General features: G+C 72.1%; 57 protein-coding genes and 3 pseudogenes (1 of these 60 running past the window's edge). 32 read left to right on the forward strand and 28 right to left on the reverse strand.

All coding sequences use genetic code 11. The features are described 5' to 3' along the window. The first annotated feature begins 31 nt into the window (after nt 1-31). Both DDQ41_RS14170 and DDQ41_RS14175 read left to right on the forward strand, forming a co-directional pair. Nucleotides 32-1,081, forward strand: coding sequence for a C40 family peptidase (locus tag DDQ41_RS14170; protein ID WP_109294831.1), 1,050 nt, complete (start codon nt 32-34; stop codon nt 1,079-1,081). Nucleotides 1,082-1,326: 245 nt separating this feature from the next. Continuing rightward, the gene (locus DDQ41_RS14175) at nt 1,327-2,724 is read left to right on the forward strand and encodes a response regulator (protein ID WP_109294832.1); all 1,398 of its coding nucleotides are present in this window, start codon (nt 1,327-1,329) and stop codon (nt 2,722-2,724) included. A 92-nt stretch (nt 2,725-2,816) separates the two neighbouring features. Here DDQ41_RS14175 and DDQ41_RS14180 read toward each other — a convergent pair whose 3' ends face one another. From DDQ41_RS14180 to DDQ41_RS14210, 7 genes and pseudogenes are all read right to left on the reverse strand, one after another. Beyond that, nucleotides 2,817-3,149 carry a DUF2516 family protein gene (locus tag DDQ41_RS14180; RefSeq protein WP_109294833.1) on the reverse strand — a complete coding sequence of 111 codons (333 nt, stop codon included), beginning with the start codon at nt 3,147-3,149 and terminating at the stop codon, nt 2,817-2,819. Between the two features lie 156 nt (nt 3,150-3,305). After that, nucleotides 3,306-4,004, reverse strand: coding sequence for a hypothetical protein (locus DDQ41_RS14185; protein WP_109294834.1), 699 nt, complete (start codon nt 4,002-4,004; stop codon nt 3,306-3,308). Nucleotides 4,005-4,038: 34 nt separating this feature from the next. Next, nucleotides 4,039-4,473, reverse strand: coding sequence for a helix-turn-helix domain-containing protein (locus DDQ41_RS14190; protein WP_017945939.1), 435 nt, complete (start codon nt 4,471-4,473; stop codon nt 4,039-4,041). 197 nt (nt 4,474-4,670) lie between these two features. Further along, entirely contained in the window at nt 4,671-4,808 is a 138-nt protein-coding gene (locus DDQ41_RS32445) for a hypothetical protein (protein WP_245991518.1), read from the reverse strand. A gap of 14 nt (nt 4,809-4,822) precedes the next feature. Further along, complete coding sequence (locus DDQ41_RS14200) at nt 4,823-5,242, reverse strand: PIN domain-containing protein (protein WP_109294835.1); 420 nt, start codon at nt 5,240-5,242, stop codon at nt 4,823-4,825. Further along, a complete protein-coding gene (locus DDQ41_RS14205) occupies nt 5,239-5,460 on the reverse strand; it encodes a type II toxin-antitoxin system VapB family antitoxin (protein WP_109294836.1) in 222 nt (73 codons plus the stop codon). The genes DDQ41_RS14200 and DDQ41_RS14205 overlap by 4 nt, the downstream gene beginning before the upstream one ends. Before the next feature lie 248 nt (nt 5,461-5,708). Continuing rightward, nucleotides 5,709-6,464: pseudogene (locus tag DDQ41_RS14210) on the reverse strand (putative RNA methyltransferase); the annotation flags it as partial. A gap of 458 nt (nt 6,465-6,922) precedes the next feature. Between DDQ41_RS14210 and DDQ41_RS14215 the strand changes: the two are divergent. The 4 genes and pseudogenes from DDQ41_RS14215 to DDQ41_RS14235 all read left to right on the forward strand — a co-directional run bounded on the left by DDQ41_RS14215 (nt 6,923) and on the right by DDQ41_RS14235 (nt 10,879). After that, nucleotides 6,923-7,261 (forward strand): hypothetical protein, encoded by a 339-nt coding sequence (locus tag DDQ41_RS14215; protein WP_109294837.1) that lies wholly within the window; start codon nt 6,923-6,925, stop codon nt 7,259-7,261. After that, nucleotides 7,258-7,830: pseudogene (locus tag DDQ41_RS32450) on the forward strand (hypothetical protein); the annotation flags it as partial. The gene DDQ41_RS14215 and the pseudogene DDQ41_RS32450, both read left to right, overlap by 4 nt. A gap of 585 nt (nt 7,831-8,415) precedes the next feature. Then, nucleotides 8,416-8,916: an NUDIX hydrolase gene (locus tag DDQ41_RS14230; protein WP_394342140.1), complete on the forward strand. Its 501-nt coding sequence runs from the start codon at nt 8,416-8,418 to the stop codon at nt 8,914-8,916. A gap of 307 nt (nt 8,917-9,223) precedes the next feature. Then, a complete protein-coding gene (locus DDQ41_RS14235; protein WP_109294838.1) occupies nt 9,224-10,879 on the forward strand; it encodes a penicillin-binding transpeptidase domain-containing protein in 1,656 nt (551 codons plus the stop codon). A gap of 301 nt (nt 10,880-11,180) precedes the next feature. Here the strand turns inward: DDQ41_RS14235 and DDQ41_RS33225 are convergent. Then, a pseudogene (locus DDQ41_RS33225) lies at nt 11,181-11,387 on the reverse strand (transposase); the annotation flags it as partial. Between the two features lie 169 nt (nt 11,388-11,556). Here DDQ41_RS33225 and DDQ41_RS14245 point away from each other — a divergent pair. Continuing rightward, nucleotides 11,557-11,931, forward strand: a complete 375-nt coding sequence (locus tag DDQ41_RS14245) for a helix-turn-helix transcriptional regulator (RefSeq protein ID WP_109297730.1) — start codon at nt 11,557-11,559, stop codon at nt 11,929-11,931. 10 nt (nt 11,932-11,941) lie between these two features. Further along, on the forward strand, nt 11,942-12,358 hold the full coding sequence (locus tag DDQ41_RS14250) for a VOC family protein (protein WP_109297731.1): 417 nt from the start codon (nt 11,942-11,944) through the stop codon (nt 12,356-12,358). Between the two features lie 344 nt (nt 12,359-12,702). Here DDQ41_RS14250 and DDQ41_RS14255 read toward each other — a convergent pair whose 3' ends face one another. Then, a complete protein-coding gene (locus tag DDQ41_RS14255) occupies nt 12,703-13,953 on the reverse strand; it encodes a GNAT family N-acetyltransferase (protein ID WP_109294840.1) in 1,251 nt (416 codons plus the stop codon). 360 nt (nt 13,954-14,313) lie between these two features. Further along, complete coding sequence (locus DDQ41_RS14260; protein ID WP_109294841.1) at nt 14,314-14,967, reverse strand: RsiG family protein; 654 nt, start codon at nt 14,965-14,967, stop codon at nt 14,314-14,316. Nucleotides 14,968-15,114: 147 nt separating this feature from the next. On the opposite strand from DDQ41_RS14260, the gene dtd reads away from it, so the two are divergent. Then, a complete protein-coding gene (gene dtd / locus DDQ41_RS14265) occupies nt 15,115-15,540 on the forward strand; it encodes a D-aminoacyl-tRNA deacylase (protein ID WP_109294842.1) in 426 nt (141 codons plus the stop codon). Between the two features lie 170 nt (nt 15,541-15,710). On the opposite strand, the gene ygfZ is transcribed toward dtd, so the two are convergent. The 3 genes from ygfZ to DDQ41_RS14280 form a co-directional block, all read right to left on the reverse strand. Beyond that, entirely contained in the window at nt 15,711-16,676 is a 966-nt protein-coding gene (ygfZ, locus tag DDQ41_RS14270; RefSeq protein WP_109294843.1) for a CAF17-like 4Fe-4S cluster assembly/insertion protein YgfZ, read from the reverse strand. A gap of 10 nt (nt 16,677-16,686) precedes the next feature. Then, nucleotides 16,687-17,124: a Fur family transcriptional regulator gene (locus tag DDQ41_RS14275; protein WP_172607866.1), complete on the reverse strand. Its 438-nt coding sequence runs from the start codon at nt 17,122-17,124 to the stop codon at nt 16,687-16,689. A gap of 159 nt (nt 17,125-17,283) precedes the next feature. After that, the gene (locus DDQ41_RS14280; RefSeq protein ID WP_109294845.1) at nt 17,284-17,856 is read right to left on the reverse strand and encodes an FABP family protein; all 573 of its coding nucleotides are present in this window, start codon (nt 17,854-17,856) and stop codon (nt 17,284-17,286) included. A 493-nt stretch (nt 17,857-18,349) separates the two neighbouring features. Here DDQ41_RS14280 and DDQ41_RS14290 point away from each other — a divergent pair, with 493 nt between their 5' ends. Then, a complete protein-coding gene (locus tag DDQ41_RS14290; protein ID WP_109294846.1) occupies nt 18,350-18,712 on the forward strand; it encodes a DsrE family protein in 363 nt (120 codons plus the stop codon). A 351-nt stretch (nt 18,713-19,063) separates the two neighbouring features. Here the strand turns inward: DDQ41_RS14290 and DDQ41_RS14295 are convergent, their stop codons facing one another. From DDQ41_RS14295 to DDQ41_RS14325, 8 genes are all read right to left on the reverse strand, one after another. Further along, nucleotides 19,064-19,339, reverse strand: coding sequence for a DUF3099 domain-containing protein (locus DDQ41_RS14295; protein WP_109297732.1), 276 nt, complete (start codon nt 19,337-19,339; stop codon nt 19,064-19,066). 224 nt (nt 19,340-19,563) lie between these two features. Continuing rightward, entirely contained in the window at nt 19,564-19,851 is a 288-nt protein-coding gene (locus DDQ41_RS14300; protein WP_017945923.1) for a DUF1416 domain-containing protein, read from the reverse strand. Between the two features lie 60 nt (nt 19,852-19,911). Beyond that, entirely contained in the window at nt 19,912-20,757 is an 846-nt protein-coding gene (locus tag DDQ41_RS14305; RefSeq protein WP_109294847.1) for a sulfurtransferase, read from the reverse strand. A 150-nt stretch (nt 20,758-20,907) separates the two neighbouring features. Then, the gene (locus DDQ41_RS33030) at nt 20,908-20,988 is read right to left on the reverse strand and encodes a putative leader peptide (RefSeq protein WP_361688077.1); all 81 of its coding nucleotides are present in this window, start codon (nt 20,986-20,988) and stop codon (nt 20,908-20,910) included. Between the two features lie 342 nt (nt 20,989-21,330). Then, a complete protein-coding gene (locus DDQ41_RS14310) occupies nt 21,331-22,020 on the reverse strand; it encodes an LmeA family phospholipid-binding protein (RefSeq protein WP_109294848.1) in 690 nt (229 codons plus the stop codon). A gap of 102 nt (nt 22,021-22,122) precedes the next feature. Next, nucleotides 22,123-23,349, reverse strand: coding sequence for a hypothetical protein (locus DDQ41_RS14315; protein WP_109294849.1), 1,227 nt, complete (start codon nt 23,347-23,349; stop codon nt 22,123-22,125). 10 nt (nt 23,350-23,359) lie between these two features. After that, the gene (locus DDQ41_RS14320; RefSeq protein ID WP_109294850.1) at nt 23,360-23,614 is read right to left on the reverse strand and encodes a MoaD/ThiS family protein; all 255 of its coding nucleotides are present in this window, start codon (nt 23,612-23,614) and stop codon (nt 23,360-23,362) included. A gap of 49 nt (nt 23,615-23,663) precedes the next feature. After that, nucleotides 23,664-24,578 carry an alpha/beta hydrolase gene (locus tag DDQ41_RS14325; protein ID WP_109294851.1) on the reverse strand — a complete coding sequence of 305 codons (915 nt, stop codon included), beginning with the start codon at nt 24,576-24,578 and terminating at the stop codon, nt 23,664-23,666. A gap of 552 nt (nt 24,579-25,130) precedes the next feature. Here DDQ41_RS14325 and DDQ41_RS14330 point away from each other — a divergent pair. The 5 genes from DDQ41_RS14330 (at nt 25,131) to DDQ41_RS14350 (ending at nt 30,500) form a co-directional block, all read left to right on the forward strand. Beyond that, a complete protein-coding gene (locus DDQ41_RS14330) occupies nt 25,131-25,925 on the forward strand; it encodes a winged helix-turn-helix transcriptional regulator (protein ID WP_109294852.1) in 795 nt (264 codons plus the stop codon). Between the two features lie 23 nt (nt 25,926-25,948). Continuing rightward, nucleotides 25,949-26,974: a LacI family DNA-binding transcriptional regulator gene (locus DDQ41_RS14335; RefSeq protein ID WP_109294853.1), complete on the forward strand. Its 1,026-nt coding sequence runs from the start codon at nt 25,949-25,951 to the stop codon at nt 26,972-26,974. 246 nt (nt 26,975-27,220) lie between these two features. After that, complete coding sequence (locus tag DDQ41_RS14340; RefSeq protein ID WP_109294854.1) at nt 27,221-28,327, forward strand: S1C family serine protease; 1,107 nt, start codon at nt 27,221-27,223, stop codon at nt 28,325-28,327. Between the two features lie 20 nt (nt 28,328-28,347). Continuing rightward, nucleotides 28,348-29,076, forward strand: a complete 729-nt coding sequence (locus tag DDQ41_RS14345; RefSeq protein WP_109294855.1) for a response regulator transcription factor — start codon at nt 28,348-28,350, stop codon at nt 29,074-29,076. Next, nucleotides 29,073-30,500, forward strand: a complete 1,428-nt coding sequence (locus DDQ41_RS14350) for a sensor histidine kinase (RefSeq protein ID WP_109294856.1) — start codon at nt 29,073-29,075, stop codon at nt 30,498-30,500. Before DDQ41_RS14345 ends, DDQ41_RS14350 begins: the two co-directional genes overlap by 4 nt. Nucleotides 30,501-30,826: 326 nt before the next feature. On the opposite strand, the gene DDQ41_RS14355 is transcribed toward DDQ41_RS14350, so the two are convergent. Then, on the reverse strand, nt 30,827-32,653 hold the full coding sequence (locus tag DDQ41_RS14355) for a bifunctional metallophosphatase/5'-nucleotidase (protein WP_109294857.1): 1,827 nt from the start codon (nt 32,651-32,653) through the stop codon (nt 30,827-30,829). A 137-nt stretch (nt 32,654-32,790) separates the two neighbouring features. Here DDQ41_RS14355 and mshD point away from each other — a divergent pair, with 137 nt between their 5' ends. The 9 genes from mshD (at nt 32,791) to pstB (ending at nt 43,222) form a co-directional block, all read left to right on the forward strand. Further along, nucleotides 32,791-33,717, forward strand: coding sequence for a mycothiol synthase (gene mshD, locus DDQ41_RS14360; RefSeq protein ID WP_109294858.1), 927 nt, complete (start codon nt 32,791-32,793; stop codon nt 33,715-33,717). Between the two features lie 282 nt (nt 33,718-33,999). Continuing rightward, complete coding sequence (locus DDQ41_RS14365; RefSeq protein WP_109294859.1) at nt 34,000-34,632, forward strand: hypothetical protein; 633 nt, start codon at nt 34,000-34,002, stop codon at nt 34,630-34,632. A gap of 185 nt (nt 34,633-34,817) precedes the next feature. Further along, nucleotides 34,818-37,052, forward strand: a complete 2,235-nt coding sequence (locus tag DDQ41_RS14370) for an RNA degradosome polyphosphate kinase (RefSeq protein ID WP_109294860.1) — start codon at nt 34,818-34,820, stop codon at nt 37,050-37,052. Further along, nucleotides 37,039-38,232, forward strand: a complete 1,194-nt coding sequence (locus DDQ41_RS14375) for a CHAD domain-containing protein (RefSeq protein WP_109294861.1) — start codon at nt 37,039-37,041, stop codon at nt 38,230-38,232. The genes DDQ41_RS14370 and DDQ41_RS14375 overlap by 14 nt, the downstream gene beginning before the upstream one ends. Next, a complete protein-coding gene (locus tag DDQ41_RS14380) occupies nt 38,229-38,657 on the forward strand; it encodes an NUDIX hydrolase (protein ID WP_109294862.1) in 429 nt (142 codons plus the stop codon). Before DDQ41_RS14375 ends, DDQ41_RS14380 begins: the two co-directional genes overlap by 4 nt. A gap of 417 nt (nt 38,658-39,074) precedes the next feature. Continuing rightward, nucleotides 39,075-40,208 carry a phosphate ABC transporter substrate-binding protein PstS gene (gene pstS, locus DDQ41_RS14385; protein ID WP_109294863.1) on the forward strand — a complete coding sequence of 378 codons (1,134 nt, stop codon included), beginning with the start codon at nt 39,075-39,077 and terminating at the stop codon, nt 40,206-40,208. A 136-nt stretch (nt 40,209-40,344) separates the two neighbouring features. Further along, complete coding sequence (gene pstC / locus DDQ41_RS14390; RefSeq protein ID WP_109294864.1) at nt 40,345-41,337, forward strand: phosphate ABC transporter permease subunit PstC; 993 nt, start codon at nt 40,345-40,347, stop codon at nt 41,335-41,337. Continuing rightward, on the forward strand, nt 41,337-42,416 hold the full coding sequence (pstA, locus tag DDQ41_RS14395) for a phosphate ABC transporter permease PstA (RefSeq protein WP_109294865.1): 1,080 nt from the start codon (nt 41,337-41,339) through the stop codon (nt 42,414-42,416). Before pstC ends, pstA begins: the two co-directional genes overlap by 1 nt. A 29-nt stretch (nt 42,417-42,445) precedes the next feature. Then, nucleotides 42,446-43,222 (forward strand): phosphate ABC transporter ATP-binding protein PstB, encoded by a 777-nt coding sequence (gene pstB / locus DDQ41_RS14400; RefSeq protein ID WP_109294866.1) that lies wholly within the window; start codon nt 42,446-42,448, stop codon nt 43,220-43,222. A 471-nt stretch (nt 43,223-43,693) separates the two neighbouring features. On the opposite strand, the gene DDQ41_RS14405 is transcribed toward pstB, so the two are convergent. Both DDQ41_RS14405 and DDQ41_RS14410 read right to left on the reverse strand, forming a co-directional pair. Then, nucleotides 43,694-44,692 (reverse strand): inorganic phosphate transporter, encoded by a 999-nt coding sequence (locus DDQ41_RS14405; RefSeq protein WP_109294867.1) that lies wholly within the window; start codon nt 44,690-44,692, stop codon nt 43,694-43,696. A 6-nt stretch (nt 44,693-44,698) separates the two neighbouring features. Next, nucleotides 44,699-45,319 (reverse strand): DUF47 domain-containing protein, encoded by a 621-nt coding sequence (locus DDQ41_RS14410; protein WP_109294868.1) that lies wholly within the window; start codon nt 45,317-45,319, stop codon nt 44,699-44,701. 187 nt (nt 45,320-45,506) lie between these two features. Between DDQ41_RS14410 and DDQ41_RS14415 the strand changes: the two genes are divergently transcribed. After that, nucleotides 45,507-45,857, forward strand: coding sequence for a metal-sensitive transcriptional regulator (locus DDQ41_RS14415; RefSeq protein WP_109294869.1), 351 nt, complete (start codon nt 45,507-45,509; stop codon nt 45,855-45,857). Nucleotides 45,858-46,056: 199 nt separating this feature from the next. Here DDQ41_RS14415 and DDQ41_RS31680 read toward each other — a convergent pair whose 3' ends face one another. Then, entirely contained in the window at nt 46,057-46,221 is a 165-nt protein-coding gene (locus tag DDQ41_RS31680; RefSeq protein WP_167450254.1) for a hypothetical protein, read from the reverse strand. Between the two features lie 99 nt (nt 46,222-46,320). Beyond that, the gene (locus DDQ41_RS14420; RefSeq protein ID WP_109294870.1) at nt 46,321-47,148 is read right to left on the reverse strand and encodes a hypothetical protein; all 828 of its coding nucleotides are present in this window, start codon (nt 47,146-47,148) and stop codon (nt 46,321-46,323) included. 60 nt (nt 47,149-47,208) lie between these two features. Here DDQ41_RS14420 and DDQ41_RS31685 point away from each other — a divergent pair, with 60 nt between their 5' ends. Beyond that, on the forward strand, nt 47,209-47,364 hold the full coding sequence (locus tag DDQ41_RS31685; RefSeq protein ID WP_167450255.1) for a hypothetical protein: 156 nt from the start codon (nt 47,209-47,211) through the stop codon (nt 47,362-47,364). Between the two features lie 372 nt (nt 47,365-47,736). Here the strand turns inward: DDQ41_RS31685 and DDQ41_RS14425 are convergent, their stop codons facing one another. Together DDQ41_RS14425 and DDQ41_RS14430 are read right to left on the reverse strand one after the other, a co-directional pair. Then, entirely contained in the window at nt 47,737-48,447 is a 711-nt protein-coding gene (locus DDQ41_RS14425; protein WP_109294871.1) for a phosphatase PAP2 family protein, read from the reverse strand. Between the two features lie 247 nt (nt 48,448-48,694). Continuing rightward, the gene (locus tag DDQ41_RS14430) at nt 48,695-49,705 is read right to left on the reverse strand and encodes a C40 family peptidase (protein WP_109294872.1); all 1,011 of its coding nucleotides are present in this window, start codon (nt 49,703-49,705) and stop codon (nt 48,695-48,697) included. Nucleotides 49,706-50,184: 479 nt separating this feature from the next. Here DDQ41_RS14430 and DDQ41_RS14435 point away from each other — a divergent pair, with 479 nt between their 5' ends. The 6 genes from DDQ41_RS14435 to DDQ41_RS14460 all read left to right on the forward strand — a co-directional run. Beyond that, the gene (locus tag DDQ41_RS14435; protein WP_109294873.1) at nt 50,185-50,976 is read left to right on the forward strand and encodes a thioesterase family protein; all 792 of its coding nucleotides are present in this window, start codon (nt 50,185-50,187) and stop codon (nt 50,974-50,976) included. Between the two features lie 157 nt (nt 50,977-51,133). Then, complete coding sequence (locus tag DDQ41_RS14440) at nt 51,134-51,277, forward strand: hypothetical protein (RefSeq protein ID WP_245991520.1); 144 nt, start codon at nt 51,134-51,136, stop codon at nt 51,275-51,277. A 361-nt stretch (nt 51,278-51,638) separates the two neighbouring features. Beyond that, on the forward strand, nt 51,639-51,947 hold the full coding sequence (locus tag DDQ41_RS14445) for a hypothetical protein (RefSeq protein WP_017945892.1): 309 nt from the start codon (nt 51,639-51,641) through the stop codon (nt 51,945-51,947). A gap of 170 nt (nt 51,948-52,117) precedes the next feature. Beyond that, nucleotides 52,118-52,942, forward strand: coding sequence for a hypothetical protein (locus DDQ41_RS14450; protein WP_109294875.1), 825 nt, complete (start codon nt 52,118-52,120; stop codon nt 52,940-52,942). Further along, nucleotides 52,932-54,296 (forward strand): hypothetical protein, encoded by a 1,365-nt coding sequence (locus tag DDQ41_RS14455; protein WP_167450256.1) that lies wholly within the window; start codon nt 52,932-52,934, stop codon nt 54,294-54,296. The genes DDQ41_RS14450 and DDQ41_RS14455 overlap by 11 nt, the downstream gene beginning before the upstream one ends. Further along, on the forward strand, nt 54,293-55,734 hold the 5' portion of the coding sequence (locus DDQ41_RS14460; RefSeq protein WP_109294877.1) for an SCO6880 family protein. The gene runs 112 nt beyond the window's last position; the window shows 1,442 of its 1,554 coding nt (coding positions 1-1,442); it begins with the start codon at nt 54,293-54,295; its stop codon lies beyond the right edge, outside the window. The genes DDQ41_RS14455 and DDQ41_RS14460 overlap by 4 nt, the downstream gene beginning before the upstream one ends.

Genomic DNA, 55,734 nt, shown 5'->3' on the forward strand with positions numbered 1-55,734 from the left:
GAGTCGTCTGGCTATGTCCGGAGGGGGACTTGTGAACCGACGCCGCCATGCCGCCGCCGTCACGGTGGTGGGCGCCGTGACACTACTGGCCGCACCGGGCCAGGCCTTCGCCGCGCCCCAGCCGCCCGAACCGCCCGAACCTCCCCGCAAGAGCCTCGAAGAGGTACGCCGGGAACTCGACGGGCTCTACCGCAGGGCCGCTTCGGCCACGGACGCGTACAACCTGGCGGAGGAGCAGGCCGAACGGCAGTCGGCGCAGATCGTGAGGCTGGCCAAGGAGATCGCCGCGGGGCGGGCCAGGATCGACGACCTCAAGGACCGGGCCGGCGCCACGGCCCGCGCCCAGTACCGGGGCGGCGGCCTGCCGCCGGAGGCGCAGCTGGTCCTCACCGACGACCCGCACCTCTTCCTCGACGCCGCCGGACGCATCAAGGCGGGCGGCAAGGCGACCAGGGACCTCCTCGGCGAACTGAACAGGAATCAGGCCGACCTGACGGCCTACAGCAGGGAGGCCGGCGTCCAGTGGGCGCTGCTGGAGGCGAACCGGGTCGAGAAGGAGAAGCACAAGAAGGAGATCAACGAGCGGATCGCCGCGGCCAGGAGGATAGAGGCCCAGCTCAAGAAGGAGGAGCTGGCGCGGCTGCGGAAGCTGGAGCGGGAAGCGGCGGACGAGGCCCAGACGGCGTGGCTGGGTTCCGGCGTCCTCAAGGAGATCGACGGCCGTGCGAGCGAGCAGGGCAGGGCAGCCGTGGCGTTCGCGACCGGGCAGATCGGCAAGCCCTATGTGTGGGGCGCGGAGGGGCCGGGCTCCTACGACTGCTCCGGACTGACCTCGCAGGCCTGGGCGGCCGCCGGGCGCGGGATTCCGCGCACCTCGCAGGAGCAGTGGCGGCGGCTGCCCCGTGTCGACGTCAAGGACATGCGGCCGGGCGACCTGGTCATCTACCACGCGGACGCCAGCCACGTGGGGATGTACGTGGGCGACGGCGCGATCGTCCACGCGCCCCGCCCCGGGCGGAGTGTGACGCTGGCGGGTGCGGGCTCGATGGCGATCCTCGGGATCGTCCGACCGGACAAGTGAGCGAAACCACAGCAAACCGTACGGAGTGAGCCGGGTCACGAGGGAGTCGCGTGACCCGGCTCACCTGCACCGGGTGACGTTCGTCATCACCCGGGGGACAACTACGCCCTGATGCGCGGCATATGCCATTCGCTCTCCCCGGAACGCCATTCCCCCGCACCCCCCGCTACCGCTATGGTCCCCGTCGGGTGGGACGTCGTTCGTCGACCCGCCGCGCCCTCGGGGGGAGGGAAGGAAGCTCACCGATGCCCGTACCCGTGCCGCGCCAGCGGACCGGCTCACCAGTCGCCGCAGGCCCCGCCGCCACAGCGCCGGTCCCCGCACGTCCCGTCCCCGCCGAACCGACGCCGGAGCCCGCCGCGGGCACCGTGCCGGACTCCGCCGCCGAGCCGACGCCGGAGTCCACCGCGGGCCCCGTGCCGGACTCCTTCCCACCCGTCCCGGAGTCCGCCGGAGGAGATCTCACGCTCCTCGTCATCGAGGACGACCCGGCAGGCACCTTCACCGTCCCCGAACTGCTCGGCGCCGCCGGCACACGGGTCCGCATCCGCACGGCCCGCAACCTCACCGAGGCCGAGCGGCTCCTCACCGACGACATCCACTGCATCCTCGTGGATCTCGCGCTGCCCGGCTCCGCCCGCGAGCGCGCGGAGGGCGACGATCTGGCCGTGCTGCGGCACGTGCTGCGCATCGCGCCGAAGCACGCCGTGCTGGCGCTCGCCGCGGACGCCGACTCCGAGCGCGCCGCCGAGGCCGTGAGGGTCGGGGCACAGGACTTCCTGCACCGCGACGAGCTGGACGGAAGGGTCCTCAGCCGGGCCATCCGCTACGCGGTGGAACGCAAGCGCGCCGACGGCGCGCAGGTGAAGCTGGCCGAATCCCGGCTGCGGGCGCAGGAGAACGCCCGGCTCGAGCGGGGGCTCCTGCCCACGCCCCTGCTCCAGGGCAGCGACCTGCGGTTCGCGGCCCGCTACCGCCCGGGACGCTCGCGCGCCCTGCTCGGCGGGGACTTCTACGACACGGTCCGCACCCCGGACGGCACCGTCCACGCGATGATCGGCGACGTCTGCGGTCACGGCCCCGACGAGGCCGCCCTCGGCGTGGAACTGCGCATCGCCTGGCGGGCGCTGACCTTCGCCGGGATGTGCGGGGACGAGCTGCTCTCCACGCTCCAGCAGGTACTGGAGCACGAGCGCGAGAGCGACGAGATCTTCGCGACCCTCTGCACGGTCGACATCGCCCCGGACGGCCGGCACGCGGGCCTGTGCCTGGCCGGCCACCCGTCCCCGCTCGTCGTCCGCCGGGGACGGCCCGCGCAGCTGCTCCCGTACGAGAGCGGCGGCCCGGCACTGGGCCTGCTGCCACGCGCCCGCTGGCCGCGCCGGCAGGTGGAGCTGGGGGCCGCGTGGAGCCTGGTGATGTACACGGACGGCCTGATCGAGGGCCGGATCGCACCGGGCGGCGACCGGCTGGGCCAGGAAGGCATGGTCGACATGGTCAACCGCCAGCTGGCGGCCGGACTCAGCGGCGAGGCGCTGCTGGAGGCCGCGGTGGCGGAGGTAAGGGAGATGAACGGCGGCGATCTCACCGACGACGTGGCGGTGCTGCTGCTGGACCGCGACCGGGTGCACGACCGCGGCTGAGGACCGGCTGCGGCCGGTCCTCGGCGATTGCGGGTGCGCGCCGTGCACAGGAGCCCGCCCGGCCGCGCGCGCCGCGTGGCCGGCCCTACCCCCTACCGTCCACCGTTGTAGGGCCCGTACGGCCCGTCACTGCTGGAGCCGCCGCGCCGGCCGCCGCCGGACACCTGCTGGAGCGCGGGGCGGACGTCGACCAGAAAGACGATCGTCGCGATCAGGCCGGCGATCTGCAGGAACAGCATCGGAATGATCAGGTTCACGGCGACCGTGACACCGAGCAGGATCAGCCAGAGCATCTTCGACTGCTTGCCCGCCGCACGGTAGGCGTCCTCACGGGCGAAGGCGGCGAAACCCAGCGCGACCACCGCGAGGACGAGCATGGCCAGGTTGAGCAGCCAGAGAATCGTGCCGAATCCCTCGAGCAACATGCTGTGCACCGCCTAGTGGGTTGAAGCGCGCCCCGACCAGGTACGGCCGGGACAAGGCCAACGTACCCGCACAACGGGCCGGGAACCCGAAAGGTGCCCGGCCCGTGGGGGATGCGCCCCGGTCGTAGCGGCTCGGCCGCTCACGGAGCGTTACCGCTACCTGCCTGCCTGCGGGCCGGTGGACTTCTTCGCCACGGGCTTGCGGGGCGCGGGCTTGCGGGCGGCCGGCGGCGCCGGCTTCCTGTCCTCGGCCCTGGCCGCCGGCTTCGAAGCGGCCTGTGGCTTCACCGCGCCGTTCGCGGCCTTCGGCGCCTCCGCCCTGGGCGAGGGCTTCGGCGCGGTCTTCGGCTCGGGCCTGGGTGCGGGCTTCGGCGCGTTCTTCGGCGCGCTCTTCGACTGCGCCTTGGGCTCGACGGCCACGGCGATCTCGGCGATCTCCTCCGCGGCCTCGCCTCGCCACGCCTTCACAGTCTGCTCACCGTGCTCGGCGACCTTCTCGTAGGTCTCCCGGGCCCGCACCGCGTACTCCGCGGCCACGCCCACGCCGCGCAGCGCCAGGTCCTGCGCGTTCTCGCCGAGCTTCTTCAGGTCGGTGTCCAGGCTCCCGAGCACCTCGGTCACCTTGGCCTGCATGGTGGCCTGGGCCTCCCGGGCCTGGGCCGCCATCTTCGCCTGCACGGCCTTCGGGTCGGTCTCGCGCACCGCCTCGATACGGGCCGGCGCCTCGGTACGCAGCTGCTCGATCAGCGTGGGCACCTTCTTCGCCTGCTGCACCGCGAGGTCGGCCGTGCCGGCCGCGAAGTAGAAGGGGGTGGGGTCGGTGAGGGTCTTGCGCAGGTCATCGGTGATGGCCATGACTGTGGTCCTCCCGGATCGCAGATTCGTCGTTTCAGACTTCGGGTGATGAGGGTTGGTCGGCACCACTTCCTGCGGCCGTGCGGGGGCCGTCCTCAGCGGTGTCCCTATCCGTATCGGCGTCGAAGCCGTTCTCCTTGCGGAACGATTCGTAGATCTGCAGCAGCACCTGCTTCTGCTTCTCGTTGATCGAGGGGTCGGCCAGGATGACGGCCCGGGTCTCCAGCTCGTCCCGCTCCCGCTCGTCGAGGATCCCGGCCCGCACGTACAGCGTCTCGGCGGAGATCCGCAGCGCCTTGGCGACCTGCTGCAACACCTCCGCGCTCGGCTTGCGCAGCCCGCGCTCGATCTGGCTCAGATACGGATTGGACACCCCGGCCGCGTCGGCGAGCTGCCGCAGCGACAGCTGCGCGCTGCGCCGCTGCTCGCGGAGGTAGTCACCGAGGCTGCCGACGTTGAGGGATGCCATGGTGCCGATGGTGCGCCATCGACGCTAACAATTGCAAGCAGCTGCTTGCAAAAGTGCGCTCCATCACCCGGGCGGCGGAGTGAGCCTGAGCACGACGGGTGTCCGTTCCCAGTGTTCGTGCGGACTCCCGCGGGATCTGCTCGGTGACGTGATCGGGTCCCGGCCGACCTGCGCAGCGAGGTATCTCGCAGGTTGTCCTACAGGCGCCGCGCGACGAAGACGAACTCCGTGCCCGGCCTGTCAGTAGCGTCGCCCACGTCTTCCACGACGTACCCCGCTGTCGGCTCGGCCGGGTGCGTGATGAAGGCGGGGCTCCGGTGTACTCGTGTGTCCACGACGGCCAAGGGTGCTAGAGGCCTGGGGCGTTGCGCACATTCCGCTCGCTGACATCGGGCAGGAAGCGGGCCACGGTGACGAAATCAGCGTCGTCGTGCAGTACAACCAGTCCATGATGCACGGCGGTCGCGCAGATCATCAGGTCGAGTGGCCCGGCCGCACCGAGCGCCCCCTTCTCCGCGAGCGCGTACTGGGCTGTTTCAATCCAGTCCCACAACCTCTTCGGGAGAGGTACGTCGGGGTACAGATCCATGAACATTTCCCCCATGGCCTCGTACTCCACGGAGTTACGCGCTGAGCGCCGGAACTCGGCCCGCTGGGGAGCGCACGACCCGATGGCCCGGAGGGTGGTGGTCTCCAGCCACGCGTCCCGCAGCTGCTCCTCGCGCAGGAGGCGCCACAGACCCGAGGAGTCGAGCAGGTAGTGGATCACGCGCCACCGTGCTTGTCCTCGACGCGGCGCTGCAGCCAGCCCTCGTAGTCCCACTGCTGGGCGGCGTGGAAGTGCTTGGCTACGAGAGCGGCCCGCTCATGGCGTTCGGCGTACTCGCGAAGGGCGGCATTGACCACATCTTTCTTGGTGCCACCACCGGCGACACGCATGGCCTTCTCCAGCACATCGTCATCAAGGTCGATCGTCGTCACGCTCATACCGGACTCCTCTATTCAAGGACAATATTCAGTATATGTATCCGCGGGGTGCACGTCCGTCACCGGCGCGTTCCGCCCCCAGACCTCCTGTCGTGGTTCGCTGAACGCCGACGGACGAGGTCGCGGCTTCGCCCCGGGCGGACCGCATACCTTCATTCGGACGGCCCACCCTCCCAGAGTTGCCAGAAAGGGTGGGGCGCCAAGCGCTGAACGGTTCGTCGGTCGGTAGGCGTGTCCGCCGCTCGTGGTCACCGAGGCTGGTAGGAGGTGGCCAGGACGGAGACGGTGACCTGGCCAGGCAGGGGACCGTGATCGCTCAGGTCCGCATGGGTCAGGTGGCGTGCGCTCGGTGTCATCCCCACCAGGTCGATGGCTTCTTGCCTGGTCAGGGGTGTGGTGTATTCGGCCTGCTGAGTACCGGCGGCCTGGAAGTAGGGGCCCGATGCCCGCTGCAGGCGCTGTTCCTTGTCCGGGTCGATCGTGACCATCGCGGGGACCTGGCCCCGTAGCTCGGCCAGATGCCGCTCGACGGGGCGCACCACGATCAACCGGCCAGTCGGACGGAGTGCTCGGTGGAACTCGGCCGGGTTGCGCGGGGCGAACACGTCCAGCATCACGTCGACCGTCTGGTCGACCAAGGGGAACGGGCGGAAGACGTCCCAGCTCGCAGCAGCGGCTCGCGGATGGGCTCGGGCCGCCGAGCGCAGGGCGCGTACTGACGCGTCCAGCCCCGGGCCGCGGGCGCCGGGCAGTTGATCGAGCACGCCGGCCAGGTAGTGGCCGATGCCGCATCCGATGTCCACGACCGCGCCTTGACCAGGCAGGACGTCGACTGTCACACGGGTCAGGGGCCGGCGAACAGGGGCGTACCCGCCGGTGGACAAGAACTGGTTTCGGGCCTGAACCATGGCTGCGTCGTCACCGCTGGTGGCGTGGGCGCCCGTCAGGAGGCTGACGTAGCCCTGACGGGCGACGTCGAAGGTGTGGCCCGACGGGCAGCGCAGTCAACCACGGTACGGCGAACAGGTTCGTGGTGCCGTGCCGGACGTGGTCGGCGGTGCTCGGGATCGCTGAACGTCTCCTCGACGCCGACGACGAAGAGCAGGCTCGCGAGCGCATGTTGCCACTCATCCGCCAGGTCTGCGATCTCGACCAAGCCCTCTCGTTCCATCTGTCTCCGGCGCCGAGCATGGATCTCGTTCCCCCTGCGGATCGTCGTCATGAACCACTACAAACCAGACGGCGCCGGTGCACCAGATCATCGCCCGTGGCCCGATCCACTCGGGCGGGCAAGGGAAGTCGGGCGGGCAAGGGAAGTCGACCGCGCAAGGCTGTCGCCGTGCCTCTCGGAGCCATCCTGAATCTCGTCACATGGCGTGGTCCAGTTGTGTACAAGCCGGGAAGCGGCTGGCCTGTGCGTCCTGCCGGATGCGTCGTCTTCCCGCTGAGAGATCATGCGGGCATGGCGACTTGGATCCGCACCTACGACGACGAGAGCGAAAACCGGTCGTACTTCGAACTCGACGACGAGGAATGGGCGCTACGGCACATCGACCTGCAAGGGCTGCCGCGCCAGCCCGTGACCGCAGCCTCGCTGGCGGAGGTCATCGAGATCCGTGACCGCGGCGACCTCGCGGCCATGGCCGCCTACGAGCGACGGTACGGCGTCCTCGCCGAAGGCGCCGTGCGCGGCTGGCGAGAAACGGACGGTGCCGCCGAGATCACCCGCCAAGAGTTCGAGTCGACGTGGGCCGCTGCGCGAGAGACCCTCGACGCGGATCGTACCGAGGAGACGACTTGATCACGGAGTATGAGCAGAAGCTGCGCGAGCGCTATCTTGCCGCCATCGTCATGCCGGCTCCCGAGCCGTGGCAGCCCGTGACGGACCACAGGACGCCCATCGGAGGCCTTCTCGGTATCGGATTCGCCGTGTGTCCCGACAGCGGCCACGACCTCGTCATGGTCGTGTCCAGCGACGGCCATGGGCTCTTCGATGCGGTAACCGGCGAGAAGATTGCCCGCGACCGGAACCCTGACCCGGAAACGAGCACCCCCGACGCCGACCCGGACCTCACCTGCCCCGGGCTCGGCCCAATCGCGGGCGTCCCGGTACGCATAGCCGGACTCTTCGGCGGCGGACTGCACAGCACCACGCCGGACGGCTGGACCCTGGACATCGTCAGCCCCGAGTGGCCCCACGACCGAGTCATCCTCTCCGCCGACGGCGGGTCCCACAAAGGCCCGGCGGGAGGGACGTGGTGGCACGTCTTCCACTCCGAGTACTCAGAACTCCGCGCGGCCGGGTTCTCCCCCTCCGGCCGGACCCTGACGGTCGCCACCAGCAGCGACCTCACGCTCTGGACCCGGCCCGAAACTCCACTTCGGCGACTGAGCGGACAGCGGGACACCGCACGAGAGGAGGACGGGCGAACCGGGGGAACCCGTCGGGATGCCGGGCGGCCGGACCACGGCCCGCGAACCCGCCAGGGCGGCGCTTCCCGCCGGAGGCGGCTTCGTCGTACGGGACGGCAGCGTTCCCAGCCAGGAGCTCCGCAGGCATCCACGCGGCCCGCCTCCGAGGGGCGAGAAAGCGAGGTACCGGGACTCTCGCCCTGCCGTCCACCGTCGACATCCTCACCCGGCCCGAAACCGGTCGGGTCGAGATCGGCTGCATCTTCGCACCGGACCGGACGTGGGCGTGCATGCTCTTCCTCGCCGACGACACGGGCAGTCCTTGCCTGCACGGGAGTCCGCCAAGCCGAGCGGTGACAGTTGTCCTGCTCAAGTGACAACCATCGTGCACAGGCACGGCGGAGTGGGAGTGAGCGCGACAGGTGTCGCACTGCGCGACGAGCGTCGTCGCCTCGTGCGGCCTCCTGGCGCAGGCGCTCCGGGCCGGCCTCCGCGAGCCGCCGACGAACCGCGCTGTCGGTGGGCTCTGCCAGGGTGTGGTTCGTGGATGAACCGGTGGAGCGTGTCGACGGTCGAGATCGCGTGCTGGGGGTGGTCAGCCGCCGGCAGGCCGTCCGGGAGGGCTGGCTGCACCGGGTCGCCGTGACGGTGTGTCGTGATGAGAATGGCCGGATCCTCGTCCACCGGCGGTCGGAGCAGTTGTCGCGCTTCCCGGGGCTCTATGAGGTCGCGGTCGGTGGCGCTGCGAATGCCGGCGAGTCCCATGAACAGGCCGCCGCCCGGGAACTGGCCGAAGAGCTGGGCATTCGTGCGCTGCCGCGCCTGCTGTTCACGTTCACCAACCGCAGCGGCTTGAGCCCCCACCGGCTCGGCGTGCACGAAGCCGTGGTGCCGAATGCCGTGGCTCCCGATCCCGATGAGGTCGCCTGGCACGGCCGGCTGACCGAGCCGGAACTCAGCTCGGCCCTGCCGGAGCGGCACTTCACCCCCGACAGCCACGAAACCCTCAGCCGGTATCTCGCGTTCCGGAGCGCGCACTCCTGACCTTGCCCGCCTCGCGGGCGGGGTCCGGCTGACCGATCCCGTCCGGACCACCTCTTCACCACCGTCGGGCACCCCTCCCTTCGGCCGCGTCGAACTCCGCCGCGGGATGACGGACTACGTGCGCGGACGGTCGTTTCGGAGCCTGAGTCCGCGTAGGCGCGATTCGGTATGCGTTCCGGTCGGGCAACGATCGGTTCTGCCGACTCAGGGGTGACATTCGGCCCCGTAGAGTTCACACGTATCAATGTCTTGAACATGTTCGTATGCCGGGTCGTCCGTACGGGGGCTCTTGGGGAGGGGCTGCACCATGCGCAGCGGAGTGAAGACCGCCTTCGTCGGCGGCGTGTTCGTCCTGGTGGCGGGCGGGGCGGGGTTCGCGGGCTACGGGATGCCGGGCGGGGACTCGGAGGGTGCGGGCCCCGGTGGCACGGACGCCGTGCCGCTGAACTCGTCCGGGTCCGGGTCCGGGGATGTTGGGGAGGTTACTGCCGAGGAGGTCGAGCGGACGTCGCGGGACTTCCTGGCGGCGTGGGCCCGCGGGGACGCGGACGCGGCGGGGACGCTGACCGACGACCCGGCGGCGGCCCGGGAGGCGCTGCGCGGCTTCCGGGAGACCGGGCATGTGGAGAACGCCGTGGTCACACCGGGCACGGCGAACGGCGCCACGGTGCCGTACACGGTGAAGGCGACCATCAGCTTCAGGGGGCACGAGAAGGAACTGGCGTACGCCTCGGAGCTGACCGTGGTACGGGGCAGGAGCAGTGGGCGGGCGCTGGTGGACTGGCGGCCGACGGTGCTGCACCCGAAGCTGGTCGAGGGCGCGACCCTGCGGACCGGTGAGGCGGAGACGATCCAGGCGGTGGACCGCGAGGGCCGGGAGCTGACCGCCGAGGAGTACCCGTCGCTGGCCCCCGTGCTGGACACCCTGCGTACCCGGTACGCGGACGGGACCACGGGCGAGTCCGGCGTCGAGACCTGGATCGAGCCGGCCGACGCCGACGCGCCGAACCGGACGCTGCTCACCCTCGCCAAGGGAAGGACGAAGAAGCTCCAGACGACGCTGGACGCCGACGTACAGGCCGCCGCCGAGCAGGCGGTGAAGAAGTACGACCGGGCCTCGGTGGTCGCCGTCCGGCCCAGCACCGGCGAGATCAGCGCGGTCGCCAACAGCCCGGCCGGCGGGTTCAACGTGGCGATGGAGGGGGCGCAGGCCCCCGGCTCCACGATGAAGATCGTGACCGCGGCGATGATGCTGGAGCACGGCCTGGTCGGCGGACCGACCTCCCCGGTCGAGTGTCCGAAGGAGGTGACCTGGTCGGGCCGGACCTTCCACAACAACAAGAACTTCTCCATCGCGAACGGCACCTTCCGGGACAGCTTCCGCCGTTCCTGCAACACCTTCTTCATGAAGGCGCTGGGCCCGCTGAACGCCAAGGGCGTGGAGGACATCGCCCTGAGCCAGACGGCCCGCAAGTACTTCGGCCTGGGCGGAGTGTGGTCCATCGGGATCGTCTCCACCGACGCCCGCATCCCGGTCTCGACGGGCCCCGAGACGGCCGCCTCCTACATCGGCCAGGGCAAGGTCACCATGAACGCCCTCAGCGTCGCCTCCCTCTCGGCGACCGTGAAGAACGGCGCGTTCCGCCAGCCGGTGATCGTGCCCAGGGAGATGATCAAGGGCGAGCTGACCACCGCCCGGCCGCTGCCCGGGAACATGGCCGCCATCCTGCGCAGCCTGATGGGCGCTGCCGCGACCGACGGCACCGCCGCCAAGGCGATGTCCGCGGTCAGCGGCGACAAGGGAGCCAAGACCGGGTCGGCCGAGGTCGACGGGCAGAGCGACTCCAACAGCTGGTTCACCGGCTACGCGGACGACCTGGCCGCCGGCTCGGTCGTCCAGTCCGGCGGCTACGGCAGCGGGCCGGCGGGCAGCGTCGTCGCGTCCGTGCTGAACGCACGGTAGGACGGAGTCGGTCCGTTCGGCAGCGCGGGGACGGCCGGACGGGCCGAGGCGCACGATACGACGGCGGAGGCTTCCACGCCGTGGCCGGTCTCGTGCCCGTACATCCACACGGGGCCGACCGAGGGGCACAGTAGCGGGCAGAGTGCCGTTCACGGAGGGGTTCTGCCCCGCCGGCCCCTCGAAGGAGGGCCCACGACGAGGGTAGTGGCAGCGGCGGGCCCTGGCTTGGCGGCGCAGGCGCCGGCCCGACCAACTCAGCGCGCGGGTGCGGGCGCGGGGATGCCGGGGTGCGTGAGCTGCCAGGAGGCGCCGCACTCCTGCGGACGATCGCCGCGGCGATCGCGTTTCTGCTGGCAAACTCCCGCTCGTCGGGGACCTCGGCGGCCTGGCAGCGGTCACGTTCGTTGGTCCAGGACTTGGGCGGGTAGAACTCCCGGTCCACCAGGGTGCGGCCGGCCGTGCTCGCGTAGGCGGCGAATACGCCGATCTGGCAGTCCTCGGTGCGGCCGGGGCCTGCGGGCTTCGGCCTGCGGGCTGCGGGCTGCGGGCTGCGGGCTGCGGGCTGCCGTACGGTCGCTTCCGGCTCCCCTTTCCCGCTTCCCGGTGGCCGGTACCGTGTCCCCGTGTCCCGAACACCCCTCTCCGACCTCGTCAGGCTGCGCCGGGCCCGTGACGCGATGGACCGCGACTACGCGCAACCCCTGGACGTACCCGCGCTGGCGCGCATCGCCCTCATGTCGGCGGGGCACTTCTCACGCAGCTTCCGGGCCGCATACGGCGAGACGCCCTACAGCTACCTCATGACCCGACGGATCGAGCGGGCCAAGGCGCTGCTGCGGCGTGGCGACCTGTCGGTCACGGAGGTCTGCATGGAGGTCGGCTGCACCTCACTGGGCTCGTTCAGCTCGCGGTTCACCGAACTGGTCGGCGAGAGCCCCAGCGCCTACCGCGCCCGCGGCCACGATCACGGATCCGCCATCCCCGCCTGCATCGCGAAGATCCGCACCAGACCGGTCAGGAACGGAGAAGCGGGCGGCCCCACCCGTCCGTAGCGTGGCGGACATGGACATCAATCTTTCGCAGTGCTTCATCGCCGTCGACGACCACGACAAGGCGCTCGCCTTCTACCGCGACGTACTCGGTCTCGAGGTGCGCAACGACGTCGGGTTCGAGGGCATGCGCTGGGTGACGGTGGGCTCGCCCTCGCAGCCGGACGTGGAGATCGTCCTCGAGCCGCCGCTCGCGGATCCGAACGCCACGGAAGCCGACCGCCGGGCGGTGGCCGAACTGCTCGCCAAGGGCATGCTGCGCGGTGTCATCTTCCGGACCGGCGACGTGGACGCCACGTTCGAGCGGATCCGTGCCGCGGGGGCCGAGGTGCTGCAGGAGCCCTTGGACCAGCCGTACGGCGTCCGCGACTGCGCCTTCCGCGACCCGGCGGGGAACATGCTGCGGTTCAACCAGCCTCGCGACGCGTAGCACCCGGAGCCGGGGCCGGGCCGGGGGCCGGGGGCCGGGGCCGACGGGGGAGCGGGACGGCGCGGGCAGGAGGCCCCTCGCAGGCAGGCCCGGTCATACGGGCCTGCCCCCGGACCTGCCCGGCTCGGGCCTCCTCCCGGCGCATGTCGGCCCTGGCCCGGGTCGGCCCCGGCGCGTGACCGGCGACGGGACATACGGGCAGCGGCGGGACGGGGCGGGCCCTCAAACGGTGCGAGTGGTGGTCGGACGTGAGCGACGTGGACGGGAGGGCCATGGGCTGCTCGTCACCCACCCCGCCCACCCCGCCCACCGCACCGACCGCACCGACCGCACCGGCCAGGTGCTCAGAACATGTCCGGGCACCATGCCCGACGCGGCGCCCTGAACACCGCGTCGGCCAGGGCCGCCGCACCCGCCCGGTGCTCCGACACCCGCCCCAGCGCCATCAGCCGGAGCATCGACTCGTCTCCCAGGTACACCGAGCCCAACGCCCCGAGGTCGAGGGAGAGGTCTGCCGCCACCCCGGTCGGCGAGCACTCGGCCTTGCCGTCGGACGCCACCTCCAGCCGGAACCGGCCCCCTGCCTGCCCCAGTGGGTCATGCACCTCCAGCACCAGCCTGCCCGGGATGCCGTAGGTGCGTGCCTCCAGCGCCCGCACCACGTCCAGCACCCGCACCCACAGGAAGTCGGCACAGGTGACGGTGCGGGCGGCACGCGGGTCGGGGAACAGCAGCGGGAGCAGATCGTCGGGGGCACGGCGCCCCGACCTGACCGTGGTGACCCAGTCCACCGAGCACACGAAGTGCCACAGTGCCCGCTCGGCGGCGGGCGAGACCGTGATCAGCTTCTCGACCTCCAGGGCCGTGTCGGGCTGCCCCGCGTCGGACCAGCCGGACGCCGCGGCCCGGTACACGGCCAGCCCCTCCACGTCACCGGTCGCCGAGCGGTACAGCGCGTAGAACGGCTCCCTCCAGGGCTCGGGCCCCGCCGGGACCACTCCGGTGTTCAGCTGCCACCAGCGCGCGTCGCGGTCGGCGGCCCCGGCCCGGTCGGCGCGGAAGCGGTCGTACAACTCCGGACCGAGCTTGCGCACCTCCTCGCCGTCGGCCAGGTCGATCCGGGCACCGTCCCCGGGACCCGGCCGGCGCGGGTCGAGCCCGGTGCGCGCCACGTCGATGCTCCACTCCGTGAACCAGGTCGCGGGGCCGAATCCGTACCGCCCGTAGATGGGGAACTCGGCCGCGATCAGCGTCGAGACGATCTCACCCCGCTCCTTCGCGGCCGCGAGGTCGGACGCGATCATGCTGGTGAGCAGGCCCCGACGGCGGTGCGTCGGGGAGACGGTGACGTTCGAGACGGCGTTCGCCGGTACCGCGGCACCGCCGGGGACCGTGAGCTGCTGGGTGTAGGACCGGTAGGTCGCCACGCAGCGGCCCGCGTCGAAGGCCCCCCGCACCCGGGGCATGTCGAAGTGCGCGAGCCGGTCGGCGGCCAGTTCCTCGCTGACCTCCGGGGACTGCAGGAACCCGATCCTGCATGCACGCAGCCAGTCGGTGACCTCGGACTCGGTGACAGGACGCACATCAGGGCTCATGGCACCCACGCTATGCCGCCCGGCCTCACCCGTCACAGCGATTACGGCGCCCTCCGGCGGGCGAGCGGGCACGCAGGCAAGCGGGCAAGCGGATAAGCGGGCGGCCGGGCCGGCCTGGCCGGCCGGCGAGCAGGCCCGGTGTTCCCACGCCCGGCCGTGAGCCGGGTGTGGGACCGGATGTGGGACCTGCCCTGAGCCGGGCGGGGTCGGGGTGGGGTCGGCGACGTGGTCGGGCGTGGCCGGGCGGGGTCGGCCTTGTCGTTCGACCTCCCGGGCCCAAGGGCTCCGTTCGCGAGCCGCGCAGGCCGTGCCACGGCGAGCCGACAGCCCGCGGTCGCGGTGCGCGGGCCCCGCGGCACCTCAGGTGAGCAGGTCGTCCACCTGTGCTTCGCCTTCGCGGTACCGACGGGCGATCTCCGCGCTGCACTCGTCCGCGGTGCGCTGCAACTGCTGCCGCTGCCCCGAGACCTCCTGCTCGTAGCCCGCGAGCCGCCCCATCGCGGCGCGCAGTTCGTCGTCCGTGCGCGCGTCCAGGTCGGACAGCTCCACCTCGGAGAGCATCTCCGCCGCCAGCAGCCGGTACTCCTCGCCGCGCGGCTCGGACAGCGTGACGTGCCGGGCCGAACTGCCGCGCCGCGACGGCGGGTCGGCGAGGATCCGCGAGAGCCGGTCGACCACGGCGGCGTCCGGTCCCGGCCGCTCCGGTCCGGAGCCCGCGGTGGGGAGCAGCGGCGAGGGCGGTGCCGATCGCCGGGTCAGCTCCGCGCGCAGGATGTCGACACGGCCCTGCAGCAGCCGCCGCACATAGCTCAGGTCGGCCTCGTCCCGCTGGGACTCCTTGCGCAGGGCCCGGAGTTCCGGCAGCCGCAGTACGGCGAGATCGCGCCCACCGGCGGAGTCGGAAAGGCTTTCGCCGGTGCGCTGCGCGGGCGGGCGGACGGTGGCGGCCCCCGAGCAGGCACCGCGGGTCGTCTGTACGGGACCGGGCGACTGCCCGGTGCCAGGTGTGATCATGCGTGAATCAGTCCCCTCGTCCGGTGCCTGAGGTCTCCCCCGGGCCCGGAGGGCCGAAGGGATGCACCGACTCCGTGCATCGTGCCACTACGAACGGTGCCCATGCAGGCGGTCTGCACCCGTTCAGCCCCCGATAGGTTGGCCTGTATGCGTGCAGTGGTGCAGAGGGTCGACGGCGCGAGCGTCGTGGTGGCCGGTGAGACCGTGGGAGAGATCGTCGGCGAGGGGCTGTGCGTCCTGGTGGGGGTGACCCACGGGGACACGTCCGAGCAGGCGGCGCAACTGGCCCGCAAGCTGTGGTCGGTGCGGATCCTGGAAGGCGAGAAGTCCTGCTCGGACGTGAACGCTCCGCTGCTGGTGATCTCGCAGTTCACCCTCTACGGGGACGCCCGCAAGGGTCGCCGGCCCACCTGGAACGCCGCGGCACCCGGCGATACCGCCGAGCCGCTCGTCGACGAGGTGGTGGCGCGGCTGCGGGCGCTGGGAGCGCGGGTGGAGACGGGCCGGTTCGGGGCGCGGATGAGGGTGTCGCTCACCAACGACGGCCCGTTCACGGTGCTGCTGGAGGTGTAGGCGGTGCCGGCCTCCGTCCGCGGAGGGCGCGGGGCCGGCACCGCCGTCACGAGGAGTGCCCGGGGCGGGTTGCGGGAGTCCCCCTGACCCGCCGGCCTGCTGACCTGCTGACCTGCTGACCTGCCGGCCTGCCGGCCTTCCGGCGGACGGAGCTACTTCCGCAACACGTCCTACGGCTCGACCACGACCTCCTGTGCCGCCGCCGTGCTCCCCGCCACGAGTTCCGCGTCCACCGGCACGTTCCGCTTCACCAGGGCCAGGGCGATCGGCCCCAGCTCGTGATGGCGTGCCGACGTCGTGACGAAGCCGAGCTGCCTTCCGTCCGCGCCGTCCGCCGCCAGCCGGACCGGCGTACCGTGCCCCGGCAGATGCACCTCGCTGCCGTCGAGGTGCAGGAACACCAGCCGGCGCGGCGGCTTCCCCAGGTTGTGGACGCGCGCCACGGTCTCCTGCCCCCGGTAGCAGCCCTTCTGAAGGTGAACGGCGGCGCCGATCAGCCCGAGCTCGTGCGGAATGGTGCGGTGGTCGGTCTCGAAGCCCAGCCGCGGGCGGTGCGCCTCCACCCGCAGGGCCTCGTGCGCCAGGACACCGACCGCCGGGCCGTTGGCCGCGGCGTACGACTCCAGTGCGGCCCGGGGCAGGAACAGGTCGCGGCCCTGCGGGGTCTCCCGTACGACCACGCCCTCGGGCACCTCCGCGATCGAACCGGCGGGCAGGAACACCACGGCGAACTCGTCCGTACGGTCCGCGATGTCCACCTGGTAGAAGAACCTCATCGACTCCAGGTACGCGAGGAGTGCCTCCCGGGTCCCCGGTTCGACGTGGGCCCACACCGTCTCGCCGTCGTCCACGAGGTACAGCGCGTGCTCGATGTGGCCGTGCGCGGAGAGGATCAGGGCTTCGGTGGCCTCCCCGGGGGGCAGCTCGCTGACGTGCTGGGTGAGCAGCAGATGCAGCCAGGCCAGCCGGTCCTTCCCGGAGACGGTGATCACGCCCCGGTGCGAGAGGTCGACGATACCGGTGCCGTCGGCGAGGGCACGCTGCTCGCGGAACAGATCGCCGTAGTGCGCGGCGACACCTTCGTCGCGCCCCTCGGCCGGGACGGCGCCGGGCAGGGACAGCAGAGGGCTCTTCATGAGCCCAAGCCTACGACCGGCCGTCTGCGGCACTTCCCTCGCACTTCCGGCACCGGCCGAAGATCGCGAAGTGCTTCATGTCGGTGACAAAGCCGAACTGCTCGCGCAGTTCCGCGGTGAATCCGGCGGCCACGTCGACGTCCGCCTCGATCACTTCCCCGCAGTCACGGCAGACCAGATGGAGGTGGTGGTGCCGGTCTGCGAGGTGGTAGGTGGGGGCGCCGTGCCCGAGATGGGCGTGCGAGACCAGGCCCAGCTCCTCCAGCAGCTCCAGGGTCCGGTAGACCGTCGAGATGTTCACCCCGGACGCGGTCCTGCGCACCTCGACGAGGATGTCGTCGGGCGTCGCGTGCTCCAGTGTGTCGACGGCTTCGAGGACGAGCTGACGCTGCGGGGTCAGACGGTAGCCGCGCTGCCGCAGATCACTCTTCCAGTCGGTGCTCACCACGCGTCCAGTGTAGGCAGCGGGCGCCGGGGCCGGGGCGGGACGGCGGTCGCTCCGCGCCCCCGGTTGCCGCGCCGGCCGGCCGCGGGCGGTACGGGGGCGCGGGCGGTACGGGGAGGCCGCGCGTACCGGGGACGCGCGTACCGGGGACGCGCGGAGAGGTCACTTGAAGAAGGCGATGCCGTCGTCCGGGAGGTCACCGAGGTCCTTGGCCCATGCCTCGACCTGCTCGGGCGTGACGGTCTTCTTCAGATGGGCCGACATATAGGGCCGCAGCGGCACCTCGGGGGTGGACTTCTCACCGACCCACATCAGGTCGCCCTTGACATAGCCGTAGAGCCGCTTGCCGGCGGAGTACGGCGGAGCGGAGACGGTGTGCGCGACCGCGTCCGTGGCCAGGTCGATCTGCGGCTTCCCGTCCGCGAGATCGCCGTACCAGATCTCCACGACGCCCTGGTCGCGGACCATCACGACCTCGACCTTGCGGTCCTTGTCGATCCTCCAGTATCCGGACTCGCTCTCCAGCGGGCGGACCTTCCTGCCCTCGGAGTCCAGCACCCAGCTGTGCGAGACGTATTCGATGAAGTCCCGGCCGTCGTGGCTGAAGGTGACGGACTGGCCGAAGTTGCACTTCTCCGAGCCGGGGAAGTCGGACACGCCCGCGCCCTCCCAGGTGCCGAGGAGAAACGCGAGCGGCACGAGGTCGGGGTTGAGGTCTGAGGGGATCTCGATCATGGCTGGCTCTGTCGGTCAGTGGGATGGGGACTAGCGCTGGCCCTGGTACAGCTTCTTCACGGCCAGGCCGGTGAAGGCGAGGACGCCCACACACACCAGGACCAGCAGCAGTTCGAAGAAAACAATCACGGGTGCTCCTCGGGTGAGCGCGAAGGCAGATCGGGCCGCACCCCAGCTTAGTGGGCGGGGGCGCGGCCCTCTCCGCGAGGTCAGCCCGGCGGCCCCGGCGGCCTCTGCGCAGTCCCCCGGCGGCCCGGGCCCAGGTGTTCGGCCGGCCGGCCGGGCCATCCGGCACGACCGGCACGACCGGCACGCGACCGGCGCGCGACCGGTGATGCCTCCGCCTTCGTCCCGGCCGGCTCCGGCCCGCGCTCCGTGCGGTTCCAAGGGAGTCCCCACGGGACCTGCGGGCACCGAACCGCGTGTCCGTGCTCATACGACCGACCGGCGCCCCCGGGATCGGGTGGCGGCCAGCCCGATTACAGTTCGGCGTATGGCGAAGAAGCTCGTGATCAAGGTGACCGCCGGGGCCGACGCCCCCGAACGCTGCTCCCAGGCCTTCACGGTGGCCGCCGTCGCCGTGGCGAGCGGGGTCGAGGTATCGCTCTGGCTGACGGGCGAGTCGTCATGGTTCGCCCTGCCGGGCCGGGCCGCGGAGTTCGAGCTCCCGCACGCGGCGCCGCTCCCGGATCTCATCGACTCGGTCCTGGCAGCCGGGCGGATCACCCTCTGCACTCAGTGCGCGGCACGGCGCGAGATCACGGAGAAGGACGTGATCGAAGGCGTGAGGATCGCGGGCGCGCAGGTCTTCGTGAGTGAGGCCATGGCCGACGGCACCCAGGCGCTCGTCTACTAGGGCATTCGTCGGCCGGCCGGCAGCGGGACACCCGGCCGCCGACCGGGTGCGGGACCGGACCGCCACGGGGGTCGGGGCGCAGGCCCGGTGATCGGTGCACACACGGGGTCACAACCGTGTGAGGGCCGGACAGCCGGGGACCGGGAAACGGGGACCCGCCCCGGACCGTGGACACCGGGCCGTGGACACCGGGCCGTGGACACCACCGGGCCGTGAATCCCCGGACCCGGACACCGGACCGTGGAGCAGAGACAGGAGTCAGAGACAGGGATCCGGAGAAGGGGGCCAGGAGCAGCGCGGCACCTCCGATCGGAGGCGAGGAGCCGGTCGGCGTCAGCCGCTGGTGCCGCTTCATGGACGCGGGCCCTGGCCCGGTTTCCTTCTGCCGTCGAGTTCGTCCCACCACTCGTCGGACTGCGGGTCACCCGACGGGTCGTCCCACCAGCGGTCCTCCGGGCCCCGCCGGTTCGCCACCATCGCCGCGAGCGGTGGGATCACCATCGCGACCAAGCACATGCCGACGGCGACGGGCACCGACCACAGCCGCACGAAGGCCCAGGCGGACACGAAGAGGACGAGGCATCCGCCCATCAGCAGGAAGTAGGCGTGACGGCGCCGCGCGTACATGCTTCCAGCGTAGGACGCGGCGACCCGGACGGCACCAAGGGCCGCGCCCTCGTCCACGGCAGGCCCTCGGCCCGCAAGGGCGCGGAGGGCCGCACCCTCCCGGCCCCCAAGGGCACGGAGGACCACACCCTCCCGGCCCGCAAGGGCGCGGAGGGCCGCACCCTCGTCCAGGAAAGCGTCCAACCCCCTGGGGTGCGGCCCTCCGGCCGGTCCGGTTCGTGCCGTCAGACGGCGATGGCCACCTCGGAGAGGCCACCCGTCTGCGCGACGACCGTACGGTCCGCCGTGGCACCCGGGACGAGGGCCCGCACGGTCCACGTCCCCTCGGCCGCGTAGAAGCGGAACTGCCCGGTCGCCGAGGTCGGGACCTCGGCGGTGAACTCGCCGGTCGAGTCCAGCAGACGTACATAGCCGGTGACCGGCTCGCCGTCACGGGTCACCTGGCCCTGGATGGTGGTCTCACCGGGCTTGATCGTCGAGGCGTCGGGGCCGCCGGCCTTCGCTCCACACATGCTTTTCTGTCCTTACGGTCGAGGGTCCGGGAGATCCGGGAGGTCCGGGAGGTCCGGGGCTTACTTGTTGGCGCCGAGCTCGATCGGCACGCCGACGAGCGAGCCGTACTCGGTCCAGGAGCCGTCGTAGTTCTTGACGTTCTCCACACCGAGCAGCTCGTGCAGGACGAACCAGGTCAGGGCGGAGCGCTCACCGATGCGGCAGTAGGCGATGGTGTCCTTCGCCAGGTCGACCTGCTCCGCGGCGTAGAGGGCCTTGAGCTCGTCGTCCGACTTGAAGGTGCCGTCGTCGTTGGCGTTCTTCGACCACGGGATGTTGCGGGCGCTCGGCACGTGGCCGGGGCGCTGCGACTGCTCCTGCGGCAGGTGGGCCGGGGCGAGCAGCTTGCCGCTGAACTCGTCGGGCGAACGGACGTCCACCAGGTTCCGGCTGCCGATCGCGGCCACCACGTCGTCGCGGAACGCGCGGATCGACGCGTCCTGGGCGGTGGCCCTGTACTCGGTGGCCGGGCGCTGCGGGACCTCGGAGCCGTCGACGAGGTCGCGGGAGTCGAGTTCCCACTTCTTGCGCCCGCCGTCGAGGAGCTTCACGTCCTGGTGGCCGTAGAGCTTGAAGTACCAGTACGCGTACGAGGCGAACCAGTTGTTGTTGCCGCCGTAGAGGACGACGGTGTCGTCGTTGGCGATCCCCTTCTCCGACAGCAGCTTCTCGAAGCCGGCCTGGTCCACGAAGTCACGGCGGACCGGGTCCTGGAGGTCCTTCTGCCAGTCGATCCGGACGGCGTTCTTGATGTGGTTCTTGTCGTAGGCCGAGGTGTCCTCGTCGACCTCGACGACGACCACCTTCGGGTCGTCGAGGCGGGCCTCGACCCAGTCGGCGTCTACCAGGACGTCGCTGCGGCTCATGCTGTCTCTCCTCCGGGGCAGTGTGCGGCGGGTGGTGCGCTGGGGTGTCGCGCGGGGATGTGCGGTACGCCGCGAGGGCGTCGGGCACGGGTTGGCCCTGATCCATGGCAGGTCAGAAGGCCCGGGGAATACGGAAGTCGGCGCTTCCGCTCAGATGCCGCGACAGAGCATGGCGGCGACACGGCACAGGTCGACTGCCCGCCGCTTCGTGAGATCCGCCTGTCGCTTCATGGGTCCGATCGTAGGGACGAGTCGGGGACCCTGTCACCGGCGTGTCGCATTATGAGACACGATCATCCGAAGAGTGGGACGATGGACCGCCGCCCGGCCCACCCGTCGGTACCGCGGGACGGACCTCGACCGCGCCATCTACGGATCGGACACAAGCGTCTCAGCATCCGGCCGGCGAGGGACACCCGGCGGCAGGGCAGCAGGGCGGCGCGTCAGCAGGGCAGCGCGGCTGCAGGGCTGCAGAACAGTGGGGCGGTGCGGGCGCGGGCGGACACGGGAAACGGCGCGGGCGCCCGGAGTCGAGGGACTCCAGCCGGGCGACCGTGTACCCGGCGGGCGGTCTCAGCCGGTCAGCGGAACGTTCCTGCCCGAGACGGTGATGACGAGGCCGTCCTCCTCCGCCTGCACCTTCTCCAGCTCCATCCCCTGCGGCAGGCCGCTGATCTCCCGGTCGAAGTCGGTCTTCTGCCGGATGAGGCTCTCGACCATCGGTATGCCCTCCCCCGGCACCTCGTCGGCCCGCACCCGGATCGTGTCGCCGTCGACCAGGCTGACCGTGGAGACCACCCCGCGCGACAGCGTCCGCCCGGCGATGTCGACCGAGCCGGTGACCTTCACCTTGCCGTCCCCGCCGTACGCCAGAGTGACGGCCTCGTCGGCCGCCCTGGCGAGGTCGGCGTACGAGATACGGGCGGTGCCGGTCGCGGTCGTCGCCGTGGCGCTGGAGAAACCGCCGCCGAGGCGGACGTCGTGCAGGGCGGCGGACATCTCGGTGACGACGATCCGGCGTCCCCCGGCACTGGCCTCGGCGCCCCGGACGGTGACGTCGACCCGCTCCAACTCCTTGCCCGCGACCTGGGTCAGGAACGGGAAGCCCGCGATCGACACCTCCGTCGTCCCGGAAGAGCCCTGGCGCGCCTCGACCCTCTCCGCGGCCTCCTGCTCGGCGTAGTCGAGCAGCAGCCGGTCGGCGGCGACGAAGAGGCCGCCGAGGACCACCGCGGTGATCAGCAGTATTCGCAGTGCGCGCACGCCTGTCTCTCCCACCCCTGTCGCGACCGCTCCCGGGCGGAAGCGGACTCATTGATCGACGTCCACGGCCCGCCCGTGGTTCCCGCCCGGACCGGGCCGGGGTCAGCCCAGCAGCCGCCCGAGCAGGAGCACGATCGGCGCCGCGGCGGTGAGCGGCAGTGCGACACCGGCCGTCATGTGCACGAAGCGGGAAGGGTAGTCGTAGCTCGCCACCCGCAGGCCGACCAGAGCACACATCCCGCCGCCCAGGGCCGGCAGCACGGCCTCCGTGCCCGCGCCGGTCACCGCGCCCGCCGCGATCCCGGCAGTCGCGGCGGCCAGCAGCGCCACCACCGCCGAAGCCGCTCCGGGCAGCGGCAGCGCACGGGCCAGGGCCGCGACGGCGACCGCCGCACCGCCCGCCGCGACCGCGTCCGGGGCGGCGGCGAGGAAACCGGCCGCGACGATCGTCAGCGCCGCCGAGGCGATCGTCGCCATCAGCCCGTACATCCGCTCGTCCGCGGACGCACGGCTGCGCAGTTGCAGCACGAGTGTGAGGAGCACCCACACACCGAGGGTGCCGATGAGCGCGGCCGGGGCGTGCTCCGGGCCCGCCGCCAGCAGCACGGCGTCGGCGGCCAGACCGCCGGCGAAGGCGAGCGCGATGCCCTGGCGTGCGGGCCACATGCCGTTCAGCCGGAACCAGCCGGCCGCGGTGAGGCCCTGGAGCGCGATCAGCGGGACCAGCAGCAGATACGGGGAGGCTCCGGCGGTCGCCGCGAGCAGCAGGCCGAGGACGGCGGTGAGGCCCGCGGGCTGCACCCCGGGCGGGATGATCGGCGAGCGGCCCTCGGCGCGGGCTCGCTGGGCGTCGGTGACGCGGGTGTTGCCCCTGGTGGTGGGTGCGCCGTACGCGGGCCCGGCACCGGCGGGAGAAGCGGGCGCGGCCGGAGGCTCCGGCACCGGGTCGGGCGAGGCCCCCGGCGGCCCGTACGCCGCCGGTGCGCCCGGCGCCTCCGGCGGCAGCGGGTGCGCCGACCGGTGGGGCACGCCGACCGGCGGCAGATACGCGGTGTCCGCGGCGGCCCCGGTGTAGGGGCCGCCGGCCTGCGGGTACGGGACGTCCTGCGGGTACGGGACGTCCTGCGGGTGCGGGGCGTGCTCCCGGTACGGGGTGTGCTGCGCCTGGCCGACCGCCGGTTGGTACTGGGTGTCCCAGGTCTGCCCCTCCCACGTCTGGGCGGCCTGGGAGTCCGGCGGGTGCTGCCACGTCCGGGCGGCCTGGGGGTCCGGCGGGTGCTGCCCGTAGGGATCGTGTGCACCGTACGGATTCTGCTGATCGCTGCTCATGCTGTGCGGTTCACCCTCCTGCGAACGGCGGGAGCACCTCGACCGTGCCGCCCTCGGCCAGCCGTACGGTCTCATGCCCGCGGGTCCCGACGGGCGCACCGTCGACGAGGAAGGAGCACCGGCGCAGTACCCGGACGAGTTCGCCCGGGTGCCTCTCGCGGACGGCGTCCAGCGCCTCGGCCAGGTTCTCCGCAGCGTACGGCTCCTCGGCCACACCGGCTGCGGCCTTGGCCGCGGCCCAGTAGCGGATGGTCCCCGCTGCCATCGCGGCACTCCTCTCTCCGTCTCTCCGCTCGTCGACTGTCCATGATGGGCTATGCGCGGACGAGCCAGTCCCCGAGGCGCCCCAGCAGCGCGTCGCCGGCCGCGTTCTCCGCGTGTCCCATGCCCGGTTCCAGCCACAGTTCGGACGGTCCGGCGGCGGCCAGCATGCGGGGGTGGTCCAACGGGAAGTACGGGTCGCGGTCGCCGTGGACGATCAGCAGCGGGGTCGGGGCGATCAGCGGCACGGCCGCCACCGGGGAGAGCGGCACCGGGTCCCAGTCCCGGGGATGGATCCGGGTGCGCAGCCCGTAGCGTCCGACGAGTCGCCCCACGGGGCGGGTGACCACCCAGTGGAGCCGGCGCATGGGCGCGGTGCCCCGGTAGTACCAGCGGGCCGGCGCGCTCACCGCGGCGACGGCGTCGGTCCGGCAGTCCCGTGCGTCCGCGGCGAGCCACGGTTCCGGAGTGTCCGCGTGCGGCCACCGCCGCTCCCCGCACCTGCGCCGCGCGCCCACCGTGGGCCGGCGCTCCGGGGTGTCCGCGTCCACGGCCGCAGCGGCGCGCTCCCGGGCCCCTCCCGCATTCGCCGCTCCGTACGCCGGCTCGTACCGCGCCCCGTACGCCGCCCCGTACAGCGCCGCGTGTCGCAGCACCACCGATCCCCCCATCGAGAAACCGGCCGTGACGACGCGCCGGTACCCCAGGGACCGCGCCCAGGCGACCGCCGCCGCCAGGTCCAGCACCTCGCGGTCGCCCACGGTCGAGAGTCCGCCGGAGCGGCCGTGGCCCCGGAAGGAGAAGGTGACGACCGCGGCGCTGCGGGAGAGCACACGAGCCGCCCGGCGCACCGCCGGGCGGTCCACCGATCCGGTGAAGCCGTGCGCCACGACGATCGCCGTCCCGGCCGCCACGCCCCCCGGTCGGCGCTCGCCATCCCCGTCAGCCCCGTCAGCCCCGTCAGGCACTTGAGCCCCGTCAGCTCTGTCAGGCACTTCAGTCCCGCCGCCACCGTCCTCCGCCGGCAGCCCGCCGCCGCCGTCCTCCCCGTCACGCCCACCGGTCCGGACGGACGGACGGCGCCCCGGCTCCCCCTCGGACCGGGAGGCGCGGGGCTCGTGGCGGGCCTCGACGAGCACCCCGTCGGTGGTCCTCAGCGTTGCGCGCAGGAGTCCCGGGGTGATCGAGGAAACATCCACGCGGTGCGATCGGCCCTGCGACGCGGAAGTCATGTGGGCTATTCTGCTTGGCAGAGGATCCGGGCGACGCAGCCCCCGGGTCCTTTCGTGTTTCCAGGCCGTTGTTACAGACAGGTGAACGAGACGATCGCGGAACCCCTGGACACGGGGGACCGCGGCCGGGCAGGAAGCAGTTGCCGCACACTCCCCCGCGGTCTTCGGGCGAGGGAGGGACCCCCTCTCGCAGGGACGAGGAGGAACCGACGTAATGGGCGAGCGAACCGTGCACGACCGAGAGACACCGACCCGGGCAGGGGCGGCGGCCGGGGCAGGTGGGGCGCGATGAGTTCTCTGCTGCTCCTCACCAACGCCCTCCAGCCGTCCACGGAGGTGCTCCCCGCACTCGGCCTGCTGCTCCACAACGTGCGGGTCGCCCCGGCGGAGGGCCCGGCCCTCGTCGACACCCCGGGCGCCGACGTGATCCTGGTCGACGGGCGCCGCGACCTCCCCCAGGTGCGCAGCCTCTGCCAGCTGCTCCGCTCCACCGGGCCCGGCTGCCCGCTGGTCCTCGTCGTCACGGAGGGCGGTCTCGCGGCCGTCACCGCCGACTGGGGCATCGACGACGTGCTGCTGGACACCGCCGGTCCCGCCGAGGTGGAGGCCCGGCTGCGGCTGGCGACGGGCCGCCTGCAGCTCACCTCGGACGACTCCCCCATGGAGATCCGCAACGGTGACCTGTCCGTCGACGAGGCGACGTACAGCGCGAAGCTGAAGGGCCGGGTCCTGGACCTGACCTTCAAGGAGTTCGAACTGCTGAAGTACCTGGCGCAGCACCCCGGCCGGGTCTTCACCCGGGCCCAGCTGCTCCAGGAGGTCTGGGGCTACGACTACTTCGGCGGCACGCGCACGGTCGACGTGCACGTGCGGAGGCTGCGCGCCAAGCTCGGCCCCGAGCACGAGTCCCTCATCGGGACCGTGCGCAACGTGGGCTACCGCTTCGTCACCCCGGAGAAGGCGGAGCGCTCGGCGGAGGAGAACGCCGCCGCGAAGGCGAAGAAGGCGTCCGCCGGATCCACCGCCCCGACCGCCGACACGATCGAGGACGTCGGGGCCGCCGTACGCCCTGCCCGGAGGTAGGTCACCACGCGTAGACTGCGCGCGTGGCCAAGGTGACGCGGGACGACGTGGCGCGACTGGCGGGTACTTCGACCGCGGTCGTCAGCTATGTCATCAACAACGGACCCCGGCCGGTCGCACCGGCCACGCGCGAGCGTGTACTCGCCGCGATCAAGGAGCTGGGCTACCGGCCCGACCGGGTGGCGCAGGCGATGGCCTCGCGCCGCACCGACCTCATAGGCATGATCGTGCCGGACGCCCGGCAGCCGTTCTTCGCGGAGATGGCCCACGCGGTGGAGCGCGCCGCGGCCGACCGCGGAAAGATGGTCCTGGTCGGCAATTCGGACTACCGCGACGAGCGCGAGGTCCACTACCTCCGGGCCTTCCTCGGCATGCGGGTCGCCGGGCTGATCCTGGTCAGCCAGGGCCCGAGTGATCGCGCCGCGGCGGAGATCGAGGCCTGGGACGCCCGGGTGGTGCTGCTCCACGAGCGCCCCGAGGCGATCGACGACGTCGCCGTCGTCACGGACGACATCGGCGGTGCCCAGCTCGCCACACGGCATCTGCTGGAGCACGGTCACCCGTATGTGGCTTGTCTCGGCGGGGTCGAGGAGACCCCGGCGGTGGGCGACCCGGTGGCCGACCACGTCGAGGGCTGGCGGCGGGCGATGCTGGAGTCCGGGCGATCCACGGAGGGCCGCCTGTTCTCGGCGCCGTACAACCGGTACGACGCCTATCGCCTGGCCCTTGGGCTGCTGGCCGGCCCCGAGCGGCCTCCGGCGATCTTCTGTGCGACGGACGACCAGGCGATCGGTGTGCTGCGGGCCGCCCGGGAGCTGCGGATCGACGTTCCCGGTGAACTCGCCGTGGCGGGCTTCGACGACGTCAAGGAGGCCGCGCTGACCGATCCGCCGCTGACGACCATCGCCTCCGACCGGCCGGCGATGGCACGCGCGGCGGTCGACCTGGTGCTGGACGACGGTCTGCGGGTGGTCGGATCACGGCGGGAGCGGGTCAGGCTGTTCCCCTCGGCGCTGATCGTGCGGCGCTCCTGCGGCTGCGGCGGCTGACCCCGCGGCGAGGACCGGCTCTCCGCCGGCCGGGCGGTATGGGTGCTCGGGCCGGGCCGCGTGGGCGCTGTGCCGGGGGCATGGGCGCTGTGGCCGGGGGCAACCCGGATGCCCAAAGGCGCGCACGCTGCCCACTCCTCCCCCCACCGCGGCAGGGGAGGTATTTACATGGGGCATACACGCTTCTGTCGGGCTTCTCAGGGCGTCCTCAGCGCCCTTTCATGTACGGGCCCGACAGTCGTCACCATGACGGACCACCACCACCGCAGCGGCGACGGCACCCACCCCGACCCGGGCTCCCATCCCGGCCCCGGCCCCGTGCCCCCGTACTCGTACCCGTACCGGCACCGGGATCCGGATCCCGGCGGGGGGTCGTACCCGCCGCCTCCCCCGCACGCCCCCGAGGCACCCGCCCCCACCCCCGGTCACCGGGCCCGCGCCCGGCGGCCCGTCGCGCTGATCGCGGCCGTGGCGATCGCGGCCGCGGCCGTCGGCGGCGGGGCCGCTACGCTCGTGGAGCGGTTCGCCACCGGGAGCACGCCCGCCGCCTCCGCGGGCGTCAACGGCACGACGGTGTCCCGGAGCGGCAAGGGCACCGTCGCGGGTGTCGCACAGGCAGTCTCACCGAGCATCGTGGAGATCAACGCCTCGTCCGGCTCGGGCGAGTCCACCGGTTCGGGCGTGATCATCACCTCGGACGGCGAGATCGTGACCAACAACCATGTGATCGCGGGCGCGGACACCATCAGAGTCCGGCTCAGCGACGGCAAGGCATACACCGCGGACGTCGTCGGCACCGACCCCGACAAAGATCTGGCGCTGGTCGAGCTGCGGGGCGCCGAGGGCCTGAAGGCGGCCACCCTCGGCGACTCGGGCAGTGTGGAAGTCGGCGACGAGGTCGTCGCGATCGGCTCCCCGGAGGGCCTGACCGGCACCGTGACCAGCGGCATCGTCTCGGCACTCGACCGGGACGTGACCGTCGCCAGGGATGAGAGGGATGAGGGAGACGAGGGACGGGAACAGGGTCAGGGGCAGAGTCAGAGTCAGGGACAGGGGCGGCAGGACCCGCGGGAGAACTGGCCCTTCGAGTTCGGCGGCCGGCAGTTCAACGGCGACACCGGTGACACCAAGACCACCTACAAGGCCATCCAGACCGACGCCTCGCTCAACCCCGGCAACTCCGGCGGGGCTCTGATCAACATGAACGGCGAGATCATCGGCATCAACTCCGCCATGTACTCGCCGAGTTCCGCGACCGGTTCGACCGCCGGCAGCGTCGGTCTGGGCTTCGCCATCCCCATCGACACCGTCAAGGCCGACCTGGACACCCTCCGCTCGGCCGGCGGCGCCTGAGAGCGTGCGAGGCTGGGGCCATGACCTCCACACCGGACGACGGCGGGCGCATCCTCGTCGTCGACGACGAGCCCGCAGTGCGCGAGGCGCTCCAGCGCAGCCTCGCCTTCGAGGGGTACACCACCGAAGTCGCCGTCGACGGCGCCGACGCGCTCGCCAAGATGGAGTCCTGCCGGCCGGACCTGGTCGTCCTGGACGTCCAGATGCCGCGCATGGACGGACTGACCGCGGCACGCAGGCTGCGGTCCGCCGGCTCGACCCTGCCGATCCTGATGCTGACCGCCCGGGACACCGTCGGCGACCGCGTCACCGGCCTCGACGCCGGGGCCGACGACTACCTGGTGAAGCCGTTCGAACTGGACGAGCTGCTGGCGCGGATCAGGGCGCTGCTGCGGCGCAGCTCGTACGCGGCCTCCGGGTCCGGCGGCGGGGACTCCGGCGAGGTGCTGTCGTTCGCGGACCTGCGGATGGACCTGGTCACCCGCGAGGTCACCCGCGGGCCGCGCCGGGTCGAGCTGACCCGCACCGAGTTCACCCTGCTGGAGCTGTTCCTGGCGCACCCGAGGCAGGTACTGACCCGCGAGCAGATCCTCAAGACCGTCTGGGGCTTCGACTTCGAGCCGAGTTCCAACTCACTGGACGTCTACGTGATGTACCTGCGCCGCAAGACCGAGGCGGGCGGAGAGCCGCGGCTGGTCCACACCGTCCGGGGAGTGGGCTACGCCCTGCGGGAGGGTTCCCCGGAGTGATCCGCAGATTCCGCGCCCTGCCGCTGCGGTCACGGCTCGCGCTGCTGACGGCGACCGCCGTGGCGGCCGCGGTGGCCGCGGTCGCCGTCGCCTGCTGGCTGCTGGCTCGGGCACAGCTGCGCGACGAACTCGACAACTCGCTGCGTAACACCAGCGCACCGCCCGACTCGGTGGCGACCGCGCTGGCGTCCTGCCGGGCACCCGCCAGGACGCCCGACGACGCGCGGGCCTTCGCGTACATCCAGGTCCTCCTCCCCGACGGCACCCGGTGCGTCACCCCCTACACGGAGCCGGTGAAGGTGAAGCCCGCCGACCTCGCCGTGGCGCAGGGGCTGCGGAAGGACGCGCTGCACGGCAGCACCACGGACGACGGCGACGAGGTGCGGGTCCACACCGTGTCCAGGCCGGTGCGGGGCCGGCAGGCCGCCGTCATGGTCGCCCGGCCGCTCAACGAGATCGACTCCGCTCTGAACCGGCTCGCCCTCCTCCTCACCTTCCTCGCCGGCGCCGGGGTCGTCGCCGCCGGAGCCGCCGGCCTGTGGGTGGCCCGTACCGGTCTGAAGCCCGTCGACCGGCTCACCGGCGCCGTCGAGCACGTGGCCCGCACCGAGGACCTGACCGTGCGGATCCCCGTGGAGGGCGAGGACGAGATCGCGCGGCTCTCGCGCTCCTTCAACCAGATGACCGCGGCGCTGGCGTCCTCCCGGGACCGGCAGGCCCAGCTCATCGCGGACGCCGGCCACGAGCTGCGCACCCCGCTGACCTCGCTGCGGACCAACATCGACCTGCTGGTCCGCAGCGAGCAGACGGGCCGGGACCTGCCGCCGGGCGACCGGGCGGCGCTGCTGGCCTCCGTGCGGGCACAGATGTCCGAGCTGGCCGCGCTGATCGGCGATCTACAGGAGCTGTCCCGGCCGGACAGCGCCGCACCCGGCCCGGTCCAGGTCGTCGCGCTGCACGAGATCACCCGGACCGCGCTGGAGCGGGCGCGGCTGCGCGGCCCCGAGCTGAGGATCGAGGCCGGGCTGCGGCCCTGGTACGTACGGGCCGAGCCCGCCGCGCTGGAGCGGGCCGTCGTCAACGTGCTCGACAACGCGGTGAAGTTCTCACCGCCGCGCGGGACGGTAGAGGTCGGGCTGGACCGCGGGGTGCTGACGGTGCGCGACCACGGCCCCGGGGTGCCGCCGGAGGAACTCCCGCATGTCTTCGAGCGGTTCTGGCGCTCCCCGTCCGCCCGTGCCCTGCCCGGCTCCGGCCTGGGGCTGTCGATCGTGGCCAGGACCGTGCGGCAGGCGGGCGGGGAGGTGGAGCTGCGTCCGGCGGAGGGCGGCGGCACCGTGGCGGTGATCCGGCTGCCGGGGGCGCCGGACCCTCCTCCGGAGGTGCCGTCAGTGGTGCCGGACGTCGGACCCGGCCAGCCCTGACCGCGTGTTCGGGAGGTCGGGCACGACGATCCCGAGGCCCTTCCGGCTCCAGCCGCTCGCCGGAACGACGTGACGCGAAGAGCCGGACGGGGCGCACGGGCGGGACGCCGGACGGGGAGCGCGGGAGAGCCGCCGGACGGGAACGCCGGACGGGAACGGCGGGAGAGCCGCCGGGCGGGAACGGCGGGAGAGACGACCCGCACGAGGGGGCCGGGCGAGACGACCCGCGCGGAAACCGCGGGAAGCGCGGAGGGGCGGCGGACCCGCGGCCCGCCGCCCCTCCGCGCTCGCCCGGCGCTCGCCCCGCGTCCGCCCGGCTCAGCCGGTCACCTGACGACCGTGATCCGGCCCGTGGCCGGCGGTGCCAGCGGTGCACCCGGGCTGGAGTGCGCGGCGAAGTAGGCGGTCAGCAGGTCCAGGTCGGACGCGCCCACCAGCTTGTTCCTGTGCTCCTTCAGCACCGCGAAGCCGTCGCCGCCGCCCGCGAGGAACTCGTTCATCGCGACGCGGTAGGTCTTCGCGGGGTCGATCGGCTCCCCGTTCAGCCGCACGGAGTCCGTCACGATCCGGTCCACGCCGCTCTTCGTCATGTCCAGGGTGTAGGTGAAGCCCTTCGACACCTGGAGGATCTTCGGCGCGGCCTGGTTGGAGCCGCTGACCTGCTGCTGCAGCGCGGTGATCAGCTGGGCACCGGTGAGGTCGACCGCCGTCATCATGTTGGTGAACGGCTGCACGGTGAACGCCTCGCCGTAGGTCACGACGCCGTCGCCCTCACTGCCGGACGCCTTGTGGACCAGGCCGGCACGGATGCCGCCCGGGTTCATCAGCGCGAGCTGCGCGCCGCCCTTGTCGGCCGGGGCCATGCCCTCCAGCTGCGCGTCGGCGATCAGGTTGCCCGCCGGACGCTCCGCCGCGTCGGCGGGGTTCTCGATGTCCGCCGAGATGTAGCCGACGGGCCGGTCGGCGATCGGCGCGGCCAGCGTGCTCCAGCGGTCGATCAGCCGCGTGATGTCCGCGGCCTTGGGCACGTCGCGGGTGACGACGTGGTTGGCCGACGCCACGGACGTGCGCACGATGTCGCGGGTGCGGCGGTCGTAGGTGAGCGTCGTGTCGGTGTAGAGCCTGCCGAACGAGGCGGCCGAGGTCACCGTGCGCGGCTTGCCGGACGGGTCCGGGATCGTGCACGCGTACGCCTGGTGGGTGTGGCCGGTGATCAGCGCGTCGACCTGGGGGCTGACGTTCCTGGCGATGTCGACGATCGGGCCGGAGATGCCGTCGCCCGGGCCGGGGCTGTCGCAGTCGTAGTTGTACGAGCCCGAGGCCGGCGCGCCGCCCTCGTGCAGCAGCGCGACGATCGACTTCACGCCCTTGCGCTCCAGCACCTTGGCGTACTTGTTGATCGTCTCGGTCTCGTCGCCGAACTTCAGGCCCTTGACGCCCTCGGCGCTGACGATGTTCGGGGTGCCCTCCAGGGTGACGCCGATGAAGCCGATCCTCACCCCGTTCTTCTCCCAGACGAAGTACGGGTCCAGGAGCGGGCGGCCGGACTTCTCGTCGGTGACGTTGGCCGCGAGGTACGGGAAGTCCGCGCCGCGGAAGGTCTTCGGCTTGCCGTCGGCCTTCTTCTCGTAGCAGCCGTCGACCGGGTGGCAGCCGCCGTTCTGCAGCCGGGCGAGTTCCCTGGCCCCCTCGTCGAACTCGTGGTTGCCGACCGAGGTCACATCGAGCTTCAGCTTGTTCAGCGCCTCGATGGTCGGCTCGTCGTGGAAGAGGCCGGAGAGCATCGGCGAGGCGCCGACCATGTCGCCGGCGGCGGCCGTGATCGAGTAGCGGTTGCCCTTGCGGGCCTCGCGCAGATGCGTTGCGAGGTACTCGGCGCCGCCCGCGTCGATGGTGCGGGTGGTGCCGTCCTCGTGGGTGTGGGTGACCCGGCCCGCCGAGCCGGCGGGCGGCTGAAGGTTGCCGTGCAGGTCGTTGAAGGACAGCAGCTGGACGTCGACGGTGCGGCCGTAACCGTATCCGTGGTCGTGGCCGTGCCCCTCGCCGCGGTCGTGGGCCCCCGCGGGCATCGCGGCGACCAGTGCGCCGACGGTGGTCAGTCCGGCGGCGGCCGCGAGTATGCGGCGGCGCCTCTGGTGCGGTGTCGCTGACATCTGTCCCCTTGTCAGTTCAGCGTGAAACGACTGTCCTCAGCCGGGCAGCCTAGAGTCAACGCGCGTAGCGCGACAGGGGGTAGCGGGTTACGAGCTGGTATCCGATCGGGTTCGGCCGGGCGCCGTACCCTCGTCGTATGACTGACGCAGCTCCCGCCGCCCTCGAGCCCGGCCGGCAGATCAAGACGCTCGACGAGCTCACCCCCGAGCTGGCCGACGACGTACTCGGCATGCTGTCCGCCGCCGCCGGCGCCGACGGTGTGCAGGCCGTCTCGGAACAGGGCCGGCTGTATCTGCGCCACGGCCGGCGCGAGGGCGTGCGGCACTTCGTGCTCACCGTCGCCGGGGACCTCCGCGGGTACGCCCAACTGGAGGGCACCGACCCGGTGGAGGCACCCGCCGCCGAGCTGGTCGTCCACCCCGCGCACCGCGGCCGCGGCCACGGCCGGGCCCTGGGCAACGCGGTGCTCGGCGCGTCCGGCAAGCGGCTGCGGATGTGGGCGCACGGCGGCAAGTCCGCCGCCCGCCATCTCGCCCAGGTGCTCGGCCTGACCCTGTTCCGTGAACTGCGGCAGCTGCGGCGCCCGTTGAGTCCGCTCGACATCCCGGAGCCGGTCCTTCCGGAGGGGGTGACGGTCCGCACCTTCGTCCCCGGCCGGGACGACACCGCCTGGATCGCGGTCAACGCGGCCGCCTTCGCCCACCACCCCGAGCAGGGCTCGATCACCCAGCGCGATCTCGACGACCGCAAACAGGAGGCCTGGTTCGACCCCAAGGGCTTCTTCCTCGCCGAGCGCGGGGGCGAGATCGTGGGCTTCCACTGGACGAAGCTGCACGCCGAGGACCAGCTCGGCGAGGTGTACGTGCTCGGCATCCGCCCCGACGCGCAGGGCACCGGCCTCGGCAAGGCCCTGACCGCGATCGGACTGCGCCATCTCGCGGCGCAGGGCGTGCCGACGGCCATGCTGTACGTCGACGCGGACAACCCGGCCGCCCTGCGGGTGTACGAGCGGCTCGGGTTCACCACGCACGAGGTGGACCTGATGTACCGCACGGAGACGTGAGCCGCCCGAGCGGGAGGGACGATCCGTGGGGCCGCACCGCGCGAACCGACCGACACCGAACGGACGCACCCGGGAAACGGACGGCCGACACCGACCGGCCGACACACACCCACCCGCCGACACCGACCGGCTGACCGACTGACCGGCTGACCGGCTGACGACTGACGACTGACGACTGACACCCAACGGACGGCCGGCACGGACGGACGGCACCCAACGGACGGACGGCCGGCTCGGACGCGGATGCCTCGCCGAGCAGCTCCTGCCGTACCCTCCTCCCCCATGGCGCAGAAGAGGCGGTCACCGGCGGACGTCCTCCGGTCGGTGGACCGTGCTCTCGGGGGTCGGCGGGCTCCGTCCCGGGTGCGGACATGGGCGGCAGGCCACCCGATCGGTGTCGGCCTGTCCGCTTCGGCGCCCTTCACCCTCTTCTTCCTGGGAACGTCCCCGGGCGGGGAACCCGCGGACGCGGCGCCGGCGCTGCTCCTCGGGGCGTTCGTGGGCCTGTTCTTCTCCCTCACCGCGCTGGCCGAGAGAGGCCGGCAGCGCAGACCGGTGCGCCCGGGCGGGTGGAACGGGCCCGGACGGCACGCGCCCTCCGGCCGGCGCCGCACGGTGCACGCGGCCCGCCGTGAGGCGGTGGCCGGAGTGAGCTGGTCCCTTCTCGGCGCGTGGACGGCGTGGTGGGTGCTCGTCACCGCCGTGTTGTGGCTGCTCGGCCCGGTGGTGGCCGGTCGGCCCGCGGACCTCCCGGGATGCGCGGCCTCGGCGCTGTACGTGATCGTCCTGGGCGAGTTCGGCGACCGCCTGCGGCGCCGCCGGGCCGCGCGGCGCACCCGTGCCCGGACGCACGCCGGCGGGCCGGCCGAACGGCTCGCGGCAGTCGCGCCGCCGGACGGTGGGCATGAGCCGTGACATGACACACGAGGCGCCCGCGGGTACCCCGGACGTCATGTTCTCGTTACCGGCCATTCAGGGACCCTTGCGACCCTCTCGGAATGCAGCCCGCTGTGCCCCCCGCTCCGCGGAGCGGGCGTTCCCACCCCGCCGCGACCCGCTCCGGCGCGCCCGGTCACCCCTTTGCGCGGAACAATGGGTCCATGAGCCAGCAGCCCGCCGAGGTACCGGTCCAGAACGCCCAGCCGTCCGTCGGCTCCATCGCGGCGCACCGACCGCACGCGATGTCCGCCGCGGTCTCCGGTCTGGAGCCCGACATCGACTCCGACCTCGACGCCTACGAGGGCGAGGCCGCCGGGGGCGCCGAGGGCGCCGAGCTGCCCCAGGGCCGCTTTCTGGACCGCGAGCGCAGCTGGCTCGCGTTCAACGAGCGGGTACTGGAACTCGCCGAGGACTCCACCACACCGCTCCTCGAACGAGCGAACTTCCTCGCGATCTTCGCCTCGAACCTGGACGAGTTCTTCATGGTCCGGGTGGCCGGGCTGAAGCGCCGCATCGCGACCGGCGTCGCGACCCGCTCCGCCTCCGGACTCCAGCCCCGCGAGGTGCTGGAGCTGATCTGGAACCGCTCCCGCGAACTCATGGCCCGGCACGCCGCCTGCTTCCAGCAGGACGTCGCCCCGGCCCTCGCCGACGAGGGCATCCACCTCATCCGGTGGCCCGAGCTGACGGAGAAGGAGCAGGCCCGCCTGTTCACCCTGTTCCGCCAGCAGATCTTCCCGGTCCTCACGCCGCTGGCCGTGGACCCGGCCCACCCCTTCCCGTACATCTCGGGCCTGTCGCTGAACCTCGCCGTGGTCGTCCGCAACCCGGTCAGCGGCCACCGGCACTTCGCCCGGGTGAAGGTGCCGCCGCTGCTGTCCCGCTTCCTCGAAGCCTCCCCGCAGCGGTACGTACCGCTCGAGGACGTCATCGCGGCCCATCTCGAGGAGCTCTTCCCCGGCATGGAGGTGCTCGCGCACCACATGTTCCGGGTGACCAGGAACGAGGACCTCGAGGTCGAGGAGGACGACGCCGAGAACCTGCTCCAGGCCCTCGAGAAGGAGCTGCTGCGCCGCCGCTTCGGCCCGCCGGTCCGGCTGGAGGTCGAGGAGTCCATCGACCCGTATGTGCTGGACCTGCTGGTCCGGGAGCTGAAGATCTCCGAGTCCGAGGTCTACCCGCTGCCCGGACCGCTGGACCTGACGGGCCTGTTCGGGATCGTCTCGCTCGACCGGCCCGAGCTGAAGTACCCCAAGTTCATCGCCGGCACCCACCGCGACCTCGCCGAGGTCGAGTCCGCCTCGGCGCCCGACATCTTCGCGGCGCTGCGCGAGCGGGACGTGCTGCTGCACCACCCGTACGACTCCTTCTCCACGTCCGTCCAGGCCTTCCTCGAGCAGGCGGCGGCCGACCCCGACGTCCTGGCGATCAAGCAGACGCTCTACCGGACCTCCGGCAAGTCGCCGATCGTGGACGCGCTGATCGACGCGGCCGAGTCCGGCAAGCAGGTCCTCGTCCTGGTCGAGATCAAGGCCCGCTTCGACGAGCAGGCCAACATCAAGTGGGCCCGCAAGCTGGAGGAGGCCGGCTGCCACGTGGTCTACGGGCTCGTCGGCCTGAAGACCCACTGCAAGCTGTCGCTCGTGGTCCGGCAGGAGGGGGACACCCTGCGCCGCTACTCGCACGTCGGGACCGGCAACTACCACCCCAAGACCGCCCGGCTGTACGAGGACCTCGGCCTGCTCACCGCGGACCCGCAGGTCGGCGCCGACCTCTCCGACCTGTTCAACAGGCTCTCCGGCTACTCGCGCCGAGAGACCTACCGCCGGCTGCTCGTCGCCCCGAAGTCGCTGCGCGACGGGCTGGTCGCCCGGATCAACAAGGAGACCGTCCACCACCGGGCCGGGCGCCCCGCCTACGTCCGCATCAAGGTCAACTCGATGGTCGACGAGACGATCATCGACGCCCTCTACCGCGCGTCCCGGGCCGGTGTGCCGGTCGACGTCTGGGTCCGCGGGATCTGCGCGATCCGGCCGGGCGTACCGGGCCTGTCCGAGAACATACGGGTCCGCTCCGTGCTCGGGCGCTTCCTGGAGCACTCCCGGATCTTCGCCTTCGGCAACGGCGGCGAACCCGAGGTGTGGATCGGCAGCGCCGACATGATGCACCGCAACCTCGACCGCCGCATCGAGGCGCTCGTCCGGGTCACCGACCCGGCCCACCGCGCCGCCCTGACCCGGCTCCTGGAATCCGGTATGTCCGACTCCGTCTCGTCCTGGCACCTCGGACCCGACGGCGAGTGGACCCGCCACTCGGCCGACGCGGACGGGCAGCCGCTGCGGCACGTCCAGGAGATGCTCATAGACGCCCGGAGGCGCCGGCGTGCACAACCATGACCTCCCCCCGGCGCAGCGAGGGGCCGGCGCCGACCAGGTCCTGGCCGGATACCTGCGGAAGCAGGCCGGCGACTTCCTCCGCGGTCTGCGGCTGCAGGGTGAGAGCGGCGCGGACACCCACGGCGCGGCGGAGGCCGCCCGGACCCTGCGGAGGGCCGGGCACCGCATCCGCGGCACACTCCACACCTTCCGGCCCCTGCTCGACCCGGCCTGGGCGGACCAGCTGCGCGCTGAACTCGCCTGGGTGTCCGGCGTACTCGCCGAGGAGCACGCCTGCACGGCCAGGCTGGCCCGGCTGCTCGACGCCCTGGCCCGGCTCTCGGGCACCCAGCCGGTGCCGGCGGCCCGTACCCGGTCCGGCGGGGCGGGCACGGCCGGGCCGACGGAGGGAAGCCGGGCAGCGGGAAGCCCGGCGGAAGACGGGCCGACGGAGGGAAGCCGGGCAGCGGGAAGCCGGGCGGGGAGAGGGCCGGCGCCGGAAGAGGCCGCGGCCGCCCCGGCCGCGGGGCGCCGGGGCACCCTCACCGTCGGCGGCGCCCGCGCCGGGGCGCTGCTGGAACGGCAGCTGACCCTCGGCCGCACCCGGGCCCACTCCGCCGCCCTCCAGGCACTGGGATCCTCGCGGTTCCACGCGGTCGCGGACGCCGTCGCGCTGCTCGCCTCCGAGGTGCCGCTGGCCGGGACCGCCGGCGCGCCCGGCGCCGCCCTCGCGGCGCACGCGGAGATCGCCGAGCGCCGGCTGCACGACGCGGTCACCGCACTGCCGCTGGCCCGCGCGGCCCGCCCGTACAACGCCGAAGCCCTGGTCCACGGCCTCGCCACCGCCTCCGCCGGCGAGGCCCAGGACGCCCCCTGGCACCAGGTGCGGCATCTGCTGCGGCTGCACGCCTACGCCCAGGAGGTGCTGCACGCCGGCTGCGGCACCGGCCCCGGCCGCCGGCTCACCACCGCCGGCCGCACCCTGGACCGGCACCGCGACGCCGCCGAGGCGGCCGCGGCCGCCGCCGCCGCTGCCCGCACACCCCGTATCGCGCCGGCCACCGCCTACGCCCTCGGTGTGCTCCACGCCGACCAGCGCCACGAGGTCGAGGCCGCCCGCTTCGCCTTCCAGCGGGCATGGCAGGAAGCACCCCGGGGGCCCGACGGGCCCCGTGACGAGCACGCGCTGGCCGCGCCGTGAGCAGCGCCTCCGACGGCACCGTGCTCGCGGCCGGCTGCGTCCTGTGGCGCCGCTCCCCGGGGACGGCCGGGGGAATCGAGATCTGCCTGGTCCACCGCCCCAGGTACGACGACTGGTCGCACCCGAAGGGCAAGCTCAAGCAGGGTGAGCGGGCACTGGACGGAGCGCTGCGAGAGGTCCGCGAGGAGACCGGCCACCGGGGAGTGCCGGGCCCGGTCCTGCCGACGGTCCGCTACCTCGTGGACGGACGCCCCAAGCAGGTCAGCTACTGGGCCGCCGAGGCCCCGGCACCGGGTCGCTTCACTCCCGGCAGCGAGGTCGACCGCATCGCCTGGCTGTCCCCCGACGCCGCCCGCCGCCGGATCACCGAGCCCCGCGACCGGACCCTCGTCGACGCGCTGCTGAAGGCCCTCGGCACCCGCTGAACCACGGAGTCCCGGACCGCGCGCAGCACCGCTGAACCACGGACTCCCGGACCGCGCGCAGCCCCGGGGCCCCTCACCGCCCGGCGGGCCACGAACCTCCCACGGGCCGGCCGGCCCGGCGGGCTCCCTCACCGGCCGGCCGTACCCGCCCGCGCACCGCCGTACCCGCCGGCCGTCCCGCCGTACCCGCCGGCCGCCAGGTCACGCCCCGATAAAGGTGGAACCTCTTTGTCCGGCAGGGTTCACCTCCCGTTCACCACCCCCCGTCGGCGGCTTCACCTGATCTGCCTAATTTCGGACCTACCCGGTGCCCGGCCGAGTGCCGCACCGCACACCCCGACACGCGCCGCCGTGGAACGACGAGGACGGACGAGTCCTCGAACGCGACCCGGCGGCTTCTGGAAGGAACACCCGAAAGTGAAGCTTCAGCGCAAGAACGGGCTTCGCGCCACCGCGCTCGGTGCCCTCGCCGTGTCCGGCGCCCTGGTCCTCACGGCGTGTGGTTCGGACGACAACACCGGCGGCACCGGCAGCGCGGGCGAGAAGAAGACCGCGGCGTCGAACATCAGGTGCGGCGATGCCGGGGGCCAGCTGATGGCGTCCGGCTCCAGTGCCCAGAAGAACGCGATGGACCTGTGGGTCAAGAACTACATGGCCGCCTGCACCGGCGTGGAGGTCAACTACAAGTCCTCCTCCTCCGGTGAGGGCATCGTCGCCTTCAACCAGGGCACCGTCGGTTTCGCCGGCTCCGACTCCGCGCTGAAGCCCGACGAGGTCGAGGAGTCCAAGAAGGTGTGCGAGTCCGGCCAGGGCATCAACCTGCCCATGGTCGGCGGCCCGATCGCCATCGGCTACAACCTGCCCGGCGTCGACAGCCTCGTCCTGGACGCCCCGACCGTCGCCAAGATCTTCGACACGAAGATCAAGAAGTGGAACGACCCGGCGATCGCCAAGCTGAACCCGGGCGTCAAGCTGCCCGACACCACCATCCAGGCCTTCCACCGCTCCGAGGACTCCGGCACCACCCAGAACCTGGGCAAGTACCTCGGCAAGGCCGCCCCGAACGACTGGAAGTACGAGGCCGAGAAGAAGTGGCCCGCCCCGGGCGGCCAGGCGGCCCAGGGCTCCTCCGGGGTCGCGGCCCAGGTCAAGCAGGTCCCGGGCGCCATCGGCTACTTCGAGCTCTCCTACGCCGAGTCCCAGGACATCCCGGCGGTCTCGATCGCCACCGGTGCCTCCGCGCCGGCCGAGGCCACCTCGGAGAACGCCTCCAAGGCCATCGCCGCCGCCAAGATCAAGGGCACCGGCAAGGACCTGGCGCTGGACCTCGACTACACCACCAAGGCCGAGGGCGCCTACCCGCTCGTCCTGGTGACCTACGAGGTCGTCTGCGACACCGGCAACAAGCCCGAGACCCTCGACACGGTCAAGTCCTTCCTCGGCTACACGGCTTCGGACGAGGGCCAGAAGATCCTCACCGACGCCGGCTACGCCCCGATCCCGACCGAGATCAACGCCAAGGTCCGCGAGACCGTCGACGGCCTCTCGTAACCGACCGGCTTCCGCGACGGCCAAGGCCGGCCCGGACCACCACTCCGGGCCGGCCTCCCCGCCGTCACCCTCCGGTGCACCGCCGCCAGGGGAACCGCGACCCGCGGGCCCTTCCCCCACCCAGACCGGAAAGATCATGGCTTCCACCACACCCACAGAGACACCGCCGGAACCCCCGGCCGCCTCGCGCCGCGCCGCGTCCACCGGCCGCGTGGGGGACAAGGTCTTCCTTGGCCTCTCCCGTGGATCGGGCATCCTGCTACTCGCGATCATGGCGTCGATCGCCGTGTTCCTCGGCTACCGCGCCGCCCTCGCCATCTCCGAGAACGAAGGCAACTTCCTCACCACCTTCGACTGGAACCCGGCGGGCGACCCGCCCGTCTTCGGCATCGCGGTCCTGCTCTTCGGCACCGTCGTCAGCTCGGTCATCGCGATGGCCATCGCGGTCCCCGTCGCGGTCGGCATCGCCCTGTTCATCTCCCACTACGCGCCCCGCCGCATAGCCGCCCCGCTCGCCTACGTGGTCGACCTGCTGGCAGCCGTCCCGTCGATCATCTACGGCATCTGGGGAGCCCTCTTCCTCGTCCCGTACCTGGGAGGGCTGAACCTGTGGCTGGACGAGTACCTGGGCTGGACGTACGTCTTCGACAAGACCGAGGCCGGCGTCGCGCGCTCCCTCTTCACCGTCGGCATCCTGCTCGCCATCATGATCCTGCCGATCGTGACCAGCGTGAGCCGTGAGGTGTTCCTCCAGGTCCCGCGGATGAACGAGGAGGCCGCGCTCGCGCTCGGCGCGACCCGCTGGGAGGTCATCCGCATGTCGGTGCTCCCCTTCGGCCGCTCCGGCGTCATCTCCGCCTCGATGCTGGGCCTCGGCCGCGCGCTCGGCGAGACCATGGCCGTCGCCACGGTGCTCTCGCCGAGCTTCGTCATCTCGCTCCACATCCTCGACCCGGGCGGCGGCACGTTCGCCCAGAACATCGCCGCGAAGTTCGACGAGGCCAACCAGTTCGGACGGGACGCCCTGATCGCCTCCGGTCTGGTCCTCTTCGTGCTCACCCTGCTGGTCAACGGCGCCGCACGACTGATCATCGCGCGTCGCAAGGAGTACTCGGGGGCGAACGCCTGATGAGCCACGCAACCGTCAAGGACACCCGTACCGACGCCCCCGCACCGCGCCGGGGTGACAGCCTGAGCCGCCGCGGACTGCCCCGCTGGGCCCAGCCCGCCTTCGCGGTCGTCTCCGTCGCACTCGGCTGCGGCATCGGCCTGGCCGCCGGCTGGGAGAGCCGCGTCCAGTGGGGCCTGGTCTCCGCCCTGCTGTTCGTGGCCGTCTCGTACACGACCACCTCGGCCGTCGAGAACCGCCGCCAGGCCAGGGACCGCCTCGCCACCAGCGTCGTCTGGGTCTGCTTCGCCCTCGCCGTCGTCCCGCTGCTCTCCCTGATCTGGGTGACGGTCAGCCGGGGCATGAAGGCCCTCGACGGCTACTTCCTCACCCACTCGATGGCCGGCGTCCCCGGTTTCGAGCCGGGCGGCGGCGTCTACCACGCCCTGGTCGGCACCCTGGAGCAGGTCGGTCTCGCGACCCTGATCTCCGTGCCCGTCGGCCTGCTGACCGCCGTCTACCTGGTCGAGTACGGCAAGGGGAACCTGGCCAGGGCCGTGACCTTCTTCGTCGACGTCATGACCGGTATCCCGTCGATCGTCGCCGGTCTCTTCATCCTCTCGATCATGCTGCTGGCCGGCTGGTCCCCGTCCGGGTTCATGGGCTCGCTCGCCCTCACCATCCTGATGATCCCGGTCGTGGTCCGGTCCACCGAGGAGATGCTCAAGCTCGTCCCGAACGAGCTGCGCGAGGCATCCCTCGCCCTCGGCGTCCCCAAGTGGCGGACGATCACCAAGGTGGTCATCCCGACCGCCGTCGGCGGCATCTCGACCGGTGTGATGCTGGCCGTCGCCCGTATCGCGGGTGAGACGGCGCCGATCATGCTGCTCGTCTTCGGCAGCCAGCTGATCAACGCCAACCCCTTCGAAGGCGCCCAGTCCTCGCTCCCCTTCTACATCTGGGAGCAGTACCGGGTCGGCAGCGAGGCGTCGTACGACCGCGCCTGGGCCGCCGCCCTCGTACTGATCGCCTTCGTCATGATCCTCAACCTGGTGGCCCGCGGCATCGCCCGCTGGAAGGCCCCGAAGACCGGCCGCTGAGCGCGCGGCGATTGGGAAGTGACTGAGTAATGGCCAAGCGAATCGACATCAGCGGACTGTCCGCCTTCTACGGCTCCCACAAGGCGATCGAGGACATCTCGATGACCGTGGAGCCCCGCTCGGTGACCGCCTTCATCGGCCCCTCCGGCTGCGGCAAGTCCACGTTCCTGCGCACCCTGAACCGCATGCACGAGGTCACCCCCGGTGGCCGCGTCGAGGGCAAGGTGATGCTGGACGACGAGAACCTGTACGGCAAGGAGGTCGACCCGGTCGCGGTACGGCGCACGGTCGGCATGGTGTTCCAGCGGCCCAACCCGTTCCCCACCATGTCGATCTTCGACAACGTGGCGGCGGGCCTGCGGCTGAACGGCTCCTACAAGAAGAGCGAGCTGAACGGCGTCGTCGAGCGCTCGCTGCGCGGCGCGAACCTCTGGAACGAGGTCAAGGACCGCCTCAACAAGCCCGGCTCGGGCCTCTCCGGCGGCCAGCAGCAGCGCCTGTGCATCGCCCGTGCGATCGCGGTCGAGCCCGACGTGCTGCTGATGGACGAGCCCTGCTCGGCGCTCGACCCCATCTCCACGCTGGCGATCGAGGACCTGATCGGCGAGCTCAAGGAGCGCTTCACGATCGTCATCGTGACGCACAACATGCAGCAGGCGGCGCGCGTGTCGGACCGCACCGCGTTCTTCAACCTCTCGGCGGTCGGACAGCCGGGCAGGCTCATCGAGATAGACGAGACGGAGCGGATCTTCTCCAACCCGTCCGTCCAGGCGACCGAGGACTACATCTCGGGCCGCTTCGGCTGAGCACCCCCTACTGCCCCGCGGTGCTGCATGGCGGTGCCACCGCGGGGCGAACGGTCGGCCCCCTCTCATCCCGAGCGGGGGCCGACGTCGTACCGGTGCCGTCGTCCGGTGCGCGGGATCGCCGTCCGGTGCGCGGGATTTGTCTCCGTGCGCCGGGCAACGGTCACCGGGCACCGGTCACCGGGCGTCTGCGAGCCGCCGATGGCCCCGTCCCTCCGCGACCGGACGCCGCACCCGGCGCGGGCCGGTCGGGAAGAACCCTCGGCAGGCGGCCCTCCCGCGGGCCCGGTCACCGGGGTCGCGGTCACTGCGGGCCCGGTCACCGGGGTCGCGGTCACCGGGGTCGCGGTCACCGGGGTCGCGGCTACCGAAGTCGCGGGACGGCCGCGCCGCATGGAAGAGCCGCACCCCTCAGCGGGGCGCGGCGCGGTGTGTGTGACGTAGACCGGTAGACCGGTAGACCGGTAGAGGCTAGCCGAACGCGAGGTTCACGATCCAGAAGCACAGCGCCGCCACGAGTGCCGCGGCCGGCATGGTGATGAACCACCCCATCACGATGTTCTTCGCGACTCCCCAGCGCACCGCGCTCACCCGCTTCGTCGCCCCGGCACCCATGATCGCCGAGGTGATCACATGGGTCGTGGAGATCGGCGCGTGGAAGAGGAACGCCGAGCCGAACATGATCGACGCACCGGTCGTCTCCGCCGCGAAGCCCTGCGGCGGGTCCAGTTCGATGATCTTGCGCCCGAGCGTCCGCATGATCCGCCAGCCGCCCGCGTAGGTGCCGAGCGACAGCATCACCGCGCAGACCACCTTCACCCACACCGGAATAGGGTCGCCCTGCTCCTCGACATCGGCGATGACCAGGGCCATCACCACGATGCCCATGGTCTTCTGCGCGTCCTGGAGGCCGTGGCCCAGGGCCATTCCCGCCGCGGACACGGTCTGGGCTATGCGGAAGCCGCGCTTCGCCTTCGCCGGGTTGGCCCGCCGGAAGATCCACATGATCGCGCACATCACGAGGTAGCCGGCGACGAGGCCGACCAGCGGCGAGACGAACATCGGAATGATGACCTTGTCGAGTACCCCGCCCCAGATGACCTCGGTCCCGCCGGCCAGCGCCGCACCCACCATGCCGCCGAAGAGGGCGTGCGAGGACGACGACGGCAGGCCGAAGTACCAGGTGACCAGGTTCCAGATGATCGCACCGACCAGCGCCGCGAACAGGATGCCCATGCCCCTGTCGCCGCTGGGCGTCGCGATCAGGCCCTCGCTCACCGTCTTGGCGACCCCGCTGCCCAGGAAGGCGCCGGCGAGGTTCATCACGGCGGCCATGACCAGGGCTGCGCGCGGCGTCAGGGCGCGTGTCGAGACGGAGGTGGCGATCGCGTTCGCGGAGTCGTGGAAGCCGTTGGTGTACGTGAAGAAGAGCGCGACCCCGATGGTCACGACCAGCGCAAGGGTGTCCACGTCCGCTCAGGACTCCTTGACCGCGATGGTCTCCACCGTGTTGGCCACGTGCTCGAACGCGTCCGCGGCCTCCTCGAGTACGTCGACGATCTGCTTGAGCTTGAGCACCTCGATGGCGTCGTACTTGCCGTTGAAGAGGTGCGCGAGGAGCTTGCGGTGGATCTGGTCCGCCTGGTTCTCCAGGCGGTTCACCTCGATCCAGTACTCGGTGAGGTTGTCCATCGTCCGCAGGTGCGGCATCGCCTCCGCGGTCAGCTCCGCGGCCCGTGCGAGCACCTCGATCTGCTGCTCGACGCCCTTCGGGAGTTCCTCGATGTTGTAGAGGACGACCAGGTCGACGGCCTCCTCCATGAAGTCCATGATGTCGTCCAGCGACGACGCGAGGGCGTAGATGTCCTCGCGGTCGAAGGGCGTGATGAACGAGGAGTTCAGCTGATGGAAGATCGCGTGGGTAGCGTCGTCCCCGGCGTGCTCCGCCGCCCGCATCCGTTCGGCGATCTCGGCCCGGGCGGGACCGTCCGCACCGAGCAGTTCCATCAGGAGCCTGGAGCCCGTCACGATGTTGTCCGCGGACGCGGCGAACATGTCGTAGAAGCTCGTCTCCCTGGGGGTCAGACGAAATCGCACGTGGGGTCCTCGGGGTACTGGGTCTGGGCCAGGCTGATGCTAGGCGCATCATCCGGCCACGGCTAACCGGAGCCTCCTCAGTGTGGCCCATCGACGGGAGAGACCGGCACGGGGCCCTGACCGAACCGCCAGGGATCGGTACCATATACCCACGAGGGGTATACCGGACAGGTCTGCGGGAGGACCCATGACGACCACGGAGACAGCCGGCGGACTTCCGGTCACGGCCCACGAGGAATCCGGCCACGACCAGGGTGTCCACGGCTACCACAAGCAGAAGGACGAGCACCTCAAGCGGCTGCGCCGGATCGAGGGCCAGATCCGCGGGCTGCAGCGCATGGTCGGCGAGGACACCTACTGCATCGACGTCCTCACCCAGGTCTCAGCCTCCACGAAGGCGCTGCAGTCCTTCGCGCTGCAACTGCTGGAGGAGCATTTGCGCCACTGCGTCGCCGACGCCGCGCTCAAGGGCGGCGACGAGATCGACACCAAGGTCGAGGAGGCCACCAGGGCGATCGCCCGCATGCTGCGGACCTGATCCCCGCCCGCCCGGGGGGCCGGCCTCCGCCCCGGGTCCACCGGGGCCTTCGGGGGCCCCGATCCCGAGCCCGCCCGGGGCCGGCCGCGACGGCGGCGGCCGGCCTGGCCAGGGGTGTGCCGTGGAAGTCCCCCCTGCCCTGCGGGCGGACGGAGCCGCTTTCGCGACCTCCCCGGACGGAACGCCTCCTGCTGGAGTGCTAGGTGTCGATCGTGCTCACATGGACGTTGAGCACCTCGTCGATACGGTCGGGACTGAGCCGTTCCCCGTCCGCGGCCGAGGCCGCGATCATCAACTCACCGCACAACTCGATCTCGGCGAGGGCGACACGGTCCTGGACCGTCGGCGTACTGGCGGGAGCCACGTGCGTTCACCTCTTCCGGCCGGTGTCGGCTTCCTAGCGTAGGGAGCGGGATACACACCGCGCATGGCACGTCCGGACCATTTACCGACCCCCGGGTGCCTACATCCGGACGCGGCCCGCGTAGATGTCCCGGCGGTCCGGAAGCCGCACCACGACGGGGGCGCCGAACTCGTAGAGCAGCGTCGTGGACGCGACGGCGACCGTTCTGCCCTGGTTCGCGAAGCTGAACTGGTGGCGCACCTTGCGCAGCCGCCCCTCGGAGTCGAGGTAGGCGTCGAAGGACACGGCGTCCTCGTCGAACCCCTTCGCCGCGGCGGTCAGCGCGCCGCGGGCATGGGCGGACGCGGCCCTCGCGGCGTGCGCGATGTCGGTGACGCCGCGGTAGTGCGCGACCCGCACCCCCGCAAGCTCCACGTGGCCGACGAACGTCGCGCTCCGCGCCCCGCGCAGCAGTTCCGCGGCGGCCGCCGGGTCGGTCGCGCCGCCGGTGACCAGGTTGCCGTCCGTCAGCGCCGCCGTGTCCACTCTGACCCACTTGTCCGGCGGTACCCCGGCGCCGCGGTCCTTCATGTACAGCGCCCCGGGGGCGAGCAGTTCGGTGATCGGCTGCTGACCGCTGGAGCCGGCCGGATCGATGGGGAGGACCACGCGCAGCCGCCCCATGGCCCGCCGGAAGTCGTACCCGCCCTCGCCGCGGATGGTGACCCTGGTCCCGCCGGCGGCCGTCTCCATGGCGGTGCGCGCCTTCGCCGTGCCGGCCTCGGCCAGCACGTCCGCGGCCTTGCGCACGCTGAGGAGGGGATCCGCGCCGGCGCGGGCGTCGGCGACGGCGTCCCCGCCTCCCGAGCAGCCGGCGGTACCGGACACACCCATCACGGCGGCAGCGGCACACGCGCCGCGCCTGAGCCAGTGCTGCTGCACCACCATCGCCTGTCAACCCCCAACACGCTCGCCGCTGTCCCGCATAACGACCGGTACCGTGGAAGGGTGCGCCCCGCTCACCACCACACCACGACCGTCGAGCGGGGCTCGTTCGCGCTGGCCCGCTGCTCCTGCGGCTGGACGGGCCCCGCCCGCCGCTCCCGGGATCGCGCCCGTACGGATGCGAGGGCACACGAGTCGGCGATGCCCGGCGAGGCCTGAGGATCCTTCAGCCCGCCTCTCCCCGCCCCTTCCCCCGGGCCTCCCCTTCCGCTGCCCCGCCCCTCGCCGTCGGGCCCCTTCGGACGCGGGCCCCCTTCGGCGGCGGGGACGGGCGCCGGACACACGACGGGCGGGAGCGGCCATGGACAGCCGGGGACAGCCGGGGACGGGCGGCAACGGGCGGTAATCAGCGGCACCGGGCGGCACCGGGCAGGTACGGCCGGGGAGGATGGCCGACGGTACGCGGAGGAGGCACGGGGGCAGCGCGGAGGACGGGCGCCGTCGGGACCGGCCCCCTTGATGCGCGAGGGCCGGGGACCGGGCGGTGGTGCGGGGCCCCCGTGGACGGGGGCGGGCTCGTGCTACCGGCTCTCAGGCCGCCAGGCCGTTGCGCCCCGGCCGCACATCCGGCTCGGGTATGTCGAGCATCTCGTGCCCCCGCTCCGGCGCCGCCGCCCGCCGGGACCGCACCAGCCGGCCCGCGCCCGCCGAGCGGGCCACCGCCGACACCAGCGGGGTGAGCAGGGCCTGCGCGAGGGGGGCGAGGAGCAGCACCACCGCCGTGCCGAGCGCGAACCCGCCGATGACGTCGGTCGGGTAGTGGACGCCCATGTAGACCCGGCAGAAGCCCTCGGCGAGGGCGAGTCCGATCGCCGCGAACCCGAAGCCGCGGCGTGCGACGAAGACCCCGACGCCGATGGCCATCGCCATCGTCGAGTGATCGCTGACGAACGAGAAGTCGGTCTTCCCGGCCACCAGGACCTCCAGCCCCTGGTGGTCGAGGAACGGTCTCGGGCGTTCCACGAGACCGCGGATCGGCACATTGATCAGCAGGGCGATGCCGGCCGCGAGCGGCGCCCAGACCAGCGCGGCGACCGCGCTGATCGAATCCTCGGGGGTACCGCTCCGGCGCACCCGCCACCAGCACCACAGCGCCACGAGGACGAGGGCGAGCATGATCCCGAACTCGCCGACGAACCCCATGACGCGGTCGAACCACGGCGGAGCCGACCGGGCCAGCCCGTTGATGTCGTAGAGCAGGCCGACATCCGGATTCACGCCGTCGAGTGCGAGTCCAGCCATCTGCTGCGGCCCCTTGCCTGTGTGTCGCCAGTCGCGGCGCGCGCCCGTGCGCGCCGCGTTCCGAGACCCCGTGTTCGGTGCGGTCCGTATGTACTGCTCCGGTCCAGGGAACGACTCGTTCCGCGAGTACGTTCCACTCTCCACGAAACGATCACCATGACGTTATCGAAGGGTGATACGTCGTCGCGGTTCAGGCCAGGGGAGTACGGAGGTTTCCGGCCACGCCCGACACCCCGTCAGCCGGTTCTCAGACGGCGGGCCGTGGCGGGCTCGGCAGTGCCTCGGCACCGTCCCTGGTCACCCGCGTCGCACCGAAGTAGTCCGGGGTGTCGATCCTGTCGAACCGGATCACCGCCCCGGTGTACGGCGCGTTGATCATATAGCCCCCGCCGACATACAGACCGACGTGCCTGATGGCCCGTGAATCGGCCAGGTCGTCGGAGAAGAACACCAGGTCCCCGGGGAGCAGTTCGTCCCTCGAGGGATGAGGACCCGCGTTGTACTGGTCGTTGGCCACGCGCGGCAGCTCGATCCCGACGGTGCGGTACGCGGCCTGGGTCAGGCCCGAGCAGTCGAACCGGCCGCCCTGCTCGGGTGTCCCGTTCCCGCCCCAGAGGTACTTCGTGCCGAGCTTCTGCTGGGCGAAGTAGATCGCCCCGGCCGCCTGCCGCGACGGCTCCACCCGCCCGACCGGCCGCGCGAAGCTCTTCTCCAGCGTCCGGATGACCTTCACGTAGTTCTGCGTCTCGCGGTACGGCGGCACCCCGCCGTACTTGATCACGGCGTACGCGCCCGCGTTGTACGCGGCGAGCATGTTGTCCGTCGGGTCACCGGGGGCCTTCTTCACATACCCCGCGAGCTTGCAGTCGTACGAGGCCGCCGAGGGGATCGCGTCGGCGGGGTCCCACACGTCGCGGTCCCCGTCACCGTCCCCGTCGACACCGTGCACCGCCCAGGTGCCCGGGATGAACTGGGCGATGCCCTGTGCGGCGGCATGGCTCTGGGCCCGCGGGTTCCAGCCGGACTCCTGGTACAGCTGCGCGGCGAGCAGCGCCGGGTTGATGGCCGGGCACAGGTTGCCCCACTTCTGCACCAGCGGCTGGTACAGGGCGGGGACGGCCCCCTTGGCCAGCGCCACGGCCCCCTTCGCCCCGCCCCCGAGTCCCGCGGCGGCGGAGAAGGTCCCGACGACGAGCAGGGCGATGAAGCCCAGGCAGAGCCCGACGGCCCCGCCTGCGACGACCCACGCCTTACGCACCGTCAATCATCCTCCACCGCACGGCAGTCCACCGCTCGCCAGTGTAGGTGCGGAGCACCCGGTTCCGGGGGCGCACGGGGGTCCCGGTGAAGCACGGCGGCGGGCGCCGGACGAGGAGAGGGCGGGCCGGCCGGGCCGGCGGGGCGGGCCGGGAGCCGGTCGGCGCCGCGCCCGGGACCCGGGCATCAGGCGCAGGCACCGTGACCGCTACCGCGACCGTGAACAGAGACCGTGGACGCGACCGCGACCATGGGCAGAGACCGCGACCGCGAACAAGACCGCGACCATGAACAGGCACCGCGACCGCGAACGTGCGCACGGGGACCGTCGCCGGGCACGGTGGACCGCGCACGGTGGACCGGGCCCGGTGGACCGCGCACGGGCACCGGACGCGATGACGGTCCCGAGGGCTGTTCCCACCGGTTACCCGCAGGTAGCGTGTGGCCGGTACACCTGTCCGCGGCGAGAGGCGGCCCCTCATGACGGAACTCCCGGCGTTCTACGAGCGGATCTCCGAGGACCGTTTCTCGCCGACCGAGCACACCCGCGGCCCCTGGGACGCCGGATCGCAGCACGCCGGACCCCCCGCGGCGCTGCTCGGCCGCGCCCTGGAGGAGCGGCCGGGCGCGCGCGCCGACATGCGGCTCGCGCGCGTGACGTACGAGATCGTCCGCCCCGTGCCGATCCGCCCGCTCGAGGTGACGACGACCGTCCTGCGGACCGGGCGCGGCGTGGAGATCGTCGAGGCGGCGCTCGCACCCGAGGGCGGGGCGCCGGTGATGTTCGCCCGCGCCCTGCGCGTCCGCACGCTCGGCGAGCCGGGACCGGCCGTCTCCGAGGCTCCTCAGGTTCCGTCGCCGGGCGGGACCCCGGAGACGCCCTTCCTGGCCGTGCCGTGGGACGTCGGCTATCACACGTCCATGGACGCCCGGTTCACCGAGGGGAACTTCCGGGAACAGGGCCCCGGAACCTGCTGGATGCGGATGAGGATGCCGCTCGTGTCGGGGGAGGAGATCCGCCCGCTGGACCGCGTCCTCGTCGCCGCCGACTCCGGCAACGGCATCAGCAACGTCCTGGACTTCGAGCGCCAGGTGTTCGTCAACGCCGACCTGACGGTCCATCTGCACCGGCACCCGGCGGGCGAGTGGGTCTGCGTCGAGGCCCGCACGAGCGTCGACCCGGCCGGCATAGGCCTGGCGGACGCCCGGCTGCACGACGAGAAGGGCCCGATCGGCCGCAGCGCCCAGAGTCTCTTCGTCGCCCCTCGCTGAGGAGACCCGCCGCCGCGACGCCGGCGGCGCGGTCCGGACCCCCGCCACCCCGGACAGGTGGTCTGGACCAGCCGTGGTTACGCTGTGTCACGCAGCCGGGAAGGCTGTGAACCAGCCCGCCGTTCGACCGTCGGGCGACCAGCACCAGGAGCAGGACGTGCAGAACCTTCAGAACGCGGAGAGCAGCGCCAGGACGACGGGGCGCAACAGCGACTCCGGGGGAACCATCGCCGCCGTGACCGTCATCGCCCTGATCGCCGTGGCCATCGGGCTGCTCGGCTACCTGGTCGTCGGCCGCTGACCGTACCGGGGTCGCGGGGCGGAGCCGGAGTGCGGCTCCGCCCCGCGCACATGGCCTCCCGCCGGACGCCTCCGCCCCGCTCCGGCGGCGCCGCCGCACCCGTTTCGGGCCCTGGGTGCCACAACGACAGTCATTGCCCGAAGTCACGCTGCGTGATACACAGAGTGACGAAACGTGTCTTCCCGCCCGTCCCGGCCGCACGGGCAACCGCAGGTCAGAGCGACCGGACCGGCATCCATGCGCGGATCGGGTAAAGAGAGCCGCCAAGTCGGCGCACGCGGACGGTTTCATCAGCGAAGATAGAGGTGGCCTGTGCCGTGCGGCAGGGGCGTACAACTACCCAACAGGGGCGGTGAGTTATATGTACCTGGCGGCTGAGAAGGGCGACATCACCACCATCATCGGCGGAATCGCCCCGAACTGGGGACCCTTCGGCAGCCTCGGGAACGAGGCGCGCGTGATGATCGAGGTCGTGATGGCCGTCGCCATCCTGCTCTGCCTGGGCATCGCGATCTGGGGGGCCGCGAAGCAGCGCATCGGCGCCACGGCCCTCCGCGACACGTTCAGCGCGGAACAGGGCAAGGGCCTCATCGTCGCCGGCCTGACCGGCGTCTTCATCATCGGGTCACTGGGGACCTTGTTCACCATCGTGTACGGGATGGCCGTCTGACACCCCGTACCGCTTCCCGTCCACCCCCGACACCACCCGTCCGTCGCGCCCACCGGCAGAGGTTGCGTCCCCCTGATGTCGAGTCACCACACTCCGCCCGCACCGCGTACAGCAGGGCTACCGTCGTACTACGGCACGGCAACGCACACGGCTGAGGGGGCGCCTGCGGCATGAGCTACGACGACGAGACCGACGGCTTCGGCAGCGGCGGGGCGGGTCAGACCCGCACCCGCCTCCCCGGGGGAGGCACCGGCGACGTCTACGGCGGTGCCCGCAGGCCCGCCCGCAACTCCCGCTCGCTGGTCATGGTCGCGGGCGTGGTCGTCCTCCTCGTCTCCGCCATCGCCTTCGCCAACCGCGGTGACGGCACCGTCTCCCCCGGAACCACGGGCACGGCCAAGGGCACCACCCCCACCGCGGCGACCGGCATCCGCCCGGTGGCGGGCAAGCACGCGGGCATCCCCGCGGGGTACACGAAGGACCAGCAGGGGGCGCAGAGCGCGGCGGCGAACTACGCGGTCACGCTCGTCTCCGCCGACATCCTCAAGCCGGACCGCCGACGCGACATCGTGCGTCAGCTCTTCGTATCCGACCAGGTCGCCGAACTCGAGGCCCGATTCGACAGGGCCTACGGCAGGGAATTCCTGGACAGGGTCGGCCTGGACGAGAAGGGGAACGCGGCCGACGGCCTGACGTACGTGTCACGCACCGCTCCCGTGGGCACCAAGGTCACCCGTTACACGGACCACTCCGCGTCGGTCGAGGTCTGGTGCACGGGTGTGTTCGGGAGCGCCGGGATCGGCTCCACCAACCCCGTGACCAACGACTGGTTCACCATGGCCCTGGAACTCCGCTGGGCGAACGGCGACTGGAAGGTCGAGAGCTTCTCGCAAGAGGAAGGGCCCGCGCCGGTGAACGCCGACCGCACGGCCTCCAACGCCGACGAGATCGCCAGGGCCGTCGAGGAGTACGGAGGGTTCACCTATGCCCGGTAAGGTGCGATGCCTGGTTTCAGCCATGTCGGTGCTGGGTGCCGCCCAGGGAGGCGTCTTCCTTCTCGCCACACGTGTGTATGCTGCACCGACCCCCGGCCCGACACCGTCCCCGACCGCGGACGACTGCGAACTCATCGTCGGCCCCGCCCGCGACTACTGCGAGGACGGTGAATCCGGCGGAGCCGCCCGCCGCGGCCCCTCGCTCGACGACCCCGCCGGCGCCCTCGACCCCCTCTCCTCGCTCGCCCGCGGCTGCGCCGACGCCGCCGCCTGGGTGGTCGACACCCTCTCCAAGGCCGTGAAGTCCACCGCCGAGGTGGACTTCACCAACACCACCTTCCTCGGCCAGTACGCCGTCGTCTTCGCCGCCGCCACCTTCCTCACCCTCGTGCTCTGGCTGCTGGCCGTCGCCAAGCGCGCCATCCGCGGCGTCCCCCTCACCACCGCGCTCTCCGAGGCCGTCGGCTTCCTCTGGCTCACCGTCCTCGCCTGCGCCTTCACCCCGCTGATCCTCTACACACTCGTCTCCGCGACCGACTCGATCACCGACGTGATCGCCCAGGGCACCGGCGGTCAGACCGACGTGTTCTTCGGCAGCTTCAAGGAGGCGCTGCAGAAGGGCGACGACATCGGCGGCGGGCCGATCATGCTCATCGTGGTCTCACTGGTGACGATCGTCGCCGCCGGCATCCTCTACCTGGAACTCTTCCTGCGCGCCGTCCTGCTGTACGTGGGCGCCCTGCTCGGCGTCGTCGTGTACTCGGGGCTCGTGGACAAGAACATGTGGGGCCACGTCCGCCGCTGGGCCGGAATCATGATCGCGGTGATCCTCGTCAAGCCGGTCATCGTCATCGTGCTCGGCCTCGCCGGGGCGCTGTCCGCCGAGGACGGACCGGACTCGTTCTCCGCGGTCGTCACGGGACTCGCCATCATCCTGCTCGCGATCTTCGCCTCCGCGATGATCTACCGCTTCGTCCCCGGGTTCGGCGACGAGATCGCCGCGTCCCGCAACAACCGGATCCAGAACGGCGCGGAGAACAAGGCCGCCGCCGTCATCAGTTCGCCCGCCGCCCTCGTCTCGCAGGGCATCAAGACCCACAGCAGCCGCACCCACCAGCAGGGCGGGGGCGGCACCGGGGGCGGCAGCGCCCCGAGCCCCGTCGCCGGCGGAGTCGCCGCCCACAGCACACGCGGGGCCGGATCCGCCACCGCGAGCGGGGGCGGCGCAACCGCCCCCGTCGCCGCACCCCCGCCCCGCAGCCCGGGCCCGGGCGGCACCCCGCACAGCCACCGCCGGAGCCCCGGCAGCACCACCGGCACAAGCACAGGAAGCACAGGAGGTGGAGGGCGTTGACGACGCAGTCCCCGGCCATCGCGCCCCGCCGCACCTATCTGGTCGGCCGGGCCCGGCCGAACGCCATCATCGGCAAGAACCGCGAGACCGGCGAGATCGCCCTGATCATCGCCGGCGCCTTCCTCGGCATGATGAGCGGACTGCTGGTCCCCGTCCTGTCCCTGCGCATCGTGCTGCTCGCGGGCTTCCCGCTGCTCGCCCTGGCCGCCGTCTACGTGCCGTACAAGCAGCGCACCTTCTACCGCTGGTACGAGATCAACCGCAGCTACAAGCGCACCCTGCGCCGGGGCACCGTCTACCGCTCCGGCGCCATGGAGGCGGGCACCCGCATCGACGGCCGCGAGGTCGAGATCGGCCCGCCACCCGGGATCGGCCGCATCGGCTGGCTCGCCGCCCCCTTCGGCCCGGACGAGATCGCCGTACTGCTGCACGCGGACCGGCGCACCGTCACGGCCGCCATCGAGATCGAGGGCCCCGGCGTCGGGCTGCGCGACAGCGAGGACCAGGAAGCCCTGGTGGACCGTTTCGGCACCCTGCTCAAGCACGTCGCCAACGGCGACGGCTTCGTGACCCGGCTCCAGATGCTGGCCCGTACGCTGCCCGCCGACCCCGACGCGCACGCCAAGGACGTCGCGCAGCGCGGCGACCCGGGCGCCCCCGGCTGGCTCCAGCAGTCCTACGAGCAGCTCCAGTCGATGGTCTCCACATCCAGCGAACAGCACCGCGCCTACCTGGTCGCCTGCATGCACTACACCAGGGAACTCGCCGCCGAGGCCCACGCCATGGCCCGCGCCGCCCGCCAGGCCACCGGATCAAGACGGCTCGACAAGGACGCCGGCCTCGCCGTCGTCATGGCGCGCGAGCTCACCGACATCTGCGCCCGCCTCGCCGAGGCCGACATCCGCGTGCGCCAGCCCCTCGGCCAGGCCCGGCTCGCCTCCCTCGTGCACTCCATGTACGACCCGGACCACCCCGTCGACCACATCCAGGCCATGACCAAGCGCAACGCGTGGCCCGCCGAACTCGACGCCGTGGAGCCCGGCTACCTCCAGGCCAAGACCCGCGAGTCCGCCACCCGCGCCCCCTGGTGCCACGCCACGGCCTGGGTGAAGGAGTGGCCGCTGACCCCCGTCGGCGTCAACTTCCTCGCCCCGCTGCTCGTCCACACCCCGGACGTGATCCGCACCGTCGCGGTCTGCATGGACCTGGAGCCCACCGAGGTCGCCATCGAGCGCATGCTCACGGAGAAGACCAACGACGAGGCCGAGGCCAGCCGGGCCGCGAAGATGAACCGCACCGTCGATCCCCGCGACATCGCCGCGCACGGCCGGCTCGACCAGCGGGGTGAAGATCTCGCCAGCGGCGCGGCAGGCGTCAACCTCGTCGGGTACATCACTGTGTCGTCGCGTACGCCCGAGGCCCTGGCCAGGGACAAGCG

Source organism: Streptomyces spongiicola (assembly GCF_003122365.1).
Lineage (GTDB): Bacteria > Actinomycetota > Actinomycetes > Streptomycetales > Streptomycetaceae > Streptomyces > Streptomyces spongiicola.

Coding starts and splice junctions, on each gene's coding strand:
- DDQ41_RS14175 (WP_109294832.1), top strand. CDS start 1,327: ATGCCCGTACCCGTGCCGCGCCAGCGGACCGGCTCACCAGTCGCCGCA.
- DDQ41_RS14180 (WP_109294833.1), bottom strand. CDS start 3,149: ATGTTGCTCGAGGGATTCGGCACGATTCTCTGGCTGCTCAACCTGGCC.
- DDQ41_RS14185 (WP_109294834.1), bottom strand. CDS start 4,004: ATGGCCATCACCGATGACCTGCGCAAGACCCTCACCGACCCCACCCCC.
- DDQ41_RS14190 (WP_017945939.1), bottom strand. CDS start 4,473: ATGGCATCCCTCAACGTCGGCAGCCTCGGTGACTACCTCCGCGAGCAG.
- DDQ41_RS14205 (WP_109294836.1), bottom strand. CDS start 5,460: ATGAGCGTGACGACGATCGACCTTGATGACGATGTGCTGGAGAAGGCC.
- DDQ41_RS14215 (WP_109294837.1), top strand. CDS start 6,923: ATGGCGACTTGGATCCGCACCTACGACGACGAGAGCGAAAACCGGTCG.
- DDQ41_RS14235 (WP_109294838.1), top strand. CDS start 9,224: ATGCGCAGCGGAGTGAAGACCGCCTTCGTCGGCGGCGTGTTCGTCCTG.
- DDQ41_RS14245 (WP_109297730.1), top strand. CDS start 11,557: ATGGACCGCGACTACGCGCAACCCCTGGACGTACCCGCGCTGGCGCGC.
- DDQ41_RS14250 (WP_109297731.1), top strand. CDS start 11,942: ATGGACATCAATCTTTCGCAGTGCTTCATCGCCGTCGACGACCACGAC.
- DDQ41_RS14255 (WP_109294840.1), bottom strand. CDS start 13,953: ATGAGCCCTGATGTGCGTCCTGTCACCGAGTCCGAGGTCACCGACTGG.
- DDQ41_RS14260 (WP_109294841.1), bottom strand. CDS start 14,967: ATGATCACACCTGGCACCGGGCAGTCGCCCGGTCCCGTACAGACGACC.
- dtd (WP_109294842.1), top strand. CDS start 15,115: ATGCGTGCAGTGGTGCAGAGGGTCGACGGCGCGAGCGTCGTGGTGGCC.
- ygfZ (WP_109294843.1), bottom strand. CDS start 16,676: ATGAAGAGCCCTCTGCTGTCCCTGCCCGGCGCCGTCCCGGCCGAGGGG.
- DDQ41_RS14280 (WP_109294845.1), bottom strand. CDS start 17,856: ATGATCGAGATCCCCTCAGACCTCAACCCCGACCTCGTGCCGCTCGCG.
- DDQ41_RS14290 (WP_109294846.1), top strand. CDS start 18,350: ATGGCGAAGAAGCTCGTGATCAAGGTGACCGCCGGGGCCGACGCCCCC.
- DDQ41_RS14295 (WP_109297732.1), bottom strand. CDS start 19,339: ATGTACGCGCGGCGCCGTCACGCCTACTTCCTGCTGATGGGCGGATGC.
- DDQ41_RS14300 (WP_017945923.1), bottom strand. CDS start 19,851: ATGTGTGGAGCGAAGGCCGGCGGCCCCGACGCCTCGACGATCAAGCCC.
- DDQ41_RS14305 (WP_109294847.1), bottom strand. CDS start 20,757: ATGAGCCGCAGCGACGTCCTGGTAGACGCCGACTGGGTCGAGGCCCGC.
- DDQ41_RS33030 (WP_361688077.1), bottom strand. CDS start 20,988: ATGAAGCGACAGGCGGATCTCACGAAGCGGCGGGCAGTCGACCTGTGC.
- DDQ41_RS14315 (WP_109294849.1), bottom strand. CDS start 23,349: ATGAGCAGCGATCAGCAGAATCCGTACGGTGCACACGATCCCTACGGG.
- DDQ41_RS14320 (WP_109294850.1), bottom strand. CDS start 23,614: ATGGCAGCGGGGACCATCCGCTACTGGGCCGCGGCCAAGGCCGCAGCC.
- DDQ41_RS14330 (WP_109294852.1), top strand. CDS start 25,131: ATGAGTTCTCTGCTGCTCCTCACCAACGCCCTCCAGCCGTCCACGGAG.
- DDQ41_RS14340 (WP_109294854.1), top strand. CDS start 27,221: ATGACGGACCACCACCACCGCAGCGGCGACGGCACCCACCCCGACCCG.
- DDQ41_RS14345 (WP_109294855.1), top strand. CDS start 28,348: ATGACCTCCACACCGGACGACGGCGGGCGCATCCTCGTCGTCGACGAC.
- DDQ41_RS14355 (WP_109294857.1), bottom strand. CDS start 32,653: ATGTCAGCGACACCGCACCAGAGGCGCCGCCGCATACTCGCGGCCGCC.
- mshD (WP_109294858.1), top strand. CDS start 32,791: ATGACTGACGCAGCTCCCGCCGCCCTCGAGCCCGGCCGGCAGATCAAG.
- DDQ41_RS14365 (WP_109294859.1), top strand. CDS start 34,000: ATGGCGCAGAAGAGGCGGTCACCGGCGGACGTCCTCCGGTCGGTGGAC.
- DDQ41_RS14370 (WP_109294860.1), top strand. CDS start 34,818: ATGAGCCAGCAGCCCGCCGAGGTACCGGTCCAGAACGCCCAGCCGTCC.
- pstC (WP_109294864.1), top strand. CDS start 40,345: ATGGCTTCCACCACACCCACAGAGACACCGCCGGAACCCCCGGCCGCC.
- pstA (WP_109294865.1), top strand. CDS start 41,337: ATGAGCCACGCAACCGTCAAGGACACCCGTACCGACGCCCCCGCACCG.
- pstB (WP_109294866.1), top strand. CDS start 42,446: ATGGCCAAGCGAATCGACATCAGCGGACTGTCCGCCTTCTACGGCTCC.
- DDQ41_RS14415 (WP_109294869.1), top strand. CDS start 45,507: ATGACGACCACGGAGACAGCCGGCGGACTTCCGGTCACGGCCCACGAG.
- DDQ41_RS14420 (WP_109294870.1), bottom strand. CDS start 47,148: ATGGTGGTGCAGCAGCACTGGCTCAGGCGCGGCGCGTGTGCCGCTGCC.
- DDQ41_RS14425 (WP_109294871.1), bottom strand. CDS start 48,447: ATGGCTGGACTCGCACTCGACGGCGTGAATCCGGATGTCGGCCTGCTC.
- DDQ41_RS14435 (WP_109294873.1), top strand. CDS start 50,185: ATGACGGAACTCCCGGCGTTCTACGAGCGGATCTCCGAGGACCGTTTC.
- DDQ41_RS14445 (WP_017945892.1), top strand. CDS start 51,639: ATGTACCTGGCGGCTGAGAAGGGCGACATCACCACCATCATCGGCGGA.
- DDQ41_RS14450 (WP_109294875.1), top strand. CDS start 52,118: ATGAGCTACGACGACGAGACCGACGGCTTCGGCAGCGGCGGGGCGGGT.
- DDQ41_RS14455 (WP_167450256.1), top strand. CDS start 52,932: ATGCCCGGTAAGGTGCGATGCCTGGTTTCAGCCATGTCGGTGCTGGGT.